This window comes from Crossiella sp. NPDC003009, from assembly GCF_053591555.1.
The window spans coordinates 1-56,433 of record NZ_JBSFUA010000044.1 but is presented as its reverse complement, the minus strand read 5'-3'; the positions used below and the strand labels follow the sequence as shown (position 1 = coordinate 56,433).

Sequence of the window (56,433 nt, the reverse complement as noted above, 5' to 3'; positions counted from 1 at the left end):
GTCCAGGCTGTCCCTGGCCACCACCGAGTAGAAGTGCGCCTGACGTCCATCTCCCTTGGGGCGCAACAACCTGCCCAGTCGCTGGGCCTCTTCCTGGCGGGAGCCGAAGGTGCCGGAGACCTGCACCGCGACCGAGGCCTCGGGCAGGTCGATGGAGAAGTTGGCCACCTTGGACACGACCAGGGTGCGGATCTCGCCCCTGCGGAAGGCGTCGAAGAGGGCCTCGCGCTCCTTGTTCCTGGTGGAGCCCTGGATGACCGGGGCGTTGAGGGCCTCGCCGAGCTCGTCGAGCTGGTCCAGGTAGGCGCCGATGACCAGGGTGGGCTCGTCCGGGTGGCGGTCCAGGATGGCGCGGACCACCGGGGCCTTGGTGCGGGCGGTGGAGCACATCTTGTAGCGCTCCTCCGGCTCGGCGGTGGCGTACTGGAGGCGCTCGTTCTCGGTCATGGTGACCCGGACCTCGACGCACTCCGCCGGCGCGATCCAGCCCTGTGCCTCGATGTCCCGCCACGGCGCGTCGTAGCGCTTCGGGCCGATCAGGGAGAACACGTCGCCCTCCCGGCCGTCCTCGCGGACCAGGGTCGCGGTCAGGCCGAGGCGGCGGCGGGACTGCAGGTCGGCGGTCATCCGGAACACCGGGGCCGGCAGCAGGTGCACCTCGTCGTAGACGATCAAGCCCCAGTCCCTGGAGTCGAACAGCTCCAGGTGCCGGTACTCGCCCTTGGTCTTGCGGGTGATCACCTGGTAAGTGGCGATGGTGACCGGGCGGACCTCCTTGCGCTCGCCCGAGTACTCGCCGATCTCGTCCTCGGTCAGCGAGGTGCGCGCGACCAGCTCCCGTTTCCACTGCCGGCCGGCCACCGTGTTGGTGACCAGGATCAGCGTGGTCGCCTGAGCCTGCGCCATCGCGGCCGCGCCGACCAGCGTCTTGCCCGCGCCGCAGGGCAGCACGATCACGCCGGAGCCGCCTGCCCAGAACGCCTGCGCGGCGTGCCGCTGGTAGTCGCGCAGGTTCCAGCCGTTCTCGGCCAGCGCGATCGGGTGCGCCTCGCCGTCGACGTAGCCTGCCAGGTCCTCGGCCGGCCAGCCCGCCTTGAGCAGCAGCTGCTTGAGGTGGCCGCGCTGGCTGGGGTGCACCACCACGGTGTCCGGGTCCAGCCGGTCGCCCAGCATCGGCGCGATCTTCTTGTTGCGCAGCACCTCCTCCAGCACGGCCCGGTCCACAGTGGACATGACGAGGCCGTGCACGGGGTGGTTGGCCAGCTGTAGCCGCCCGAAGCGGCCCATGGTGTCCACCACGTCCACCAGCAGCGGCTGCGGCACCGAGTAGCGCGAGTAGCGGACCAGCGCGTCCACCACCTGCTCGGCGTCGTGCCCGGCGGCGCGCGCGTTCCACAGCGCCAGCGGGGTCACCCGGTAGGTGTGCACGTGCTCGGGCGCGCGCTCCAGCTCGGCGAACGGCGCGATCGCGATGCGTGCCTCGTCGGCCAGCTCGTGGTCGACCTCTAGCAGCAGGGTCTTGTCGGACTGGACGATGAGGGGTCCGTCGGTCACGGGGTATCGGGCTCCTGGGCCTGGTGGCGGTTTCCTGGCCTTCTAGGGTAGTGACCCCGGAAGTCAAGTTCGTTCGGGCAGGTCGTGCGGGTGCGCTTCAGAGAACTTCCGACACTTCCTCGCGTTCGGCGGTAGTGGTATAGGGCGCTGATGTGCTGGAATGCTGCCCGTTCCGCCCAGCACATCACTGGGTAAATGGAACGCGCTTCCACCCATGCAACTTCCCTCCATGGAGGAAGGACCCCCGAATGCTTCGCCAGATTCCGCGACGGCGGTTAATCGCCGCCGGTGTCGTGACCACGGCCGCCACCCTGCTCGCCGGATGTACCGGGGGCGCCAGTGGCGGGGCGAACCAGCCGGTCACGGGGCTACGCCTGATGGCGCCGGCCAAGCCGGGCGGTGGCTGGCACCAGTCCGCGCAGGCCATGCAGGACGTGCTGCTCAAGGAGAAGCTGGCCACCGGCGCGCAGGTGTTCAACGTGGAGGGCGCGGGCGGGGTCACCGGCCTCAAGCAGATGGCCGGCGAGAAGGACGACAAGCTGCTGATGATCATGGGTCAGGTCATGGTCGGTGGCATTCTGAACGCGAAGTCGGACAAAACGCTCAAGGACACCACGCCGATCGCCAAGCTCACCGGCGAGGCGCTGATCATCGTGGTCCCGGCCACCCAGACCGAGATCAACCTGCAGGACTTCCTGACCACCTGGAAGCAGGACCCCAAGGGCACCGTGATCACCGGTGGCTCGGCTGGCGGCGCGGACCAGATCCTGGCCGGACTGGTCGCCGACGAGGTCGGCATCGACCCCGGTCAGGTGAACTACGTGGCCAACTCCGGTGGTGGCGAGGCGGTGGCCAAGCTGCTCTCCGGCGAGGTCAAGGCCGGTATCTCCGGGGTCTCGGAGTTCTCCGAGCACGTCAAGTCCGGCAAGCTGCGCGCGATCGCGGTCAGCGGTGACAAGCGCTCCACGCTGCTGCCCGACACCAAGACGCTCAAGGAGCAGGGCGTGCCCATCTCCTATCTGAACTGGCGCGGCGTGGTGGCCCGCCCCGGCCTGTCCGACAGCGCCAAGCAGACCTTGGTCGACATGGTCACCAAGATGCGCAACAGCGAGGCGTGGAAGCAGACGCTGAAGGCCAAGGACTGGGAGGACGCCTGGGCCACCGGCGCGGACTTCGCGAAGTTCATCGACGAGGACGAGGCACGGGTGAAGAAGATGCTCGCCGAAATCGGCGGGATCAAGTGACCACCAGCACCGACCACAGCTCGGAACTCGGCCGTCCCGGAAACCGGGGCGGCCGAGCCCGCGTCAGCGGTGAGCTGCTGCTGACCGCACTGCTCGGCGGCCTGGGCGTGTACGTCCTGGTCGAGACTCCGACGATCATGGTCCCGCCGGCCGCCGCGGTGGCCGGGCCCCGGCTGTTCCCCTACCTCATCGGCGGCCTGCTGGTCGGGGTCGCGGTGCTGCTCACCGTGCAGGTGCTGCGCGGCCAGGCCGCCCCGCCGGAGGAAGGCGAGGACGTCGACCTCAGCCAGCGCAGCGACAAGCGCGCGGTGCTGCTGCTGGTCGGGCTCTTCGCCGGGCACGCGGTGCTGATCGAGCCGATCGGCTGGCCGCTGGCCGCCGCGCTGCTGTTCGCGGGCACCGCGGTGATCCTGGGCGCCCGCCGCTGGTGGGTGATCGTGGTCAGCGCGCTGGCACTGGCACTGGCGCTGTGGGCGGTGTTCGTCTTCGGCCTCGGCGCCTACCTGCCCGGCGGCCCGCTGCAGGGCCTGCTCGGGTGAGCGCGCTGCTCCAGGGCTTCGAGAGCGCCCTGGCCGTGGAGAACCTGCTGTTCGCGCTGCTCGGCGTGCTGCTGGGCACGCTGGTCGGGGTGCTGCCCGGAATCGGCCCCGCGATGACGGTGGCCCTGCTGCTGCCGATCACCTATCTGGTGCCGCCGGCCGCCGCGCTGATCATGTTCGCCGGCATCTACTACGGCGGCATGTACGGCGGCTCCACCACCTCGATCCTGCTCAACACCCCCGGTGAGTCCGCCTCGATCATCACCGCCCTGGAGGGCAACAAGATGGCCAGGGCGGGCCGGGGCGCGCAGGCGCTGGCCACCGCGGCCATCGGCTCCTTCGTCGCGGGCACCATCGGCACCCTGCTGCTGTCCCTGCTCGCCCCGCAGATCGCGGAGTGGGCCATCAAGCTCACCTCGGCGGACTACTTCGCGCTGACCGTGCTGGCCTTCTGCACCGTCTCGGCGATGCTGGGCGCCTCGCCGCTGCGCGGGGTGGCCGCGCTCGCGCTCGGGCTGTTCCTCGGGCTGATCGGCACCGAGTCGCAGACCGGGCAGAGCCGGTTCGACTTCGGCGTGGACGAGCTCTCCCGCGGCGTGCCGGTGGTGGTGGCCGCGGTCGGCCTGTTCGCCGTCGGCGAGGCGCTGTACGTGGCCTCCAGGATGCGGCACGGGGCCCCGCAGGTGATCCCGGTGAACAAGGTCTGGTGGCTGCCCAGGGAGGACCTGAAGCGGTCCTGGCGGCCCTGGCTGCGCGGCACCCTGATCGGGTTCCCGATCGGCGCGGTCCCGGCCGGCGGCGCGGACGTGACCACGTTCCTGTCCTACGCGGTGGAGAAGAAGCTGACCAAGCGGCCCGAGGAGTTCGGCAAGGGCGCGATCGAGGGCGTGGCCGGGCCGGAGGCGGCCAACAACGCGGCCGCGGCCGGGGTGCTGGTCCCGCTGCTCACCCTCGGCCTGCCCACCTCGGCCACCGCGGCGATCATGCTGGCCGCGTTCACCAGCTACAACATCCAGCCGGGCCCGCTGCTGTTCGAGACCGAGCCGGTGCTGGTGTGGACGCTGATCGCCTCGCTGTACGTGGGCAACGTGCTGCTGCTGGTGCTGAACCTGCCGCTGGCCGGGCTCTGGGTGAAGATCTTGCGGGTTCCCCGGCCGTACCTGTACGCGGGCATCCTGCTCTGCGCCTCGCTGGGCGCCTACGCGGCCAGCAGCGCCTGGCAGGGCCTGGTCGTGCTGGCCGGGATCGGGCTGCTCGGCTTCGTCATGCGGCGCTACGGCTGGCCGGTGGCGCCGGCGATCCTCGGGCTGATCCTGGGCCCGGTGGCCGAGACCAACCTGCGCAAGGCGCTGCAGATCAGCCAGGGCGACGTGGGCGCGCTGGTGCACACCCCGTTCTCCATCGTGGTGCTCGGCGCGGCCGTCCTCGCGGTGGGGGTGCCCCTGGTACTCCGGGCCCGGGCGGCCGTGAAGAACAGAGCCGAACTGCGGGAATCCACATCGATATCTTGAAAGTTGGTTCTTTTCCAACGTCCTGTCATGCAATCGCTGGTTGTGGTTGGTTGCTCGCCATGCGTGTTCAACGAGGAACGATGGCGGCCGGCGCCCTGCTGATGGCCGCCGCACTGGTGGCCGGGTGCGGAAACGGCGGCAACGCGGCGCCTGGTGCGCCGATGGAGGGCTTGCGCCTGATGGTGCCTGCCAAGGCCGGTGGTGGCTGGCACCAGACCGCGGAGGCGGTGCGCAACGTGCTGCAACGCGACAACCTGGCCACCGGGACCGAGGTGTTCAACGTGGCCGGTGCCAACGGCATCACCGGGCTGAACCAGCTGACCGGTGAGCGCAACGAGAAGGTGCTCATGGTCATGGGCAAGGTCATGGTGGCCAGCGTGATCAACTCCAAGTCCAGCAAGACGCTCAAGAACACCACTCCGCTGGCCCGGCTGACCAGCGAGAGCATGGCGCTGGTGGTCCCGGCCAAGTCCCCGTACACCAACCTGCAGGACTTCCTGACCGGCTGGAAACAGGACGCCAAGGGCACCGTGGTCACCGGTGGCGTGGTGGCCGACGTGGACCACATCTTGTCCGGGCTGATCGCCGACGAGGTCGGCATCGACCCCAAGGTGGTCAACTTCCTGCCGAACCAGGGCGGTGGCGGCGAGTCGGTGGCCAAGCTGCTCTCCGGCGAGGCGAAGGCCGGCATCTCCGGCGTCTCCGAATACGCCGAACAGGTGAAAGCCGGAAACCTGCGCGCCCTCGCGGTGTCCGGCGACAAGCGGTCAAAGCTGCTGCCTGACGTGAAAACGTTGAAGGAGCAAGGAGTGCCGATCTCCTACGTCAACTGGCGTGGCGTGGTCGGCACGCCAGACCTGGCAGGCAACGCCAAGACCGACCTGGTGAACATGTTCACCAAGCTCAAGGACAGCCAGGCCTGGCAGCAGATGCTGCGGGACAAGGACTGGGAAGACGCTTTCCTGGCCGGCCCGGACTTCGACAGCTACATCGAGTCGGAGAGCGCGGCGGCGAAGAAGGTGCTCACCGAGATCGGTCTGGCCTAACCACACACGCACGGCAGAGGCGGAGAATTGAGCACGTTCGACTACGTCATGCAGGGGTTCGCGGCCGCGGTCACCGTGGAGAACCTGCTGTTCGCCCTGGGGGGCGTGCTACTGGGGACGCTGGTCGGGGTGTTGCCGGGCATCGGCCCGGCGATGACCGTCGCCCTGCTGCTGCCGATCACCTACTCGGTGCCGCCCGCGGCCGCGCTGATCATGTTCGCCGGGGTGCTCTACGGCGGGATGTACGGCGGTTCCACCACCTCCATCCTGCTCAACACCCCTGGTGAGTCGGCGTCGGTGATCACCGCGCTGGAGGGCAACAAGATGGCCCGGGCGGGCCGGGGGGCACAGGCGCTGGCCACTGCCGCCCTCGGCTCGTTCGTGGCCGGCACCATCGGCACCGTGCTGCTGGCCCTGCTGGCCCCGCAGGTCGCGGACTGGGCGGTGCACCTGACCTCGGCGGACTACTTCGCGCTGACCGTGCTGGCCTTCTGCACGGTGGCCACCATGCTCGGCGGCAGCGCGATCCGCGGCTTCGCCAGCCTGGCCCTCGGGCTGGTGCTCGGCCTGGTCGGCCTGGACCCGATGTCCAGCCAGGAGCGCTTCACCCTCGGCATCGGCGAACTGGTCAACGGCGTCGACCTGGTGATCGCCGCGGTCGGCCTGTTCGCCGTCGGGGAGGCCCTCTACACCGCCGCCAGGCTGCGCCACGGGGCGCCGGAGGTGATCCCGGTCAACCGGGTCTGGTGGCTGCCCAAGGAGGATCTGAAGCGGTCCTGGAAGCCTTGGCTGCGTGGCGCGGCGCTGGGCTTCCCGCTCGGCGCGGTGCCCGCGGGCGGCCCGGTGATCTCCACCTTCCTGTCCTACGCGGTGGAGAAGAAGCTGGCGAAGAAGCCGGAGGAGTTCGGCAAGGGCGCGATCGAGGGCGTGGCCGGGCCGGAGGCCGCCAACAACGCCGGCGCGGCTGGCATGCTGGTGCCGCTGCTCACCCTGGGCCTGCCCACCTCGGCCACCGCCGCGGTGATGCTGGCCGCCTTCGGCAGCTACAGCATCGAGCCGGGCCCGCTGCTGTTCCAGAGCCAGCCGCTGCTGGTCTGGACGCTGATCGCCTCGCTGTACCTGGGCAACGTGATGCTTCTTGTCCTGAACCTGCCACTGGTCGGCATCTGGGTGAAGATCCTGCGCATCCCGAGGCCGTACCTGTACGCGGGCATCCTGGTCTGCGCCTCGCTCGGGGCCTACGCGGGCAGCCAGCAGTACTCGGGGCTGCTGGTGCTGCTGGCCCTCGGCGTGCTGGGGCTGGCCATGCGGCGCTACGGCTGGCCGGTGCTGCCGGCGATCCTCGGGCTGGTGCTCGGGCCGATCGCGGAGGAGAACCTGCGCAAGGCGCTGCAGGTCAGCCAGGGTGATCCGGCCACACTGCTGGCCAGCCCGTTCGCCAAGATCGTGCTCGGGCTGGCCCTGCTGAGCATGCTGTCCCCGCTGCTGCTGCGCGGCCTCAGGGCGCTGCGCGCCCGGCCGGCCGGGGTCAGTTGACCGGCGCCGACGGCGGCAGCAGCTGGAGCACGTCCAGGCGGGTGTTGAGCAGCTTGTTGCTCTCCATCATGTCCGCGACCCGCTGCAGCCGGACCGGGTTGATCGACACCGGGAAGGTGCCCACCGCGACCAGGGCCGCGGTCTGCGGGTCCAGCGTGGCGTACTTGATCAGCACTTCCTGCACCTTGAGGTGGTTGGTGCCGAGCAGCTGGGCCTCGCTGAGCACCTGGCGGAAGGCGGCGAAGGTCTTCGGGCTCTCCTCGGCCGCGCGCCGGGTGGCCGCGTAGCCGGACATCGGGAAGTCCAGGGTGCCGCCGCGGGCGGTGTCGCTGAGCACGACCGCGCCGATCTGCTTCTGCACCCTGGTCAGGTGCGGCTCCACCATCCAGGCCGCCTCGACCTTGCCGGTGAGCAGCGCGGACTCCATCTTGCCGAACTCGACCTGCTCCAGCTTGACCTCGTTCACCCCGGCCGCCTTGAACACGGTCTTGGTGGTCAGCGCGCCGATGCTGTCGGTGGAGTCCACGCCGATGGTCGGCCGGGAGTTCCCGCGGTTGAGCGCGGTGAAGGTGGAGTTCTTCAGCGTGACCAGGGCCATCGTGTTGGTGCCCGCCTGGTACGCCTCACCCTGCAGCTGGAGCTCCGTGCCCTCGGCCGCGGCCTTGAAGAAGGTCACGTGGCTGGCGAAGGCGATGTCGATGGTCCCGTTGTTCAGGGCCGTCATCGCGTCTTTCTCGGAGTTCATGCTGATCGTGTCGACGTTGAGGCCGATGGCGGAGAACTTGCCGTCCTCCTTGGCCATGAACAGCGGCGCCACGTCCACCAGCGGCAGGAAGCCGACTCGCAGGGTGGTCTTCTCCAGCACCGGCTTGGCGCCGGCGCCGCCGCCGCCGAAGAGCGAGCAGCTCGCCGTCACCGCCACCATTGCCGTGCTCAGCACCACTGCCACGCTGCGGCGCAGTGTCTTGTTCGCCATCGGGAGAGCCTCTCGCCGTCCTGCTTCTAGCCGCGTGCTGCCACGGCTGACCTACATCGCGGTGCACGCGCTGTCTATGCGCAGTGTCGCAGTGTGCCGGAAGTAGATGCTAACGAGGTAGAGACCACCCACAAGCAGGACTTCAGGTAGAGCTTTGGACACGTTGCGCAATCCTGCCCTTTCGCGCCGTGGGGGATTCCCACTAGGCTCTCCGGCCTAGCCGCTGGTGGTTCAGCTCTGCCACGCGTGTGCTCGGCGCCAACCCCCCTGGCGTCCCGAGTAGGAGCTGTGCTGCAATTCGGCCCGATTCGCGAGTCCAACCTCGGTCCGGGGAGGGACCGGGACACTGCTGCTGGAAGAGGAAGCCCAGGGTGGCCCGTCGAGAGAAAGGTCCCAGCCAGCGTGGCGCGGGGGAAGCCCCGCGCTCGGAGACCCCCGAAAAGGGTGATGAGGCGGCTTCGAAGAGTAACGGGGCCAAGCAGATGCCGGCAGCCGCGACACCGGACTCCACACCGGTGAGCACGGACAAGCCATCGCAGGCCAAGTCCGCGCAGGAGGTGGGCACGGCCCGCTGGCGCCTGCGCAACTGGCGCCTGCGCAGCAAGCTGCTCGCCGTACTCCTCATCCCGACGGTGGTCGCCCTTGTGCTGGGTGGCGTCCAGGTGACCAACGAGATCGACCAGGCCGGCCGGCTGGCCAGGCTCGCGACGCAGGCCCAGTTGCAGGGCAGCGTGGCCACGTTGGTGCACCAGATGCAGCGCGAGCGGGACCTCACGGTCCGCTACGTCGCCTCCACCGATAATGAGAAGGAAGACCAGGTCGGTGTGCTGGACCGCCAGCGCAAGCGCGTCATCGACGCCACCGAGGTGCTGCGCAACCAGCTCAACGAGGTTGGTCCCTCACTGGATGACGACACCAGGCGTTCCTACGTCACCGTCGTGCAGCAGCTGGAGCGGTTGAACCGGCTGCGCCAGGTGGCGGGCGTCACCGCCTACCCCGAGTCCGAGATCCTGCGCAACTACACCGAGTCCATCGGGGCCCTGCTGGACCTGGGCGAGATCGCGGGCACCCAGGCCGACGAGCCGGAGCTGATCCGGTTGCAGCTGGCCGCGGTCGCCCTCGGCCGGGCCAAGGAGCAGGTCTCCCGCAAGCGCGCGATCCTGCTGGACATCCTGCAGCAGAAGAAGTTCGAGCCGACCCAGACCAGGCAGATCCTGGCCGCGGACGCCGAGCTGGAGGCCGCGCGCAACGACTTCCGCAAGTCGGCCACGCCGGAGCAGCGGCGGCAGTACGACGACACCGTCACCGGTCTGATCGTCGACGTGGCCAACGACATGCAGGAGGCCGTGCTCCAGCTGGCCGCCCAGCCGCAGGCCCCGCAGGCCGCGGCCTTCAGCAACCTGGCCACCGACCGCTGGGACATGGCCGCGACGCTGACCATCAACCTGACCCAGCGCGTCGAGAACTCGCTGATCGACCAGCTCAAGGCGGACACCGCGGCCGCGGCGGCCGCCGTGCGCGCCTCGGCGACCACCCGCTCCATCCTGGTGCTGGCCGCGCTCGCGCTGGCCGTGTTCCTGGCGATGCTGGTGGCCTACTCGCTGCTGCGCCCGCTGCGCATCCTGCGCCGCACGGCGCTGGAGGTGGCCGACCGGAAGCTGCCGGAGGCGGTCGAGCGCATCCTGGCCGCGCCGGACCCGGCCGAGTCGGCCAAGACCGCCATCGAGCCGGTGCCCGTGCACACCCGCGAGGAGGTCGGGCAGGTCGCCCGGTCCTTCGACGCGGTGCACGGCGAGGCGGTCCGGCTGGCGGTTGAGCAGGCGCTGCTGCGGGACAACGTCAACGCGATGTTCGTCAACCTCTCTCGCCGGTCCCAGGCGCTGGTCGAACGCCAGCTGAGCCTGATCGACCGGCTGGAGCAGGACGAGCAGGACCCGGACCAGCTCTCCAGCCTGTTCGAGCTGGACCACCTGGCCACCCGGATGCGCCGCAACTCGGAGAACCTGCTGGTCCTCGCGGGCACCGACCTCACCAGGCGGCTCACCCGCCCGGTGCCGGTGGCCGAGGTGGTCGGCGCCGCGGTCTCCGAGGTCGAGCAGTACGCCAGGGTGCAGGTCACCGCGGTGCCCGACCTGGCCGTGATGGGCCGCGCGGTCAACGACGTGGTGCACCTGGTGGCCGAGCTGCTGGACAACGCCACCGCGTTCTCCGACCCGAACACCAAGGTCACCGTGCGCACCGCCCGCACCCGCAAGGGCGAGCTGGCGATCGAGATCAGCGACCGCGGTGTGGGCATGCCCGAGCAGGAGATCACCGACTACAACCAGCGGCTGGCCGACCCGCCGGAGGTCGATGTCGCGGTCTCCAGGCGGATGGGCCTGTTCGTGGTCGGCCGGCTGGCCCAGCGGCACGACATCCGGGTCCGCCTGCGCAACAACGAGGACATCGAGGGCGGCACCACCGCGCTCGTGGTGGTACCGGCCGAGCTGATCCAGGGGCTGAGCTCCCCCTCGGCGAGCCGGACCTCGGCGGGGTCGCTGTTCACCCAGTCGCACACCGGGTCGCAGCCGCCGGTGCCCTCGCCCTACCAGCAGACCGCCGCTTCGGTGATCAACACCGGCGAGCACCAGTCGCTGTTCACCTCGACCTCCGCCCCGGCGGAGCAGAGCCAGCCGTCCCTGCCGCCGGTCCCGCCGGTGGCGGAGCCGGAGCAGCCTGCCGAGGTGAGCGGCCCGGTGGCGGACTCGGGCGACCACCCGGACCTGACCGTCCAGGTGCTCACCGGCCGGGGCGAGCAGGACCCGGCGGCTCCGCCGGAGCTGTCCGCGCCGAGGGACATCTTCCAGCCCGTGGTGCCGCCCGCGCCGCAGCCGGAGCCCGTCCCGGAGCCGGAGCCCGAGCCGGTGGCCGAGCAGACCCAGGCCGGCCGCAACCCGATCGTGCCCAGGGCCTCGGTCACGCCGCCCGCCTACGGCGCGCTGAACGGGACCGGGGAGCGCCCCAAGGGCGTCGAGTACGACCTGGACGCCCCCACTGAGCGGCTGCCGATCTACGAGGCGGTGCTCTCGCAGTGGTTCCAGGCCGTGGACAGCGAGCCGGTCGGCGGGGCCGCGCCCTACCTCGGCTCCGACCGCGGCGACCTGGGCCTCGGCCCGGTCCCGCCGGTGAAGTCCTCGGCCGCCGCCCAGGCGGCCCGGCCGGAGCCGAAGACCGAGCGGGTCCGGCTGCCCAAGCCCAAGACCGAGCAGGTCAGGGCGCCCGAGCCGCAGCGTCCGGCAGAGCCCCAGCGGCCTGCCGAGCCGCCGCGTCCGGCGGAGCCGCAGCGCGCGGTCGAGCCGGAACGCCCGGCCGAGCGCTCCGCGCCGCAGCCCGCGGTGCCGGTGGCCAAGCCGGAGCCGGAGCCCGAACCGGCCCCGCAGCGGCGCCCGGCGGTTGAACGTCCGGCCGTGCGCCTCCAGGATGAGACGGTGACCGCACGCCGCCCGAGCACCGACTGGCATTCGCCGGGCGATGAGGGCTGGCAGCAGGCCGAGGCCGTGCTGAGCAGTGCCAAGGCGCTGTCCCAGCAGACCCCGTCCGGACTGCCCAAGCGGGTGCCGAAGGCGCACCTGGTGCCGGGCTCGGCGGCACCCCGTCAGCAGACGCTGCCGTCGAAGACTCCGGCGTCCGGTCGCTCCGCGGACAATGTTCGTGGGAGGATGTCAAGTTTCCAGCAGGGTCTGCGCCGGGGAAGGCACGCCAGGATCGATGTCCTGACGAACGAGTCGGCTCAGGGACCGAACGACGACGAGACCCGCTCCAACGGGCAGGCGAGGAACGAGGAGCAGCCGTGAACGAGCCAGCGGTGACGGCCCTTGAGGAGGAGTCCGCGTGACCGAGTCAGTCCAACAGCCAGGCAGCTTCGGTTGGTTGATCACTGACTTCGTGCGCCGGGTGCCCGGTGTCGCCCACGCGGTCGTGGTCTCCGCCGACGGTCTGATGCTCGCGGGGTCGGAGGGCCTGCCCAGGGATCGCGCCGAACAGCTGTCGGCGGTCTCCTCCGGCCTGGTCAGCCTGACCGCGGGTGCGGCTCGGTGCTTCGAGGCGGGCGAGGTGGCCCAGACGGTGGTCGAGATGGAGCGGGGCTACCTGTTCCTGATGTCGATCAGCGACGGGTCCTGCCTGTCCGTGCTCGCGGCGCCGAACTGCGACATCGGCCTGGTGGCGTACGAGATGACCTTGCTCGTGGAGCGGGTCGGTCAGCAGCTCACCCCCGAACTGCGCGCCCAGCTGCACGGCGTGGTGCGCAGATAATGAGTCGATGGGGGTGACGCGGCGATGACCACAGGTTCAGGCTTCACTGGCGACCGGTTCGACTACAAGGAGTGGGCGCTGGGCGGCTTCGGATACAACGAGCCGGACGACGACGGCGAACTCCGGGCGGAGCACCCGGACACGCTGTCGCCGCGCGGCGGGCTGGACGGGATGGGCTCAGGGCTGTTCGGCGGCCCTGGCGCGGACCTGTTCGGCGGCGGGATGGTCGAGGATTCCCCCATCCCCCAGCAGGCCGCGCCGGGGGCCGCCTCGGCCGAGCCGGACCCCTTCACCGAGACCGGTTCGCTGGTGCGCCCCTACACCCGGACCGGCGGGCGTACCCGCCCCGACTACGACCTGGCCATCGAGGCGCTGGTGTCCACCAGCGACCACGGCCGGGACGCCGCGGTGCTGCCCGAACACCGCTCGATCTGCGGGCTCTGCCTGGACGCCCGCTCGGTCGCCGAGGTCGCCGCGCACCTGCGGCTGCCGCTGGGGGTCGTGCGGGTGCTCATCGGCGACATGGCGGGGCTCGGGCTTGTCACGATTCACCAGGGCGGTTTGGTAATGGGGGACCGGCCGTCGCTTGCGTTCCTGGAAAGGGTGCTCAGTGGCCTCCGCAGGCTCTAATCCCCGCAACTCGCCGGACACCCGGCGGGCCACCACCTCGGCCAAGATCGTGGTGGCCGGCGGGTTCGGCGTCGGGAAGACGACGTTCGTCGGCTCGGTGTCCGAGATCGTGCCGCTGACCACCGAAGCGGTGATGACCGAGGCCAGTGTCGGGGTCGACGACCTCAGCGCCACGCCGAACAAGGTCACCACCACGGTGGCGATGGACTTCGGTCGTGTCTCGCTGGACAGCGACCTGATCCTCTACCTGTTCGGCACCCCGGGTCAGCACCGGTTCTGGTTCATGTGGGACGACCTGGTGCGCGGCGCCATCGGCGCGGTCGTGCTGGTGGACACCCGCAGGCTGGCCGACGCCTTCGCCTCGATCGACTTCTTCGACGACCGGCAGCTGCCCTACGTCGTGGCGATCAACTGCTTCGACGGGACGCTGCACCACCGCGTCGAGGACGTGCGCGAGGCCCTCACCATCGAGGAGTCGGTGCCGATCATCACCTGCGACGCCCGCAGCCGGGAGTCCACCAAGCAGGCGCTGATCCACCTGGTGGAGCACGCCATGCGCCAGTGGATGGCCGTCCGCGCGGGCTGAGCCCGAAACGCACGAAGGCCCCGGCTGAACCAGCCGGGGCGCTTCGAGCTACCGCTGCTAGCGCTTCGCGCGTTCGGTGATCTTGGCCTTTGCCGCAGCGCGGATCCGCTCCGCCGTGGACTTCCGCGAGTCGCCATCGCCCACGTGCAGGCCGACTCCCGCGGCTGTGCTGCACCCGGCCCCGGCCGCCGCGGAGATCGGCTTGACGCCCACGCCGGCCGCCGCCGAGCAGGCCAGGCCCGCGTCGGCGACCACGGCCACCTTCAGGTCGCCGACCCCGGCGCCCGCGTTCAGCCCGGTCAGCTTCAACCCCGCGGCCGGCCGGACGTTGATGTTCGGCACGTCGTTCGCGGCCCTCGGCTGGACCTTGACCTTGGGTTTGGCCTTGGCCTGCTGGCCGGCGATCTTGGCGTTGGCCGCCTTCCTGATCCCGTCGCCCAGGTGGACGCCGGCATCCGCGTCGACGTGCGCGTCGAGGTCCAGGTCCAGGCCGATCCCGGCGTGCACGCCGACTCCGATGGAATCATCGTCATCGTCATCGTCGTCGTCGTCGTCGTCATCGTCGTCGTCGCCGATGCTGATGCCGACCGAGCCGCCGATGCCGACGCCGATGCCGATGCCGACGCCCAGGTCGATGTCGCCGATGCCGATGCCGATGCCGAGCCCGCTGATCGAGATGCCCGCGTTCACGCCCGCGTTGACGTTCGGCCGGTCGTGCGGCCGGTGGTGCGGATGGTCGTCAGCGGAGGCCAGTCCGGCACAGGCCAGCATGCCGAGCGATACCGCTGTGAAGCCCGCGGCTGAGCGCAGGGCCAGTCGGGAAATGGTCATGCCATTCCTCCTCGCAGTTGGTTCGGTCGGAGGTGGCCGGTGCAGGTGACAACCTCCGCTGCGAAGAACGCTAAGCGCGAACAGGCCACTATAAAGGGTGGTCCGGCGGACCGGACGAGTGGATCGTCCACATTGGACCATTCTGCCTGGACCAGACGCGTATTCGCAGGCGGAAACGATTCAGTTCGATGCCGGTCCGTGCTCGATCCTGGCCGGGCCATCATGACCGGCGACCGCCGGAGGAGTGGGTGAAGCGCGCAGCGAGATCAGGCGTCCTCGACCACGGCCACCGAGGTGATCCGGTGCACCGGGAACCGGCGCAGCGTTCCGTGCGCCTGGTCGAACCCCTCGAGCATGCCGCCGGCCACGCTCACCGGGTTCACCACCCGCTGGCTGGCCACCCCGTGGTTGTCCACAAAACCGAGCCAGACGCTGCGACCCGCCTCGGCGGCCCCGCGCAGCAGGGCCAGCGTGGTCGCGCTGTCCGTGGGGGAGATTGTGGCACCCCTCGGTGTGGCCGCCGCAGCGTCCCCCGCTTTCATCTGCGCGACCACCGCGAGCAGCTGTTCCTCGCTCGGCCCGCCGGGCAGCACCGGGCGGCGGTTGTGCCTGATCCGGGCGGTGATCCGGCGTCCGGCCGGGCGCAGGTCGAGCACCTGCCCGTCCGGGCCCTCGGCGGCCGGGGCGAACCCGGCGGCGCGCAGCCCGTCCAGCACCTCGGCCAGGCTCATCGGGCTGACCAGCACGGTGGGCGCGATCCGGCGCAACGCCAGCCGGTCGGCCTCCGCGCTGGCCAGCACCTCGGCCACCAGCACCGGGTCGTCGCAGCGCAGGAAGGACCCGGCCGCGCCGCCGCGCAGCCGCCCGTGCCGCCTGGCCACGTCGTCGATCAGGTAGGTCAGCGACTGCGGCACCGGGGTGCGCGAGCGGGTCCGGAACAGCTCGTGCAGGTCGGCCGCGGTGCGCCCGGAGTCCAGCGCGCGCCGGGCGGTGGCCTCGGTGACCCGGTAGACGGTGGCCCCGCCCGCGGACTCCACGTCGGCGACCAGCGCGATGTCGGCGGCCAGGTCGGCCTCCAGCGGGCCGGGCGCGACCACGGTCAGGTCGGCCTGCACCAGCACGTGGTCCACCGGCGCGGGCATCGCGTCGGCCATGGTCTTGGCGGCCGCGGTCGGCCCCTCGGTCAGCAGGGTCCGGCCCGGTCCGCTCAGCGCGTCCAGCGCGAGCACGCCGAGCACGGTGCCCTCGGCCACGGTCCACTCGACCAGGTCGTCGCGCAGCCTGCCGCCGCGCCGGGGCGCCCGCCAGGCCAGCACCGCGGCCAGCTGCCGGACGTCCTTGACCGTGGCGCCCGGCGGCAGGTCGGCCAGCACGTCCAGCACCCGCCGCCGCTCCCGGGGCGCCAGCGGGCGGCGCAGCTCCTCGCTGAGCACACCCAGCGGCCGGTCCTTCTCGTCCCGGCGGCCGTAGAGGCCGGGCAGCCTGGGCAGGTCCAGCCAGGCCTGCGCCAGGGTGGCCCAGCGCTGCTCGGGGGTGCCGACCAGCCAGGTGTCGGCCAGCGTGGTGGGCACCCACTCCGGCTCGCCCGCCTCGCTGTCGCCCGCCAGGCCCGCGCCGACCACCAGCTCGGCCAGCAGCCCGGCCCTGCGCTCGTCGACGTCGATCTCCTTGGCCAGCCTGCGCAGCTCCCGCACGCCGAGCCCGCCGGAGCGCAGCACCGGCGGCGGCTCCTCGCTCCAGAACCCGATCAGCCCCTCGACCTGGCGCAGCAGCTCCATCGCCGCCCCGGCCGCGGTGGCGTCCACGGTGGCCTGGTTGTGCGCGCCGGTGTCCAGCGCCGGCTCGGTCACCTCCACGGCCCGGAACGCCCGGTTCCCGCGCAGCGCGAGCCCGACCTGCCTCGGCAGCTCCACGGTCTCGGCGTCCCGGCGCAGCAGCAGGCCGCGGGCGAGCAGCTTCTGCACCGGGTTGCGCGCCTTCTCCAGCGGCACCACCGTGCCCGCGTCCCTGGTCCGCCCGGTGGGCTGGCCGTCGGCCAGCGTCTCCAGCAGCTTGCGCTCGGTCTCGTCCAGCCCGGCCAGCAGCGCGGGCAGGTCCGCCCCGTCCAGCCGGGGGTCCGGCCTGCCCAGCCCGGCCGGGAACAGGGTCACCGCCTCGGTGGCCGCGGGCGGCACGGACAGCGCGGTGTCCGGCCCCCAGGCCAGCGCGCGGGAGCGCAGCAGCTCCACCGCGGCCTTGGTCGCCTTGACCGGCACACCCTTGCCGAGCAGCGCAGAGACCTCGGTCAGCGGCCGCGGCGCGGTGTCCGCCCCGGCCAGCAGCAGGGCTTCCAGCACGGTCAGGGTGAAGGAGTCCAGGTCCTCGCAGGCCCTGGCGATGGAGGCGCGGATGCCGGCTCTGGTGGCCAGCACGCTGGTGTCGCCGGGGGAGGGGGTGGCCAGGTCGGGGCGGGCGCGCAGCAGAGCGGCGAGCCTCGTCTCGTCCTGCGCGCGCAGCCACGCGGCGAGTGAAGGACCGGACATCCCCTCCACGGTATCTGCCCGCGGTGGATCGTCGGGCACACTATGGCGCGTACGACGACAGAGGAGGATTGACGTGTCCAAGGCCGAGCGCCACGCGGAGCGGATCGAGCCCACCTGGCCGGAGGGTCCCTCCGAGAAGGAGCACGCGGTCAGCGAGCTCGTCAGCCATCTCCAGGGCGCGCAGTCGCCGTTCGGCGAGGTGAGCTTCCCGTTCGAGTCGGTGCCCTACAGCCACCCGACCACGGTGATCAACAAGTAGGCGGGACCGGTTCACGCGGCTCGGCAAGGATTCAGTCTTTCCGAGCCGCGTGCGTACTTTAAGTAACCCGGGACTACGCTCTTCGGTTGAAAGCGTTGTCTTGGAGGCCACCAATGCCGGTTCCTGGTCCTGGTTATTCGATCACCGTCCGTCTTGAGGCGCCGCCATCGGCGAGTGCGGCCGGGGACCTGGCGAGCGCGGTGGGCCGGGTTGGCGGTGTGATCACCGCCTTCGACGTGGTGGAGTCGCACAACGACCGGGTGATCGTGGACATCACCTGCAACGCGATCTCGGCCAACCACGTCAACGACATCACCGACGCGCTGGCCCTGCTGCCCGGCGTGACCGTGCGCAAGATCTCCGACCGCACCTTCCTGATCCACCTGGGCGGCAAGCTGGAGATCGCCTCCAAGATCGCGCTGCGCAACCGTGACGACCTCTCCAGGGCCTACACCCCCGGCGTGGCCAGGGTCTGCCAGGCCATCGCGGCCAACCCGGAGGACGCCCGCCGCCTGACCATCAAGCGCAACACCGTGGCCGTGGTCACCGACGGCTCCGCCGTGCTGGGCCTGGGCAACCTGGGCCCCGCCGCCGCGCTGCCGGTGATGGAGGGCAAGGCGGTGCTGTTCAAGAAGTTCGCCGGGGTGGACGCCTGGCCGGTGTGCCTGGACACCCAGGACACCGAGGAGATCATCCGCGCGGTGGAGCTGATCGCGCCGGTCTACGGCGGGATCAACCTGGAGGACATCGCCGCGCCGCGCTGCTTCGAGATCGAGGCCCGGCTGCGCGAGAAGCTGTCCATCCCGGTCTTCCACGACGACCAGCACGGCACCGCGATCGTGGTGCTGGCCGCGCTGCGCAACGCGCTGCGCGTGGTGGGCAAGGAGATCACCGACACCAAGATCGCGGTCTGCGGCGTCGGCGCGGCCGGTTCGGCGATCATCCGCCTGCTGCTCAAGCAGAAGCCGGGCGACATCATCGCGGTGGACGTGGACGGCATCGTGCACCCCGGCCGCGAGGGCATGGACCCGAACCTGCGGTGGGTGGCCGACAACACCAACGCCGCCCAGGTCACCGGCAGCCTGCACGACGCGCTGGTCGGCGCGGACGTGTTCATCGGCGTCTCCGCGCCGAACCTCTTCGGCGCCGAGCAGGTGGCCACCATGGCCAAGGACGCCATCGTGTTCGCGCTGGCCAACCCGGACCCGGAGATCGACCCGCTGGAGGCCCAGCAGCACGCCGCCGTGGTCGCCACCGGCCGCAGCGACTACCCGAACCAGATCAACAACGTGCTGGCCTTCCCCGGCGTCTTCCGCGGCCTGCTGGACGCGCACGCCAACACCATCACCGACGACATGCTGGTGGCCGCGGCGGGCGCGATCGCCGACGTGGTCGCCCCGGAGCGGCTCAACGCCTCCTTCATCGTGCCCAGCGTCTTCGACACCAACGTCTCGCCGGCGGTGGCCGAGGCGGTGCGCAAGGCCGCTGGATCGGCCGTGTCCGGCTGAGACCGGTGGGCCTAGCATTCGCTTGTGAGCGAACGCGGTGAGCTGACCCACGTCGACGCGGCCGGGGCAGCGCGGATGGTCGACGTCTCCGGCAAGGAGGCGACCAGCCGCAGCGCGGTGGCCTCCGGCGTGCTGCGCACCACCGCCGAGGTGGTGGAGCTGCTGCGCCGGGACGGGCTGCCCAAGGGTGACGCGCTGGCGACCGCGCGGATCGCCGGGATCATGGGCGCCAAGCGCACCCCGGACCTGGTGCCGCTGTGCCACCCGATCGCGCTGGCCGGGGTCAAGCTGGACCTGGCGCTGGGCGAGGCGGAGGTGGTGATCACCGCGACGGTCCGCACCACCGATCGCACCGGGGTGGAGATGGAGGCGCTCACCGCGGTGGCCGTCGCCGGGCTCACCCTGCACGACATGGTCAAGGCGGTCGACCCGGCCGCGGTGCTGGACGCCGTCCGGGTTGACCGCAAGGAGGGTGGGAAGACGGGACTATGGACGAGACCGCAGCCGTGAGCCCGCGCAGTGCCCGGGTGGTCACCGCCTCCAACCGCGCCAGCGGCGGCGTCTACGCCGACCGCACCGGCCCGGTGATCGTCAGCTGGCTGCGCGAGCGCGGCTTCTGGGTGCCCGAGGCCGATGTGGTGCCCGACGGCGACCCGGTGGGCCAGGCGCTGCGCAAGGCGGTGACCGAACGGGTCGACGTGGTGATCACCACCGGGGGCACCGGCATCAGCCCCACCGACCGCACCCCGGAGGCCACCAGGGCGGTGCTCGACTACGAGGTGCCCGGCCTGGCCGAGGCGATCAGGGCCGCGGGACGGCCTGAGGTGCCCACAGCGGCCCTCTCGCGCGGACTGGCCGGGGTGGCCGGTAGGACCCTCGTCGTGAACCTGCCGGGCTCCACAGGCGGCGTGCGGGACGGTCTGGCGGTGCTCGACGGCGTGCTGGACCACGCGGTGAGCCAGCTCCGCGGCGGCGACCACGCCCCCGGCGGCGGTCCGCGCACCGGCCCGGCGGCCGCCGTGCTGCGTGCCGAGGTCACCGAGGACCCCGTTGACGTGGAGGAACACGCCCGCCTGGTGGCCCACCCGGCCGCGGGCGCGGTGGTCACCTTCGCCGGCGTGGTCCGCGACCACGACGAGGGCCGCGGCGTGACCGAGCTGGAGTACAGCGGCCACCCCAGCGCCGCCGAGGTGATCGCCGAGGTCGCCGGGGAGATCGCGCTGCGGCACCGGGGTGTGCGGGCCATCGCGGTCAGCCACCGGATCGGCCAGCTCAAGATCGGCGACGCCGCGCTGGCCTGCGCGGTGGCCGGCGAGCACCGCCGCGAGGCCTTCACCGCCTGCGCCGACCTGGTCGACGAGGTCAAGCGCCGCCTGCCCATCTGGAAGCGCCAGCTGTTCACCGACGGCGCCGAGGAATGGGTCAACTGCCCCTGAACACACGCGAAACCCCCGGTCGCCACGTGAACGACCGGGGGTTTCGCGAAATGTGCTCAGCGAGTCAGTGGACTCACTTCACGTCGAGCTTCTGACCCGGGAAGATCAGGTCAGCGTCCTTGACGATGTCCTTGTTGCGCTCGAACAGCGCCTTCCAGCCACCGTTGACCTGCAGCTTCGACGCGATGGTCGACAGGGTGTCACCCGCGACGACGGTGTAGTCCGCGCCGTTCTTGTCGGTGACGACCGGAGCCGGCTGGACCGGAGCGGCCGGCTTGATGACCGGCTTGCTGACCACGGGCTTGGGCGCGGCCTGCTTCTTCACGACCGGCTTGGCCGCGGGCTTCGGGGCGGGAGCGGGCTTGGCGTTGCCGCCGCCACCACTGCGCAGCGCCTTCGGGCCACAGGACGGCCACGGCTTGGGGCCGCGAGCCGCGAACAGGCGCTCGGCCACGGCGATCTGCTGCTCACGAGTGGCCTGGTGGGCGTACGGGGCGTACGCGCCGCCACCGTTGGACAGCCAGGTGCCGCGGTCGAACTGCAGGCCACCGTAGAAGCCGTTACCAGTGTTGACGTTCCACCGGTTGCCGCTCTCGCACTGAGCCAGCTTGTCCCAGTCCATGGACGGGGCAGCGCTAGCGGTGCCCGCGATGGCCATCGGGGCGGCCACTACGGCACCGGCGACAGCGATGCGCGCCACGGTGCGGGTGATGTTGGACTGCTTGCGGTGCTTGCCTCGGTAAGAAGCCATTTCCCTCTCGCCAACCGCGCCTACGAGGTGAGCTGTCGGATTCGGACCGGTGGTGCTGGCCCGGCCGGTTCTCACCGGCTTCACCCCAAGGGCGCTGACTGCTCGCCCGGAGTTGGTTCCCCCGCCCCTGTCCAGTTGAAGTTTCGCTCGGGGTTTGGTCGGGAACTCGCTTGGACAGGGCTTGGCGCTACGAGTTCCCGTCGTGCTGGCCGGTTCGGGGCCGACCGAGAAGCGACCGTACGTAACGCAACGGGGGTCCGCCAAACCTTCTGGACTGTGACCGTCGTCACTGTAACGTTTGGCGAAGTTCTGCGATGCCGGGTGTCTCCCCAGGTCAGTCTGCCGTTACCGCGCCGTGTCCTTACCGAGATCAATCACCGTCGGTGAGGCGTGGCTCACCCCGTCGCGGCACCCGAGTGACCCCGTAGGAACGCGGCGAGCCCGGCGAGGTCGTCGGTGTTGAGGTGATCGACTCCGGCCGCCGCGAGCTCCCGCCAGAGCGCCGCCCGCGCGGCCCCCGGCACATCCGGCGTCGCCCAGAACCGGAGCCGCTGCCCGCCCGCGTGCACCCGCCCGACGAGCTCCCGCAGCTTGGCCCGCTCCGCGGCGGGCATCTCGCCCTCACCCCGCCAGGCGAACAGCTTCGTCCAGTTGTCGGACACCAGCGGCGCCAGCCCCGGGGCCGCGCCGGGACCCAGGTCGGCCGGATCGGTGAGGCGTCCGTCATAGAAGGCCAGCCGGTCCCGCTGACCAGCCATGACCGCCCTCGGCCGGTCCCCGGAGATGACCGCCGTCACAGCCCCGCGCAGCACACAGCCGTGCAGGTACCGGCTGAACATCCAGGAGTACCGCGGTGACCGCAGCACCCGGTCCAGCTCGGCGTAGACCGCGGCCCCATTGGTCTTGATGTCCACCAGCAACTGGAACAGTCCGGCCCGCCCCGGGTAGATCCGCCCGCCGCCGGCCAGCGCCCGCTTCCGCAACGGCTCCAGGTACAGGGCCTGCAACGTCCGCTCCGGCCGCAGGTCGCCGGGGTCGTGCCCGACCAGCAGCGCCCCGTCCACCAGGTAGATGTCGGCCTCGACGCTGGTGAACCCGTGGTCCAGCGCGTCCAGCAACGGCCGCCCGTGCTCGTAGTCGTTGTGCGCGTGCGCCTGCGCCAGCGGCTTCACCCGCCCGGCCGCCTCCGCAGGCGCCACCGCCCCACCCAGCAACCCGGCCACCGCCAGCCCAACCAGCGCCGCCCGCAACCCGATCCGCACACCGACCTCCCGAGTGAGTCTGGGGCGCAAAGTAAAGCGGACGAACGACCGGCCGGTGAACGTGGTCCGGCCGGTTGGTTGCCGTGCCAGGGACATCGGTCCGTGCGACCATCGGCCAGGGGCAGGGGGAGGCGATGGCACCGGAGATCGAGTTTCGGGTGCTCGGGCCGCTGGAGGTCCGGGCGGGCGGCAGGCCACTGGTCATCGGCGCGGCCAAGCAGCGGGCGCTGCTGGCCGCACTGCTGTTGCGGGCCGGCGAGGAGGTCCGGGTCGGCGAGCTGGTCGCCACGCTGTGGGAGTCCGCGCCGCCGGTGAACCCACGCGCCGCCCTGCACACCTATGTCAACCGCATCCGCCAGGCCATGGCCCAGCCGAGCCTGATCGCCACCACCGAACACGGCTACCGCCTCGACCTCGACCCGGAGCAGCTGGACCTGTTCCGGCTCCGCGGCCTGATCGCCAGTGCCGAACGCGCCCGCGCCGCCGAAGACCGGGAGGGCGAACGCGCCCACCTGGCCGAGGCCCTGGCCCTGTGGCGCGGTCCGGCGCTGGCTGACATCCCCTCGGAGCCGTTGCGCCAGACCGACGGGGCCCGCCTGGCCGAGCAGCGCCTGGTGATCCTGGAACGCCGCATCGAGCTGGAGCTGAGCCTGGGCGGCCACGCCGGGCTGATCGCCGAGCTGACCGAACTCACCACCAGACATCCGCTCCGGGAACGCTTCTGGGCCCAGCTGATGCTGGCCAACGCCCGCGCCGGCAGACGGGTCGAGGCCCTGCGCGCCTTCACCCGGGTGACCGGCCACCTGAAGGCCGAGCTGGGGGTGCCGCCGGGCGCCGCGCTGCGCAGCCTGCACGAGGCGATCCTGCGCGGCGACACCTCTCTATACGCGCGTGCGGAGCACCGGCCGCTCCCCACCGGGCCGGTGCCTGCCCAGCTGCCGGCCGACATCCCCGACTTCACCGGCAGGCAGGCGCTGGCCGAGGCGATCAGCGCGGCCCTGACCGGACCACCGCCCCGGGCGGTCGCCCTGTCCGGGCCGCCCGGCGCGGGCAAGACCGCGCTGGCCGTGCACGTGGGGCACGCGCTGCGCAGGCACTTCCCGGACGGGCAGCTGCACGTGAACCTGCGGGGCTACGCGCCGGAGCCCGTCCTGGCGGCCGAGCAGATCCTGGCCCGGTTCCTGCGGGCCCTCGGGGTCCGGCCGGAACAGGTGCCGGTGCACGTCGAGGCGCAGACCGCGATGTACCGGCGGCTGCTGGCCGGCCGCAAGGTGCTGGTGCTGCTGGACAACGCGGCCGATCCCGGGCAGCTCGCCCCGCTGCTGCCCGAGGCCCCCGGCTGCGCGGTGCTGGTGACCAGCCGGACCGAGTTCGCGGAGTTCGCGCACCGCATCCCGGTCGGCATGCTCGATCCCGCGGAGTCGGTGGGGCTGCTGACCAGCATCCTCGGCGCCGAGGTGGTGCGGGCCGAGCCCGCGGCGGTGACCGCGCTCGCCGAGACCTGCGCCCACCTGCCGCTGGCACTGCGGGTCGCCGCGGCCAACCTGTTCGGCCACCGGGTCGGCGACTTCGTGGCCCAGCTGCGCCAGGGCGACCGGCTGGCCGAGCTGAGCGTGGACGGCGACAGCGCGGTGGCGGTCCGCCTGGCCTTCGACCTCTCCTACACCGAGTTGGACGCCGACAGCCGGTACGCCTTCCGCGTCCTCGCGCTCGCACCCGGCCCTGACCTGAGCCTGCGGGCCGCCGCGGTGATGCTGGATCGGCCGGTCGAGCAGGCCCGCGAAGTCCTGGCCAACCTGGTCACGGTGAGCCTGCTCCAGCCGAGCGGCCCGGACCGCTACGGCTACCACGACCTGATCCGCCTGTACGCGAGGGAAAAAGCCGAACCCGCCGATCATTCCGCGCTGACCAGACTCTTCGACTACGTCCTCGGCGCCACCCACGACGCGAACGAGCTGATCATGCCCGAGCCGCTCTCCGCCGAGCTGAACCGGCCAGGGGTCAGGGGCATCGAGCGGTTCGAGACCGTCGAGCAGGCGGTGACCTGGCTGAACACCGAACGCGCCGCCATCCTCGCGATCATCCGGACCGGAGCGGGCACCGGTGCGCCCTGGATCTCCTGGGCGCTGGCCAGAGCGCTGCAGAACTACTTCTTCTTCTACGACCACCGGGCGGAATGGCTCATCGCGGCCGAGGCGGCGCTGCCCGCGGCCGAGCGGGAGGGCGACCCCCGGCTGGCCGCCTCCCTTTGGGACAGCGTCGGCACCGCGCACTGGAACGTCGGTGACTACGAACGCGCCCGGCAGTCCTATGACAAGGCGCGACAACTGCTCGGGCAGACGCGGCTGGGCGATGAGGTGCTGGCCGGGGTGCTCCTGCACCTGGGGATCCTGTCCTTCGAGTCGGGGGACCTGCGCGAGGCGGACGTCCAGCTCACCTCGGCCCTGGCCAGCAGGCGGAGCCGAGGGTCGGACAAGCAGGTCGCGCAGGCGCTGGTGAACCTCGGCCTGGTCAAGGCGTGGCGCGGGCGGGTGGCGGAGAGCCACCGGCTGCTGCTGGAGGCGGTCGAGCTGTGCCGCGGCATCGGTTCCCGGATGGGGGAGGGCATCGCCGCGAGCAACCTGGCCCAGCCCTGCCTGCTCGCGGGCGACTACGCCGCGGCACAGGCGTGGACCCGGTCAGCGATGGCGATCAACGCCGCGATGGGCCGGACCGAAGCAGACAGTTTCGAGCAGCTGGCGCTGATCCACTGCGCGCTCGGCCAGCTCGACGAGGCCACCGCGGCGGTGAGCTCGGCCCGCCGCATCGCCGGCGAGACGGCCAACCGCCGGGCGGAGATCGACACGACCAACACGCTCGGGCAGATCGACCTCCGCGCCGGTCTGGCCACGGAGGCGCTCGGCCGGTACACCGAGGCCTTCCAGCAGTCCACGCTGATCGGCTACTTCCTCGGCGAGGTCAGGGCGATGACAGGGATGAGCGCCGCGCTCAGCAGGCTGGGACGCCACCGCGAGGCGGCGGACTACGCGGGCCGGTCCCACGTGCTCGCGTCCAGGGGCGGTTTTGTGCTGAACGCGGGACAGGCGTTGACCGAGCTGGCCCAGGCCCGGCTGGCGACCGGTCAGGCAGACGAGGCCGCGGCGCTGGTGGGCCAGGCCCTCGACACCTTCGACGGCACTGGCCACCGTCCTGGCGAGGCGGAAGCGCGGTTGCTGGCCGGTCGGATCCACCACCGGCGGGGCGAGCCGGACTCGGCGCGGCGGGAGTGGGAGCTGGCGCTGGGGCTGTTCGCCGACATGGGGATGCCGGACGCCGAGGACGTCCGGGCGCTGCTCGCCGACACCTCTATATAGAGGAGAGGATCAGCCGCCCGCGAACGGTGGCAGCACGTCCAGTTCGGCCGCGTCCGGGACCACGGTGGCCTGGTCGCGCACGGCGACCCCGTTGAGCAGGAAGCTGCACGCGGGCAGCACCTCGGTCAGTCTGCCGGTGTGCCTGCCGCGCACCAGGTCCAGCACATCCGCCACGGTGGACACCCCGGTCAGCTCGACCGCCTCGTCCGGCACACCGGCCGCGGCCCGCGCCCCGGCGAAGTAGCGCACGGTCACCGATGCCACGTTCAGCCTCCGATCGCACTCATCGGGCGCACCGGCTGGGCGAACCCGACCTCGTTGATGCCGTGCCCGGCGGGCTTGGCCCACATCGCCGCCCGCCAGCGCTCGGCGAGCTCCTCGTCCGTCGCGCCCGCGCGCAGCGGGCCGCGCAGGTCGGTCTCGTGCGTGCCGAACAGGCAGGACCTGATCTGGCCGTCGGCGGTCAGCCTGGTCCGGTCGCAGGCGGCGCAGAACGGCTGCGACACCGAGGCGATCACGCCGACCGTGGCCGGTCCGCCGTCCACCAGCCAGCGCTCGGCCGGCGCGGCGCCCCGCTCGGCGGTGTGCGGGTCCAGGGTGAACCTGGTGCGCAGCGCGGCCAGGATCTCCGGGCCGCTGACCATCGCCGCCCGGTCCCAGCCGTGCTGCGGGTCCAGCGGCATCTGCTCGATGAACCGCAGCTCGTACCCGCCGTCCAGGCAGAACTCCAGCAGCGGCACCGCCTCGTCCTCGTTCACCCCGCGCATCAGCACCGCGTTGACCTTCACCGGATCCAGGCCGGCGGCCTTGGCCGCGCGCAGCCCGGCCAGCACGTCCGGCAGCCGGTCCCGCCTGGTCAGCTCGGCGTAGCGGTCCCGGCGGACGGTGTCCAGGGACACGTTCACCCGGTCCACCCCGGCCGCGGCCAGGCCCTCGGCCCGCCGCACCAGGCCGAGGCCGTTCGTGGTCAGCGAGATCAGCGGCCGGGGCCGCAGCGCGGCGGCCGCCCGCAGCACCTCTTCCAGGTCCTTGCGCAGCAGTGGTTCGCCGCCGGTGAAGCGCAGTTCGGTGATGCCGAGCTCGCACACCGCGATCTCGATCAGCCGGACCAGCTCGCCGGTGTCCAGCAGCTCCGGCTTGGCCAGCCAGTCCAGGCCCTCGGCCGGCATGCAGTAGGTGCAGCGCAGGTTGCACCGGTCGGTCACGGAAACCCGCAGGTCAGTGGCGACCCGCCCATAGGAGTCCAGCAGCGCGGGCGTGTCCGGCCGACCGGCGGGCCCGACGGGGGGACCGGTGGCGATCGAGGGCATACCCAGCTGTACCGCTGTCACCCCTCCGAGCGTAATCGCTCTCCCTGACAGAGAACGTCTAGTCTGTGTCGACTGAGAAGTTAGCCATCCTGTAAGTCTCTTAGTTACAGAGGTACTTCGGCGGTCGGGAGAGAGGTGGAGCGGGCATGAGCAGTGACAGCGCCACGACAACGGACGGGCGCGGCGAGGCCGCGGTCACCCTGGCCAAGCTGGGGCGGGAGATGAGCTCCGTCACCATCGCCTTCCACGCGGCTGCGGCCGAGCGGATGGGCCTGTCCGGCACCGACCACAAATGCCTCGACCTGGCCCTGCACTCGCCGGGACCCCTCACCGCGGGCCGGATCGCCGAGCTCTCCGGCCTGTCCACCGGCGCGGTCACCGGCGTGATCGACCGGCTGGAGCGGGCCGGCTTCGTGCGCAGGGTGCGCGACCCGCACGACCGGCGCAAGGTGCTCGTCGAGGTCACGCAGTGCAACGAGGGCCGCTACGACCACATCTTCCGGGGCCTGGTCGACGGCGTGGCCGAGATGGTCAGCCGCTACCGGCCCGAGGAGATCGACGTGATCACCCGGTACACCCGCGACTCCATCGAGATGATGCGCGCCCAGATCGCCCGGCTGAACGAGACGCGCTGAACGATGGCCGTGCCGGCCACGGTGGGGGATCATGGCGCGGTGACCGAGAACCCGCGGTGGAACTACCTGATGGACATGGACGGCGTGCTCGTGCACGAGGAGCACCTGATCCCGGGCGCGGACAAGTTCCTCAGCGAGCTGCGCGCGCTCGACGTCGGCTTCCTGGTGCTGACCAACAACTCCATCTACACCCCGAGGGACCTGCGCGCCCGGCTGCGCCGGACCGGGCTGGACGTGCCGGAGCCGGCCATCTGGACCTCGGCGCTGGCCACCGCCAAGTTCCTGGACTCCCAGCGCCCCAACGGCTCGGCCTACGTCATCGGCGAGGCCGGGCTGACCACCGCGCTGCACTCCATCGGCTACGTGCTCACCGACCGGGACCCGGACTACGTGGTGCTCGGCGAGACCCGCACCTACAGCTTCGAGGCCATCACCAAGGCCATCCGCCTGGTCGAGGCCGGCGCCCGGTTCATCGCGACCAACCCGGATGAGACCGGCCCGAGCCGGGAGGGCGTGCTGCCCGCGACCGGCTCGGTGGCCGCGCTGATCGAGAAGGCCACCGGCCGCGCGCCCTACTTCGTCGGCAAGCCCAACCCGCTGATGATGCGCTCCGCGCTGCGTTCCATCGGCGCGCACTCCGAGCGGGCGCTGATGATCGGCGACCGGATGGACACCGACGTCCGCTCCGGCCTGGAAGCCGGGCTGCACACCATCCTGGTGCTCTCCGGCATCTCCACCGAGGACACCGCGGACCGCTTCCCGTTCCGGCCGACCCGGGTGATCGACTCCATCGCGGACCTGGTCGGCCACGCGGACAACCCCTTCCCCGATGGGGTGTGACCCGGGGCCTAACCTTCCCCGATGGCTACCGAGCTGAAGATCGACTACCCGGCCGTGGTGGCGGAGCAGAGCGCCGCGTTCACCGCCGCGGTGAGCCGCCCCGGCGCGCTGGCGCTGCCGGTGCCCTCCTGCCCCGGCTGGACCGTGGCCGACCTGGTGACCCACCTCGGCGAGGTGATGACCTGGTGGGCGCACACCCTGGCCGAAGGCGGGCTGATGCCGGAGGAGGAGGCCGTGCTCACCGTGGCCACGCCCGGCGCCGACCTGCTCGGCTGGTGGCGGGCCCGCGCCGAGGCGCTGACCGAGGCGCTGCGGAACACGCCGCCGGAGTCCCCGGCCTGGTGCTGGTGGCACCCGGAACAGCTGGGCACCGCGGCCGAGGTCGCCGAGCGGATGGCGCACGAGGCACTGGTGCACCGCTGGGACGCCGAGCACGCGCTCGGTCAGGCCACGCCGGTGCCCGCCGAGCTGGGCGCGGCCGGGATCGCCGAGTTCGCCACCCGGATGCTGCCCGCCCGCGAGGACACCTGGACCGGGTCCACCGGGGTGGTCCAGCTGCACGCCACCGACCTGGACCTGGTCTGGGACTTCCGCGCGGGCGAGGACGGCCTGCGGCTGCTGCCCGAGCCGGCGGAGGCGCCGGCGGCGGTGATCGCCGGTGCGGCCGGTGAGCTGGACCTGCTGCTGTGGCGCAGGCCTGCCGTGGTCAGCACCACCGGTGACCAGGAGCTGGCCGCGGCGTTCCTGGACTGGGCCGACCTCGGCTGAGCTCAGGGCCCGCCGAAGTACTCCTTGTAGCCGCCCAGCGCGGTCTCGGTCTGGCCCGGGCGGTGCCCGGTCTCGGCCGCCGCGGCCGGATTCGCGTCGCGGCGCTCGCCGCGACGCAGCAGCGCGATGGCCAGCAGCGCGAGGCCGCCGAGGATGCCGATGCCCAGCACGATGAACTCGCTCATCGGCCCAGCGTCCCACGTCCGGGGCCGGTGTGGGGTCGACGGCGGCGGCCCGCCGCGTGAGGATGGGGCGATCTGACAGCGGAGTCGCGGAGGTGCTGTGGTGCCCGGGATCGCCAGTTACGCGTCTGGGACTTCCGAGGTCCCCCTGCTCGGGGACACCATCGGGGACAACTTCGACCGGACCGTCGAGCGGTTCGGGCAGCGGGACGCCCTCATCGAGCGGGCCACCGGGCGGCGCTGGACCTACCGCGAGCTGGCCGACGAGGTGAACGCGGTGGCCATGGGCCTGCTCGGGCTCGGTGTGGCCAAGGGCGACCGGGTGGGCATCTGGGCGCCGAACTGCGCGGAGTGGGTGCTGGTGCAGTACGCCACGGCCAAGATCGGCGCGGTGCTGGTCAACATCAACCCGGCCTACCGGGTGCACGAGCTGGAGTTCGTGCTCAACCAGTCCGGGGTGCGCATCCTGGTGGCGGCCGCGGCGTTCAAGACCTCCGACTACGCTGGGATGATCGAGGAGGTACGGCCGCGCTGCCCGGCGCTGACCGATGTGCTGCTGCTCGGCGGTGCGGCCTGGGATGAGTTGGTTTCCGTTGGCAAGCAAGGAGATCCGGCCGCGCTGGCGGCGGCGCAGGGCGCGCTGACCCCGGACGATCCGATCAACATCCAGTACACCTCGGGCACCACCGGCTTCCCCAAGGGTGCGACCCTCTCCCACCACAACATCCTCAACAACGGCTTCTTCACCGGCGAGCTGTGCGGGTACACCGAGCAGGACCGGGTCTGCCTGCCGGTGCCCTTCTACCACTGCTTCGGCATGGTGATGGGCAACCTGGGCGCCACCTCGCACGGGGCCTGCGTGGTGATCCCCGCCCCCGCGTTCGAGCCGAAGGCCACGCTGGCCGCGGTGCAGGAGGAGCGGTGCACCTCGCTGTACGGGGTGCCGACCATGTTCATCGCCGAGCTGGCCGACGAGGACTTCGACTCCTACGACCTGGGCAGCCTGCGCACCGGGATCATGGCCGGGTCACCGTGCCCGGTGGAGGTGATGAAGCAGGTCATCGAGCGGATGGGCATGCGCGAGGTGACCATCTGCTACGGGATGACCGAGACCTCGCCGGTGTCCACCCAGACCAGGGCGGATGACTCCATCCAGCGGCGGGTGTCCACGGTGGGCCGGGTGCACCCGCACGTGGAGGTCAAGATCGTGGACCCGGACAGCGGGCTGACCGTGCCGCGCGGCACGCCGGGCGAGCTGTGCACCCGCGGCTACTCGGTGATGCTCGGCTACTGGGCGCAGCCGGACAAGACCGCGGAGGCCATTGACGCGGCCCGCTGGATGCACACCGGGGACCTCGCGGTGATGGACGAACAGGGCTACGTCTCGATCACCGGGCGGATCAAGGACATGGTGATCCGCGGCGGGGAGAACATCTACCCGCGGGAGATCGAGGAGTTCCTCTACACCCACCCCGATGTCCTTGACGCACAGGTGATCGGGGTGCCCGACGCCAAGTACGGCGAGGAGCTGATGGCCTGGGTGCGGCTGCGGCCCGGCGCGGAAACCCTGACCGCGCAGGCGGTCCGGGAGTTCTGCACCGGGCGGCTCGCGCACTACAAGATCCCGCGCTACGTGCACGTGGTGGACGAGTTCCCGATGACGGTCACCGGCAAGATCCGCAAGGTGGAGATGCGGGAGGCGTCGGTGGAGTTGTTGCGGGGCAACAGCTAGATGTCGAAGACCGGCCCGGTCTGGCTGCGCAGCACGCAGCCGTTGCCGTAGGTGCGGGTGAAGTTGACCGGGCGCTTCTGCCAGTTGCCCTTGAGAGTCACCGTGACCGGGCGGTAGTCCATGGTGCAGGCCATGGACTCCTCGGTCATCGACTCCACCCGACCGTCCACTTCGGCCAGTCGGGCGCAGGCGGCGTCCTTGTTCGGGTGGGTGCCGCCGGTGGGCTCGCAGAGCAGTGCGGCGACCTTGCCGGGCGGTGAGGCCTTCTCACCCTCGGCGAAGGTCACGGTGAGCGCGGAGTCCTGGCTGTCCGCCGCGGCAGGTCCTGCCACCAGCAGGACGGCCGTCAGCACGGAGAAGGCCAGCGCGGGTATACGAAAAGCAGCCATGGCTCCGGCTTACCCCACCAGAAACCTACTGGTGGGTTCTTCACCGGTTGGCGCAAGGCGGTTCACTCAGACGAGCAACTGTCCCTTGAGGACGGTCACTGCGCGTCCAGACAGCTGAACCCGGTTGTCACGCAACGTCATTCGCACCGTGCCGCCGCGGGGCGAGGCCTGTTCGGCGGTCAATGGACCGTCGCCCAGCCGGGGTGCCCACCAACTGGCCAGGGTGCAGTGCGCGGAACCGGTCACCGGGTCCTCGGGCACGCCGAAGGCCGGGTAGAAGCAGCGGCTGACCACGTCGAGGCCGGGGCGGTCGCCGGGCGCGGTGACGATCACGCCGCGGACGGGGAGCCGGCCGATCGCGGCCAGGTCCGGGACCAGCGCGCGCACTTCGGCGGCCGAGGCCACCTCCACCAGCAGGTCGCTGACCGCCTGCGCGGTGGCCTTGACGGTCACCCCGGGTAGCCCGGCCAGCAGGTCGGGGGCGGGTTCGACGCGCACCGGCGGGTCGGCCGGGAAGTCCATGGTGATCGAGCCGTCCCCGGCTGGCACGCAGACCAGCTCGCCGCTGCGGGTGCTGAACCGCTGCTCGCCGCCGAGCACGTGCGCGGTGGCCAGGGTGGCGTGCCCGCACAGGTCGACCTCGGCGGCCGGGGTGAACCAGCGCAACGGTTTCGCGCCCTCCGCCGCCGGGTCGACGAAGGCGGTCTCCGCGTGCTTCATCTCCGCGGCCACCGACTGCATCCACTCGGCCGGCCGCGGCCGCGTCAACAGCACCACCCCGGCCGGGTTGCCACCGAACGCGGTGCCGGTGAAGGCGTCCACCACAAAGATCTCCACAACCCCAACGTAGCGGGTAGCGTCCGAAGGCGTGACCGACATTTTGCGCTGGGGCGTGGTCGCCACGGGTGGCATCGCCGGGGCGGTGACCTCGGACCTGTTGCTGGTGCCGGGGATCGAGGTGCACGCGGTCTCCTCCCGCGCGCTGGCCAAGGCGGAGGAGTTCGCCGGGCGGTTCGGCATTCCGCGCGCCTACGGCGACTACCACGAGCTGCTGGCCGACCCGGACGTCGACGTGGTCTACGTGGCCACCCCGCACAGCCAGCACCACGAGGTCGCCTCGGCCGCGCTGCGGGCAGGCAAGAACGTGTTGTGCGAGAAGGCCTTCACCATCACCGTGGCCCAGGCCGAGGAGCTGGTCGCGCTGGCCGAGTCGCGCGGGCTGTTCCTGATGGAGGCCATGTGGACCCGGTTCATCCCGTTGGTCCGCAAGCTGCGCGCGCTGCTGGCCGATGAGGCGATCGGCGAGATCCGGTTGGTGCGCGCGGACTTCGGCTTCCGCGCGCCCTACGATCCCGGGCACCGGCTGTGGAGTCCCGCACTGGGCGGCGGCGCGCTGCTGGACCTCGGCGTGTACCCGGTGTCCTTCGCGCACATGGTGCTCGGCGTGCCCAGCGAGCTGCACGTGCACGGCTCCCGCGCGGCCACCGGCGTGGACGCCGAGGCCGCGCTGCTGCTCGGCTATCCCGACGGCGCGCAGGCGCTGCTGAGCACCTCCCTGCTGGCCGGGACCGGGGTGACCGCCGAGGTAGTGGGCACCACCGGCCGGATCGAGGTGGCCTCGCCGTTCTACGCGCCGACCGCGATGACCTTGCACCGCAACGGGGCCGAGCCGGAGACCTTCCGGCATGAGCTGTGGGGCAACGGTTACACCTACCAGGCGCGTGAGGTGGTGGAGCAGATCGCGGCCGGTGAGGTGGAAAGTCCGGAGATGGCTTGGGCCGACTCGGTGAACGTGATGCGCACCCTCTGTGCCGCACTGGGCCGGATGGGGGTCGCGCACCCGGCCAGCCAGACGAGTTCTGGCCCCTGACGCTTCAGGTCTCTGGGTGCCTGGCCGATAGCCAACGGGTGGAACGGAGATCACTAGACGCCCTCGTCCACTCGCAAGACCTCGTCGAGGCGGCGCTCCGCATGGACCACGCCATCGGCGCGGACGGTTTGCCGCACGCGAACGGCCGCGGTCTGGTGCACGACGTGATGCGCACGGTGGACCTGCTCCAGCGGGTCGCCGACGACGTCAAGGACACCGCGCTCACCTGGGTGAACGCCCAGGACATCAGCGAGGACGAGTACATCACGGTGTGCCAGCACCTGGACGAGATGATCCAGGGGCTACAGGCCACGTTCGTCTCGGCGCAGGCCGCCTACCACGCGCTGGGCACCGAGGCGCGGGAGAACCCCACGGCCGCGGTCACGGCCGCCCTGCTGGCCGTGACCACCCCGCTCGGGGAGGGGTTCCGCCCGCCGGCGCCCCGGCGCGAGATCCACAACGGGGCCGCCCGTTGACCCTGACAACTCAACCGGTCAGGCGGCCTGCTCGCTGACCCAGCGGCACATCGCCAGCAGCGTGCTCTCCGCGCTGGCCGCCATCACCTCGCGCAGGGTGAGCAGCTCCTCGCGGGTGGAGCCGAGCACCGGGTCCAGGCGCAGCACCTGCCAGTGCTGGGCGACCACGGTGCCCGGACCGTCCGCGGTGAAGGTCCAGCGCCAGCGCACGATGCCCTCGGCCAGGCCGCCGACCACGAAGCTGAACTCGGCGCCCGGCCTGGCGGTCTCCACCTGCGACCGGCTGCGCCAGGTCCGCCCGCCGCGCTGGTTCCGCCCGGAGAACCAGGCTCCTGGTCGCGGTCCGGCACCTTCGTCGTACTCGGCGGCGACCGCGGTGGGGCTCCAGGACCCGATCATGGACACGTCGGTGACCAGGTCGTAGAGCGGGTGCGGGGCGGCGGGCAGCCAGGCCCGGCGGGTGAAGGTCAGTTCGCCAAGGGAGATCATGCGGCCACCCTGTTGGCCGCGCGCCCGGCTATCCAGACCGGCTTTGTCCTACCACTGGGAGTGTCACCCTCGGCCCGGCGCGGACCCGGATACTCGGGGGGTGGACACCGGACTCGCCGACTTCCTGCAGGCCTGCCGGGCCCGGCTGCGGCCGCAGGACGTGGGGCTGGTGCCCGGCGACCGGCGGCGGGTGCCCGGACTGCGCAGGGAGGAGCTGGCGCAGCTGGCCGGGGTCAGCACCTCCTACTACGTGCGGCTGGAACAGGGCCAGTCCCGCAACGCCTCGCCCGAGGTGATCGACGCGCTGGCCAGGGCGCTGCGGCTGGACGAGGCCGAGCGCCAGCACCTGCACGACCTGGCCCGCGCCGGGCAGCGCGCCCGCCGGGCCCGGGGGCACCCGGTGGAACGGGTGTCCGAGGGCACGGTCGAGCTGCTGCGCGCGCTCGGCGACACCCCGGCGCTGGCCCTCGGCCGTGCTTCGGACGTGCTGGCCTGGAACCCGATCGGGCACGCCCTGCTCGCCGGGCACCTGGACTTCACCGCGCCCCAGCGCCCGGCCGAGCGGCCGAACATGGCCCGCCAGGTGTTCCTGGACGCGCACACCCGCGAGCTGTACGCCAACTGGACGGACAAGGCCCTCGCGGTGGTGGCCAACCTGCGGCTGATGACCGGCCGCTACCCGGGTGACGCCACCCTGACCGGGCTGATCGGCGAGCTGTCCACCCGCAGCCCCGAGTTCGCCCGGTTCTGGGCGGGCAACCGGGTCGCGGCCTGCAACGGCGCGGTGTACCGGTTGCGGCATCCGCTGGTCGGCGCGCTCACCGTGCTCCAGCAGACGCTGATCCCGGTCGGCGAGTGGAGCCAGACGCTGGCGGTGAGCACCCCGCGCGACGAGGCCTCGCGCAGCGCGCTGGCCCTGCTCGCGCACGAGGTCAGCTCGCGTTGACCGCCAGCGCGGCCGCGTCCTCCTCGCCGAAGCGCTCCTCCAGCTCCTCCGGCGAGTAGTCCAGGTCGATCTGGGCCACCGGCACCCCGCGCGCGGACTCGATCGCGCCCAGCCGCCGCTGCGCCCGGTTGGCCGCGTAGGCCACGAACTCCTGCACGTCGAAGTCGTACGGCGGGGTCTCGAACTGATCCTGCACCCACTGGATCGCGGTCAGCGCGTGCGGCAGCAGCTCGCCCATCACCTGCTGCACCAGGTCCCAGTTCCGGTCGTCGGCGGCCACGTGCCTGCGACAGGTGAAGGTGCCCCAGGCCATGTGCCGCCGCTCGTCGTCGCCGATCTTGCGGATCAGCTCCTGCATGCCGGGCAGGATGCCGTTCTCCTGGCAGACCTTGTTCCAGGCGTGGTAGCCGGTCAGCGCCAGGGTGCCCTCGACCACGTGGTTGTAGGTGACGCTGGCCCGGATCTGGTTGGCCGGACTGGGATCCTCGGCCACCGCGGCCAGTGCGCTGGGCAGCGCGTCGTAGAAGATCGCCCGGTAGCCGGGGTTGCCGTCGACGAAGGGGTGCAGGTCGCCGGTCAGGCCCACCGCGTCCAGCCAGCGGCGGAACACCTCGGTGTGCTTGGCCTCCTCGAAGGCGAACTGGGTCAGGTACATCTCGTCGGCGAGCCTGCCCTCGGCGGCCATCGCCCTGATGAACGGCTGGATGTCCTCGGTCACCGCCTCCTCACCGGCGATGAACATCGCGGTCAGGTAGGTGCTGCCGGCGCGCTGGTCCTCCGCCATGTCCGCCCAGTCCAGCGCGTCCTGGCTGAAGTCGATGTCCGCCGGGTTCCAGAACCTGGCGTTGCCCTTGACGAACAGGCGCATCGGGAAGGAGTCCCAGTTGAGCCCGCCCTGGCGTAGCGAGTGGAAACCCTGTCGCGTCACGTCTCACTCCTTTGTGGACAGATGAGGACCGAGCATCGCCGCGGCGACCGCGGTGATCGCCTCGGCGGCCTGGTCAGGGCCGCCGGAAGGCAGCAGCAGGTGGCTCACGGTCAGCCGGACCGCGGTCTCGGCGTGCAGCGCGGCCACCTCGGCAGGCAGGTGCGGCAGCCGCGCGCCGATGTGCTGGCGGACCAGCTCGGTGGCCGAGGTCAGCACGGGCGCGCCGCGGGTGGTCACGAACGGCAGCAGGTCCTGGGCATCGGCGCCGGTGAGCATCGCGGCGATCAGCCGGTTCTCCGCCGCGTGGGTCAGGATGTAGCGGGTCGCCGCGCGGATGCCGTCCAGCAGGTGTTCCGCGCTGTCCAGCCGGTGCGCGGTGTCGGCCAGGAACTCCGCGGTCAGCCGCAGTGCGACCGCCTGCACCAGCGCGTCCTTGTTGCCGAACTCGTTGTAGACGGTCTGCCTGCTCACCCCGGCCGCGGTGGCCACATCGGCCATCCGCAGGCCGTGGAAGCCGCGGTCGGCGAGCAGGTTGGCCGCGGCGTCCAGCAGCGTCTCCCGCAGCGAGGCCTTGACCCTGGCCGTGAACGGTGTGATCTGAGCCACCACCCGAGTTTGACACGAACGGCCTCCGTGTCAAGTGTCTCGACAGCGGGAAATCGTTTGTCAAGACACGTACGGTGGAGCCGTGGCCAACCTGACCGTGGGTTTCGACCTGGACATGACGCTGATCGACCCCCGGCCCGGCATGGTGCTGGCCATGGACGAGGTGGGCCGCCGCACCGGTTTCCCGGTCAACGGGGAGAAGTTCGCGAGCAACCTCGGGCCGCCGCTGGACGGCTACTTCCGCAGCTGCGGCCTGGACGAAGAGCAGGTCGCGACGGGGGTGCGCGAGTTCCGCGCGCTGTACCCGGAGATCGTCATCCCGCGCACGGCCGGCCTGCCCGGCGCGGCCGAGTCACTGGCCGCGGTGCGTGCCGTGGGTGGTTCGGCGGTGGTGGTCACCGGCAAGTACGGGCCCAACGCGCAGCTGCACCTGGACGCCCTCGGCTGGCAGGTCGAGCACCTGGTCGGCGAGCTGTGGTCGACGGAGAAGGCGGTCGCGCTGCGCCGGTTCGGGGCCAAGGTCTACGTCGGCGACCACATCGGCGATGTCAATGGGGCCAGGGCGGCCGGGGCTTTCTCGGTGGCCGTGCCCAGTGGACCGTGCACCGCGCAGGAGCTGCGGGCGGCCGGCGCGGACCTCGTGCTGGACTCGCTGACCGAGTTCCCTAGGTGGCTCGCCGGATCAGCCGCGGTCCTTGCGGGACTGCCGGAACACGGCGAAGACGCCGAGCGCGAGACCGATCGGCAGCAGCAGACAGGCCAGGTTCAGCCACAGGGGTAGCTCGGTCTGCCCGGCGGCGAACAGGCCGAACGTGCTGACCACCGCCAGCAGACCGATCGCGAACACAGCGATGGCTACCGGTATCAGCTTGATCTTCGGGGCGGTCGCGGCCACGCTGGAAGCTTAGACGTTCACGCGGGGACCACGGGTAGCGCGCACAACTCGGCTACTCTGGAGAACACGCGCCTCTCGGATTCTTGAGGCGCGTTTGTCGTGACTTAGGGAAACGGTGAGGACAGTGCCGAGCGGCAGGGTCAAGTGGTACGACGCGGAGAAGGGCTTCGGCTTCGTGACCCAGGACGGGGGCGAGGACGTCTACGTGCGCGCCTCCGCGCTACCCGAGGGTGTCTCCGCGCTCAAGCCCGGCATGCGGGTGGAGTTCGGCGTCGCTGACGGTCGCCGGGGTCCACAGGCGCTGTCCGTCCGGCTGGTCGATCCGGTGCCCTCGGTGGTCGAGGCCCGGCGCCGGCCGGCGGAGGAGCTGCACGGGCTGATCGAGGACATGATCAAGGTCCTGGAGTCCACCGTGCAGCCGGACCTGCGCCGCAACCGCTATCCGGACCGCAAGGTGACCAAGCGGATCGCCGAGGTGGTGCGCGCGGTGGCGCGGGAGCTCGACCCGAACTGATCTTGAGTTGTGACGGCCGCGGGGTCTACCCGCGGTCGTCCACCGAGATCACCCAGGTCCCGCGGGTCCCGAAGCTGACGCCGCCCTCGGTGTTGGCCGAGATCGCCGCGCCGTACTGGTGCACCTCGATGGTCTCCAGCTGCGCGTCCGCCTCCGGCAGCTTCAGCGTGTACGCCAGCGTCTTGTTCGGCGCGAAGGCCTCGCTGCGCCCGTCGACCTTGCCGTTGTCCGGCTTGCGGTAGCGGAAGACCACCTGCCACGGCGTCTCGCCGATCCGCGGATCGACCGAGATCTTGACCTCCTGGCCCTTGGGCACCCGCAGCACCCCGCCGGCCTTCGGGTCGGCCTGGCAGTTCTCCACCTTCACGTCGCAGTACTGCGTGGGCTTCACCGCGAGCGACTTGCCGGCGGCGAACAGGGTCACCTCCGGCGGTCCGACCGGGGCGGCACAGGCGGCCACCCCGGACAGCGCGGCGGTGGCCAGCAGCAACGACAGTCCCTTACGCACGAACCCGACTGTAGGCCGTGTCCGGTGGATCTTGCACGCGACCGCCGGGCCCAGGCCGCCCCTGGCGGCGCCGCCGGAGCAGCCGAGTACGCCCCGGTACGAGGCTGCCCCGGCGGCACCGCCAGGAACGACCTGGACTCCGGCGCTCACGCACAAGATCCACCGGACACGGCCTATGTGGTGGCCGGCCGCAGCGGCCGGTCGCCTCCGAAGCCCGGGATCAGCGAGGAGCCGCGCCCGGCCAGCAGGGTCTGGGTGAAGCCGAGGGCCAGCAGCACCGAGACCACGGTGAAGCCGATCCAGTACTCCGGCGGCAGCAGCAGGCCGACCGCGCCGCCGAAGGTCCAGGCCAGCTGCAGCACGGTCTCCGAACGGCCGAAGGCCGAGGCCCGCGACTCCTCCGGCATGTCCCGCTGCACCACCGCGTCCAGGCACACCTTGGCCAGCGCGGAGGCGGTCGCGCCGACCAGGCCGACGATGGCCGCCGTGGTCAGCCCGCCGAAGATCGCGGCCACCACGGTGGCGGCCAGCGAGGACCCGACGCAGACCAGCAGCAGCTGGTCCGGCTTGCTGAAGCTCAGCCGCGCGCCGACCGCGCTGCCCACGAAGTTGCCCGCGCCCGCGGCCGCGCCGATCACGCCGAGCAGCAGCAGCTGCATGAACGGCTCGCCCTGGGTCTGCGCCTTCACCGCGAACGCGGCGAAGAGCATCAGGAACCCGGTGAGCACCCGCACGGTCGCGTTGGCCCATAACGTGACCACCAGCACCCGGCCCATCGGCTGCCGCTTCCGCTTCGGGTGCGCGCCCACCGAGGCGGGCACCTCGCCCTCGGTGACCTCCACCCAGGCCGGGATGCGCACGCAGGACCACACGCCGACCGCGCAGATCGCCGCGGTGAACCACAGCGCGCCCTGCGGCCCGAACAACTGGCCCAGCCCGGCCGCGATACCGCCGAAGGCCACGCTGGCCACCAGGCCGAACACGGTCAGCCGGGAGTTGGTCCGCACCAGGTCCAGCTCGTCGGGCAGCACCCTGGGTGTCACCGCGGCCTTGAGCACGCCGAAGGATCTGGACAGCACCATGCAGCCCAGCGCGGCCGGGTAGAGCGCCCAGTTGTCGAAGTTCAGCGCCATCACCGCGGCCAGCGCGATCCGCCCGGCGAAGGAAACCGCTAAAGCCAGCCGCCTGCCCTGCTGCATCCGGTCCAGCAGCGGGCCGACCACCGGGGCGACCAGCGCGAACGGGGCCACCGTGATCAACAGGTAGAGCGCGACCTTGCCCTTGCTCTCCGCGCTCGCGGCGGAGAAGAACAGCGTGTTGGCCATGGCCACCGCGATCGCGGCGTCCACGGCGTAGTTGAGCATGGTGGCGTAGGTCAGCGCGGCCAGCCCGGACTCGCGGGCGCCGTCGGCGGCCACCCCCCGGCGGAAGGCCCGCACCGCCTGCTGGGTGAGGTGCTTGCTCCGCCACATCATCACCCTGGTGACGGTGATCTTCTTCGGCGGCGCGGGCGCGTCCGGCTGAGCCGGCGGCGGTTCCTCCTCGTAGACCTCGTCCGGGTAGTACGGCGAGGGCGGCGGGCGGTGCGGCGGCCTGCCCGGCGGCGGTGGCGGGGCGGACCTCGGCGGAGGAGGGGGCGTGCGGCGGCGCACCGGCTCGGTGCGCCGCTCGCCCTGGTAGTCCGGGTCGTCCTCCCAGGGATAACTCCGGCCGCCCTCGGCAGGCGGTTCGTACCTGCGGGTGCGCCCGCGGCTGCCGTTGCGGGTCGGCTCGTCCGGTCCGGGTCGCATCACACTCCTAATCCTGCCGTACCGGAACGAACTTGACCCGGAACATGGCTGGCCAGAGCTTTCCGGTGAGCAGGAACTCCGCCGTGCCGGGGATGGCCGCGATGCCGTTGAGCACGTCCGCGCCCTCCTTCTGCTCCGCGCGGAGCAGCCCGCTGGCATCCACTACGGCGGTGACCGCGCCGGAGTTCGGGTCGATCCGCAGGATCTCCTCGGTCTGCCACACGTTGGCCCAGACCGCGCCGCCGACGCACTCCAGCTCGTTGAGCTTGCTCACGGTGGCGCCGGGGCGGTGCACAGTGACCGTGCCGGTCCGGGCGAAGGTCTTCGGGTCGCGGAAGCTCAGCGTGCCGGTGCCGTCACTCATCACCAGCCGGTCGCCGTCCTTGCACAGGCCCCAGCCCTCACCCTCCAGGCTGACCTGGTCGATCAGGGTCAGGTCGCGCCGGTTCCAGCGCAGCGCGTAGCCGTCCTGCCAGGTCAGCTGCCAGATCACGTCCCCGGCCACGGTGATGCCCTCGCCGAAGAAGCCGTTGGGCACCGCCGCCTGCCGGCGCACCTGGCCGGTCTCCCGGTCCACCTCGCGCAGGGTGGAGGACCCGGCCAGCCCGGTGCCCTCGTAGAGGGTGCCGTCGGCGATCTCCAGGCCCTGGGTGAAGGCGGTGTGGTCGTGCGGATGACTGGACAGCACCTCGGCGCGCAACCGTTGCGGTTCCGGATCGCTCGCGGCCGAGCAACCGGAAAACGCCAGGCTCGCGCACACCGCCGCGGTCAGTACCCTCACCACTCGCACGGTCACAGGGTGGCATGCCGCATCGGTGCTCGCCGATATGCGGCACAATCTGCTATGTGACCCCAACCTCCACTCCAGCCGAGCACCGGACCGACTCGATCGACGGCACGCAGGCGAGCGCCGCACTGGTGAACGCGGTCCCGCTGGCCCAGGCCGCGGCCGCGGAGGCCGCTGAGGGCGAGGAGGTCGGCGGGCACGTCGGCACCGCGGTCGAGGACCCGTCGGCCGTCACCCACTTCTTCGAGGCCGCGCACCCCGGCTACACCGGCTGGCGCTGGGCGGTCACCGTCTCCCAGGCAGGCGGCGAGGAACCGGTCACGGTCAGCGAGGTCGTGCTGCTGCCCGGCCCGCAGGCCCTGGTCGCCCCGGACTGGGTGCCGTGGAACCAGCGGGTCAAGGCCGGTGACCTCGGCGTCGGCGACCTGCTGCCCACCTCCCCCGACGACCACCGCCTGGTCCCCGGCTACCTGCACAGCGACGACCCCGCGGTCGAGGAGGTCAGCCGTGAGGTGGGCCTCGGCCGGATGCGGGTGCTGTCCTGGGAGGGCCGGGCGGAGGCCGCGGCCCGCTGGACCGGCGGCGACTTCGGACCGGGCAGCGACATGGCGCGCAGCGCGCCGGGCTCCTGCGCGGGCTGCGGGTTCTTCCTGCCGCTGGCCGGGTCGCTGCGCGCGGCGTTCGGGGTGTGCGGGAACGAGTACTCGCCCGCCGACGGCCGGGTGGTGCACGCGGAGTACGGCTGCGGCGCGCACTCCGAGGCCGAGGTGGACACCTCGCCGCTGGTGCCGGTGGCCGAGGTGATCTACGACGACGCGATGCTGGACGTCGAGCAGCGGCCCAGCCGCGCCGAGACCGCGCCGGCGACCGCGACCGCGGCTGCCGCGGAAGCCGCGACCGAGGCCGCGCCGGAGACTGCTGCGGAGGCCCCGTCCGAGGCTGCGCCGGAGCCCACCGCCGAGGCTGCGACCGAGGTCGCGGCTGAGCCGGTCGAGGCCGAGGCGATCCTGCCGGAGTCCCCCGCCGCGAACGAAGCCCAGGAGTGAGCGAGACCTTCCGCGCCGACGAGCTGCGCCAGGCGACCCTGGCGGCCTGGGCGTCCTCGCCGACCCGGTTCCGCGAGGACGCCAACGCCGAGGACGACCTGCGCTACGGCGGCTACCGCGACCGCCTCTTCGTCGAACTCGCCCAGAACGCCGCCGACGCGGCGGGCGCGGGCGGCATCCTGCGGGTCACCCTGGCCGGCCACGAGCTCAGGGTGGCCAACACCGGCGCCCCGCTGGACGCCGAGGGCGTGGCCGCGCTGGCCTCCCTGCGGGCCTCGGCCAAGCGCTCCGGCGGGGTCGGGCAGTTCGGGGTCGGGTTCGCCGCGGTGCTGGCGGTCAGCACCGAGCCGAGTGTGCGCTCGGCTGCCGGGGGTGTGCGGTTCTCCGCCGCGGACACCCTGGCCGAGGTGCGGGCCATCCCGGAGCTGGCCACCGAGCTGGCCGAGCGGGAGGACACCGTCCCGGTGCTGCGGCTGCCCTGGGCGGTCGAGCCCGAGCCGCTGCCGCCCGGCTTCGACACCGAGGTGCGCCTTCCTCTGTCCGGTGTGGACGGTCAGTCGCTGCTGGACCAGCTGGCCGGACAGGCCGAGGACCTGCTGCTCGCGCTGCCCGGGCTGAGCCGGATCGAGGTCGAGGACCAGGTCTGGACCAGGGTGGACCACCCGGACGGCGTGGCCGAGCTGAGCACGCCTGCCGGGCCGTCCCGCTGGGCGCTGCACCGGGAGTCCGGGCAGCTCGGCGAGGAGGTGCTGGCCGGTCTCGGGGTGGAGGCGCGGCGGCGCACCGGGTGGTCGGTGTGCTGGGCGGTGCGGCTGGACGAGTCCGGCACGCCCTGTCCCGCCGGGTCCGACGTGCTCTACGCGCCCACGCCCACCGACGAGCGGCTTTCCTTACCGGCCAGGCTGTTCGCCGGACTGCCGATCGAACCCTCCCGTCGTCGGCTGGCGCCGAGCCCGGCCGCGGACGCGGTGCTGCGGGCCGCCGCCGACTGCTACCCGCAGCTGCTGCTGGCGCTGCCCCCGGCCAGCCGGACCGCGCTGGTGCCGCTGCCGGAGTTCCCGCTCTCCGAGGTCGACGAGAAGCTGCGCGAGCTGGTGCTCACCGCGCTGACCAACGCCGAATGGCTGGTGGCCGCGGACAAGGCGGTGCTCTCCCCGCGTCAGGCCTGCCTGCTGGACGTGGCCGCGCCGGAGCTGGTCGAGCTGCTCGGGCCGTCACTGGGTGGGCTGCTGCCTGCCGAGCTGGCCGGGGCCGAGCACCTGCGCGCGCTGCAAGCCGTTGGCGTGCGCCGGATCCGGCTGCCCGAGGTGGTGGCCACCGTGGCGGGCGTGGACCGCGCGCCGGAGTGGTGGCACCGGCTCTACACCGCGCTGGCCCCGGTGGCCGAGGTCGACTCCACCGCCCGCGAGGAGCTGGGCGCGCTGCCGGTGCCGCTGGTCGACGGGCGCACCGTCACCGGCCCGCGCGGCGTGCTGCTGCCCGAGGTGGCCGACGACATCCTCACCGCGATGTCCACTGTGGACATCGGCCTGCGGGTGGTGCACCCCGCGGCCAAGCACCGGCTGCTGGAACGCCTCGGCGCCAAGTCCGTCGGCGCGGCCGAGCTGCTGGCGGAGCTGCGGCCCGCGGTGGAGCGCAGCGTGGAGGATCTGGAAGCCGGACTGGACACCGCCGCGCTCACCGACGTGGTGCTGCGCCTGGTCGAGCTGGCCGGACTGCGCAGGGGCGAGGCCCCGTGGCTGGCCGCGCTGGCCCTGCCGGACGAGCACGGCGACCCGCGCCGGGCCGATGAGCTGCTGCTGCCGGCCTCGCCGCTGCGCGCGGTGCTGGCGGAGGACAGCCCGCTCGGCGTGCTCGCCGCCGAGGTGGCCGAGCGCTGGGCGCCCGGCCTGCTCACCGCGATCGGCGTGCTGGACTCCTTCCCGATCATCGTGGACGAGTCGCCGGCCGGACCCGACCACGACCTGCCGGACGAGCAGGAGTGGTGGGACGAGGTGGCCGCCGCTCACCCGGCAGGCGAAGGCCCCCGGCAGATCATCGCGGTCGGCGACCTGGACCTGGTCGCCGAGGAGGCCTGGCCGGTCGCGCTGCGCCTGATCGCGGCGGATCCCCTTGCCTGGCAGGCACTTCGGCTGCGGGACGGGCACACCGCCTGGTGGCTGTCCCGGTTCGCGCTGATCGGCGGCCGCCCACCGAGGGACTGGCGCCGGGCCGACGTGGACGAGCTCAACGGCCTGTACGAGGTCGTCCCGGCCGAGGGGCTCAGCGATGAGCTCCTCGCCCTGCTGGGCGTCCGCGACTCGGTCGAAGTGTCCGATGTGGACGACGCCATCGACGTGCTGGCCCGACTGGCCGATCCGGACCGGCTGGTGCGCGAGGGCGTGGTGCTGCGCGCGCACGAGGCGCTCGCGGACGCGGTGAGCGAGGGCAGGGTGGACCCGGCCGAGGTGGAGCCGCCTGCCGCGGTCCGCTCGCTGGCCGGGACCGTGGTGGCCACCGAACGCGCGCTGGTGCTGGACGGCCCGTGGTGGCTGGCCGTGCTGGACCCGGCCGAGGTGGTCGCCGGCGGGGACGCCCCCGCGCTGGCCGACCTGCTCGACCTGCCCACTTCCGACGGCGACGAGGTGGTCAGCGCGGGCCGGGTGCAGCCGTGGGCGGAGCTGGACGGCGTGGTCGAGACCTGCGACCTGCTCGGCCTGGACTACCCCGACGGCGACCTGCACGTGCACGAAGAGCTGGTGGTGCTGGTCGACGAGACCCGGCACACCGTGCCCTGGTGGCTGGACCCCGACGGCGAGCTGCACACCACCGAGGACCCCCAGGGCCTGGCCCGCGCCCTGGCCTGGACCTTGGACCGCTGGGACGACCGGCACCTGCTGGCCGCCCTGCTCGCCGACCCGACCGCATCGACGCTGCTGCGCTGAGCGGGCGTACTCCTGACCTGTCCCCCATTCGGTGTCCGCATTTCCGGTGATGCGACCGCCGGTGGGGTGGATCAGACCGCGAATGGGCTCTGTCATCCGGACGATCGCGCTACGGTCGGGAGGGAGCGGTCGCGCACCACAGCCTGGGGGAGGCGTTGTGTTGATGCGAAGGGGGAGCGTTGAGGGGGAAGATCGCGGTCACCGCGGATCAGCTCAGGCAGGTGGGCAGGGGCCTTGTCACCACCGCTGACCAAGCGCAGCGGGACATCCGTGCCAACAGCGGTGCGCAGGACGGCGACGCGGCGGCGAACACCTCGTTCGCGCTGGCCCAGGCGCTGTCGCAGTGCGAGGACACCTGGTCGCAGACCCTGATCGCGGTGGCGACCAAGCTCGCGGTAGCCGGTGACAACCTGGAACTGACCGCCGTCACCTACACCCACGCCGAGGACACCGCGCGGTCCGGGCTGGCGCCGCGATGACCACGGTGGAGGAACTGCGTGAGGCCGAGCCAGGGGTGTTCACCCGCGCCGCGCAGCGCTGGCAGGAGCTGGCCAAGTCGATGACCAGCCGGGCCGGAGAAGCCACCCGGGGACTGGCTGGGCTGGACGAGTGGCGCGGGGCGGCGGCGGAGGCCGCCAAGCAGCAGATCGGCGACCAGCGGACTCGCCTGGACGACCTCGCCAAGGGGCTTTCCGGTATCCCGCCGGTGCTGCGGGAGGCGGGCGAGCGGCTGACCCGGCTACAAGCAGAGCTGCGTGACGAGCTGGCCACCGCGCGCGCGAACCACCTGCGGGTGGCCAGCGACGGCCTGGTGGTCGACGGCGCCGTGGTGGTGGCCACGCCGATGCCGCCGGGCGCGCCGAACCGGGCTCAACTGTGCGCGGATCTGACGACCAGCGTGCGCGACATCCTCCGCCAGGCCGCGACCGTGGACGCCGAGGCCGCGGCCGCGCTGCGCCGCATCACCCAGGAGTCCACCGGCATGGCGCCCGGTGGCATCCAGGTGTGCACTCCGGCCAGTGCCACCATCCCGGCGGCGGGGACCTCGCCGGCGGAGGTGAAGCGGTGGTGGGACGGGTTGAGCATCGCCGACCGGGAGTCGTTGCTGGCCACCGACGGCGCCCGGATCGGCGCGCTGGACGGGGTTCCGGCCGTGGTGCGGGATCGAGCCAACCGGGTGGTACTGGCCGGGTTGCAGGCCAGCCTGTCCGAGGAGAAGACCCGGCTGTCGGCCAAGCCGCACCTCACTCATGACGACCAGCAGCGCTTGGTGGAGCTGACGGACAAGCTCAAGGGGCTGGACGCGATCACCCAACGTCTGCGGGCGACCCCGGATGCCGGTAAGCAACCGGCTTTCCTGCTGGGTGTCAACGCCGACGGCAACGGGCGGGCGATCGTGGCGATGGGCAACCCGGACACCGCGAAGAACGTGGCCACGCTGGTACCGGGCACCGGCTCGAACCTGGCCGACGGCGGCGGTTACCTGGAGCGGGCCGACCGCATGGTGACCGCCGCGCGGCAGGCGGGGTCGGAGTCCACCTCGGTGATCAGCTGGGTCGGCTACGACGCTCCGCAGTCGCCGCTGCCGGACGCGGCTGGTGAGAGCTACGCCCAGAACGCCAGGGAGGGCTTGGCGCGCTTCCAGGAGGGACTGCGTGCCACGCACGAGGGCCAGCCTTCGCACAACACGGTGGTGGGGCACAGCTACGGGTCGACCGTGGTCGGGCACACCGCGCGGGACCTGGGGCTCAAGGCCGACGACCTGGTCTTCATCGGCAGCCCCGGGGTCGGCGTCGAGCGGGCCGACCAGCTCAACATCCCGCCGGAGCGCGTGCACGCGAGTGTCGCCGAACACGACGCCATCAACGCGACCAACGTCCCGATCGGGCTGGACCGGGACAACGTGCCGATCTTCGACCCGCACGGGCCGGATCCCGCTGATCAGCGCTTCGGCGGCAAGGTGTTCACCTCCGACCCGGGCACATCCAACCTGGGGTTGCCGAGCATTGCGGCGCACATGGAGTACTGGGACATCACGAACAAGTCGCTGCGGAACATGGGAAAGATCATTGCCGGTGAGCCGACGGACTAGAGGACTGCTCGTGCTGGGTGCCGTGGTGGTGCTCGGCGTGGCCGCGCTGGTTGTCTACACGTGGACGGGGAGAGTTGTGCAGCCGACCATCACTCAGCAGGAAGCCACCGAGCGGGTGGATGGCTACATCCGCGCGGCCATCGCGCAACTTCCAGCCGATGCCGGTTTTACCCAGGTGGTGGCTGATGTCGTGTCCTGTGAGCCGTCCTCGGACAACGGTCCCCAAGGCCGGAAGGTGGTCTCCAGGGCGTTCGAGACCACGGCGGTGCCGGTGGAGGAGTTCAACCGGGTGTTCGACACCCTCAAGAGCTACTGGGTGGGCAACGGTTACGTGGTGTTGGACGACTCGCGGCCGAAGGACTGGTACCTGTGGGTGCAGCACCAGCCGGATGAGTTCCGGCTCAGCGTGCAGGGCAACGCCCGCGGGCTGCTGGCCATCAACGCGAGTTCGCCTTGCGTGTGGCCGAACGGGACGCCCGACCCCCAGTAGACCGATCCTCGCTGCCTACACCCCGGTCTGCGCCGAGCGGGACCCGCGCCGGGCCGCCGCCCGCTGCCAGGCGATCACGGCCAGCCCGACGAACCCGAGCAGTCCGCCGACCAGGCAGGTCCAGGTCCACACCGACTCGGTGCCGCGCAGCGTGAGCAGCACCACGAACGCGACGAAGAACACCCCGGTGCCGACCGACACCGCGGGCACCGCGTCCACCAGGCCACGGGGCAGGGCGGGCGGGGGCGGGGGTGTTTGCCTGTTCGTAACCGGGCTGGGTTCGCTTCTCTCGGCCACGTCAGGCAGGCTACCTGCCGAAACGACGGCCAGTGGCAGCAGGGAGGAACCGCGGTGGCCAAGACAGGGGTCCCGTCCGGTCTCGACCGGTTCTTCAAGATCTCCGAGCGGGGTTCTTCGGTCAGCAGGGAGGTCCGCGGCGGGCTGGTCACCTTCGTGACCATGGCCTACATCGTGGTGCTCAACCCGCTGATCCTGGGCAGCTTCTCCGCTGAGGACGCCGGGGCGAAGAAGGACGTGCTCGGCGCGATCCTGCCGGTGCCGCAGGTGGCCGCGGTGACCGCGCTGGTCGCCGGGGCGATGACCATCCTGTTCGGACTGATCGCGAACTACCCGTTCGCCATCGCCACCGGGCTCGGCATCAACAGCCTGGTCGCGGTCACCATCGCCCCGCAGGTCACCTGGCCGGAGGCGATGGGCCTGATCGTGGTCAACGGCCTGGTGGTGCTGCTGCTGGTGGTCACCGGGTTCCGCACCGCGGTGTTCAACTCGGTGCCCGCGCCGCTCAAAGCCGCCATCGCGGTCGGCATCGGGCTGTTCATCTGCCTGATCGGCCTGGTCGACGCCGGGTTCGTCCGCCGCATCCCGGACGCCGCGGGCACCACCGTGCCGGTCAGCCTCGGCATCGGCGGCTCGATCGCCTCCTGGCCGACGCTGGTGTTCGTGGTCGGCCTGGTGGGCACCGCGATCCTGGTGGCACGCAAGGTCCGCGGCGCGATCCTGATCGGCGTGCTGGGCAGCACCGTGCTGGCCATCGTGATCGAGGCCCTGGTCAACGCGGGCCCGTCCAAGGGCAGCAACCCGCGCGGCTGGAACCTCGGCTACCCCGCCCTGCCGGAGAGCGTGTTCAGCCTGCCGGACCTGTCGCTGTTCGGCGAGGTCTCCTTCGGCGCCTGGACCCGGCTGCCCGCGCTGGCCGCCGCGATGCTGGTGTTCACCCTGGTGCTGACCGACTTCTTCGACACCATCGGCACCATGACCGGCCTCGGCAAGGAAGCCGGGCTGGTGGACAAGGACGGGCAGCTGCCCAACACCAGCAAGGCGCTGTTCGTCGACGGGGTGGCCGCGGTCGCCGGTGGCGTCGCCTCCAGCTCCTCCAACACCGTCTACATCGAGTCCGCGGCCGGTATCGCCGAGGGCGCCCGCACCGGACTGGCCAACGTGGTCACCGGCCTGCTGTTCCTGGCCGCCATGTTCTTCACCCCGCTGTACCAGGTGATCCCGGTGGAGGCGGCCGCACCGGCGCTGGTGATCGTCGGCGCGCTGATGATGACCCAGATCGTGGACATCGACTTCACCGACTTCACCGTGGCCCTGCCGGCCTTCCTGACCATCGTGGTGATGCCGTTCACCTACTCCATCGCCAACGGCATCGGCGCGGGCTTCGTCAGCTACGTGGCTCTGAAAACCGCCACCGGCAAGGCCCGCGAGATCCACCCGCTGATGTGGGTGGTCGCGGTGGCCTTCCTGCTCTACTTCGGCATCGGGCCGCTGCGCGCGCTTTTCCTCTAGAGGCAGGCCGCCAGTCGCGGCCACCGAACGGCGTCCGCCGCGCGCACTGCTCCGGCCGCCGAACGGGCGGAGCAGGAAGACCCGGTTGACACCCCCTGTGACCGGGGCCACCCTTGGTTGATCAATTCTGGGGTGGCAGCGACAACATGGCGAGCAGACTTCGGCGCACGTTCGAACGGACCGGCCTGTACACGGCAGCGTGCCTGTCCATCGCGGTCGCCGTGGCGGACCTGGCGGGCTGGCTGGACCTGATCGCGCCGGGCGGGACCATCCAGAAGATCACCCTGCTGGTGCTGGGTTCGATGGCCCTGGTGGTGACGCTGGAGGTCGACGGCTTCGCCAAGCTCGACGAGATCGACGCCAAGGTGGACGCGGTGCGGCGGGCCGTCGCGCAGGGCTTCGAGCAGGGGCTGGTCGCGGTGCACCCGAACCTGGCCAACGAGGACTACATCCGCTACGTCAAGCAGGCGCGGCAGGTGACGATCCTGAACACCTGGATCCCCAACCTGCAACGGCTGAAGGAGTCGCTGGGCGAGGCGCTGGACCGGCGCGCGGAGGTCCGCATCCTGTTGCTGTACCCCAACTCGATGGTGGCCTCGCTGCGGGACGACGCGCTGCGCGCCCGGGGCAGGTCCAACCCCGAGTGGAACGTCAGGAGCGGGGTGCGGCACAACCTCGGCATCCTCAAGGAGCTGGTGACCGAGAAACGCCGCCGGGCAGGCCACCTGAAGGTGAAGGTGTTCAACTCGCTGCCCTCGGCCGCGGTGTACAAGGCGGACACGCATTACTACGTCAGCGTGTTCCTGCACGGCCAGCTCGCGATCGAGTCACCGCAGCTGGAGATCCAGGGCTCCGGCAGCCTGCTCGGGCGGCAGTTCCAGCAGGAGCTGGACACGCTGTGGGAGATCGGCGTGGAGATCGACCCGCTGGACTGGGAACGCGATCTGGAACGGAAACGACTGTGACTGGGGCGACGATGGCACATGAACTGGACGAGTTCGAGGACGGCTTGATCGCGCGGTTCCGCGCGCACCCGGTGCTGGCGAACGTGGCGGGGCTGCCCGAAAGCCAGTTCCACGCGGTGCTGTTGCAGCGGCGGTTCCTGTCGCTGGCCTTCACCCCCGCCTACGACCTCGCGATCGACCTGCTGACCGACGAGCGCAGCGTGCGGATCGCCAGGGTGATCCTGCGCGAGGAGTACCCCGGCGAGGACGGGCGCAGCCTGTCGCACCGCGAGGAGATGAAGGAGGACATCCTCCGGCTCGGTGTGCCGCGCGCCGACCTGGTCACCAGCAGGCCGACCCGGGCGACCCTGGAGGCGATCACCGCGACCTTCGAGCTGATCAGCGAGGCCGGCGCGCGCGAGCACGCGGACGCCGGCCTGCTGACGGTGCTGCGGTTCTGGGGCGAGGTGCTGGTCGCGGTGGAGTACGAGCAGCTGTGGCAGCGGATCGGGCCGGTGCTGGGCGACCGGTCGACGTTCTACCTGCCGCACAAGGTGCACGACGCCAAGGTCCGCCCGCTCGCGGAGTTCTCGCCGCTGGCCTGCACCCACTCCGACCAGCTCGGCGTCCAGCTGTGGCAGGCGCTCGGCTCGGCCGGGGAATGGGACTGCTTCAAGCGCACCGAAGAGGCCATCGTGCGGATCAAGACCGCCTTCTACGACCAGTTCACCGCGAACTAGCGGTCGTGCCCTGGTGGTCAGCCCACCGACCACAGCTGGTTCGCGCCGCGGTGCGGGTGGTAGACCACGATGTCCGCGCCGTTGGCCGGGTTGAAGTCGCCCACGTCCACCGCGAGCCCGTTGTCCGCCGCGCGCAGCACCCGCAGCGCGGGGTGGTAGGTCCAGCGCTGCCCGTCGCCGCCGCAGGGCTGCACGGTCACCAGGTGCGGGGCGGGCGGGTTGTCCGGGCCGTGGTCAAGGCAGCCGCCGCTGCGCACCTCGACCCGGCCGTCCGCGCGCTGGGTGAAGCGCTGGGCGTTGGTGCCGTTGCAGTCCCACAGCTGGACCTTGGTGCCCGGCGCGGACGAACCGCCCGCGACGTCCAGGCAGCGGCCGCCGGGCAGGTCGGTGTGCAGCATCGAGTCGACCAGACGCGGGCCGCCCGCCGGGGTCCAGCTCTGGTTCGGGCTGCCCCTCGGGTGCCACAGGCCCAGTTCCGCGCCGCTGTCCGCGCGGTTGCCGAAGACGTCCAGCACCAGGTCGTTCGGCGCGGTGAGGACGCGTTTCGCGGTGTCGTAGCCGAAGATCTGGCCGTCGCCGCCGCAGACCTGGATGGTGACCACCCGACCTGCGGCGGGGTTGCCGTCGCCGTAGTCGAGGCAGCCGCCGCTGTCCAGCGTGATCCGGCCGTCGGCGCGCAGGGTGACCCGCTGCGCGTTGGTGCCGTTGCAGTCCCACAGCTGCACCTTGGTGCCGGGGGTCGCGCGGGCGCCGTCGGCGTCGATGCAGCGCTCGCCCGGCTGGTCGGTGGTGACCGCCTGCGCGGTGAAGGTGGGCCTGCGGGCCGGTGGCGGGTCGAAGCGCACCGGCACCGACACGCTCGGCGTGCCGACGGCGGTGAGCAGGAACAGCATGTGGTAGCCGGGCAGCACGGCGGCCGAGCCGGCAGGCGCGCGCACCGTCAGCTGACCATCCACAGTGGACTCAACGGTGAGCTCGACGTGCCGCTGGGTGGTGTTCACCGCGTGCGTGGACGCGCTGGGGGAGACCAGCACCGCCCGAGCAGGCGGGGCCTCGCCGCTGTAGTGCACGGTGAAGGACTGGCCGTACTGGAGCACCTCGGGCGCGTGCGTGATGCTCGGCCGGGGGCCGCGGAAGAGGTTGGCCGGCTGGTAGATCTCGATCGAGCCGAGCAGGTTGTCGTTCTTGTTCGTGTCCCTGGTCATCTGCTGGAACTCGTCCCCGGTGACCAGCACCCGGCCGTCGGCCAGCAGCACCGCGTTGGAGTGGTAGCCGCGCAGCATCGCCGAGGACGGGCCCAGCTGCCAGGCGCGGGTGGCCGGGTCGTACAGCTCGACCTGGCGGTAGCGCTGGTCGCCGTCGGCCACCTTGTGCCCGGCGCCGTAGTCGCGCAGCTGGTCGCCGGTCTCGCCGTTGACCGAGAGCACCTTGCCGTCGGGCAGCAGCACCAGGTTGTCGTTGTTGCGGCTGAACGCGCGGGCGCTGTCCGGCTGCCACTTGCCGGAGGCCGAGTCCAGCCGCAGCGCCTTCGGATCACCGGTGCTGCCGCTGGTCAGCAGTGCCTGGGTGGGGCCCTGCGCGCCGCCGGGCAGCGGCACCGCCGGGCCGTAGCGGCGAATCAGGCCGTCCGGCCGGTCCGGCAGCCGTTGCGCCGACCAGGAGCTGGTGTCCAGCCGCTGCTGCTGGTCCGCGCCGCGGCCGAGCAGGTAGGTGGAGCCGTCGGCCAGGGTGAGCGCCTGCGGGTAGTCCCAGGTGAACACCTGCACCGGCGCGGTCTCGCTGGGCAGGTTGGTCGCGTTCCGCTGGGCGACACCGGGAATCGGGGTGTTCCTGGCCGGGAAGATCTCGGTCTTGGCGGTCAGCCAGCCGTTGTCGTCCTCGCCGGAGACGGTGCCCACCCGGCCGTCCGGGGTGAGGAAGGAGGTCGGGTACCAGCGGCCGACGGACATGTCCTGCTGCCGGTGCCAGGTCTCGGTCCACGGGTCGAAGGTGAACACCAGCCTGGCCCCGGAGAGCTGCCCGTCCTTGGCCAGGTTGCCGCCGAAGACGGCCAGGTTCCCGTTGGGCAGGAACGCCATCCCGGTGCAGAACAGCGGCGCGGGCCTGGGCTGCCCGGAGCCGTCCGGCAGGTCCACCACCGGCGGCGGCACGGACTTCCACGCGGTCGCGCCGGTGCCGGCCTTCGGGTCCCACAGGTAGGCGCGGCCGCGGTTGCGCGCGCCGACGGTGTAGGTCGGGCTGGTCTCCTCCTGGGGGTTCTTGGTGACCTCGTCGAAGCTGAAGGAGAGCACCTTGCCGGTGGGCAGCACCGCCACGTGCACGCCGTAGTCCGGCGAGGGGTGGGCCGCGCCGCTGGTCTCGAACCGGCCGACCTCGTGCGCCGGACCCGGTGGCGGCGGGGTCTCGCCCGGCGCGTCGAACCTGGCGTGCGGATCGGCCTTGCGGCCCTCGCGCAGCGCGCGCTTCCTGGCCTCCAGGTGCTCGCGCGCGTGCCGCTCGCCGAGGACCTTGCGCTCCTGCTCGTACAGGTGCTCCGGCGTCTCCCGGTCCGGGCTGGCCCCCGGCGGCAGCGCGTGCCCGTGGGTGGCGTGCTGGTGGGGCGGGGCGGCCACGGCCGTCCCCGCGAGTAGTAGGGACAGCACAACTCCAGGCAGCACTGCGCGCACGCCGAACCACGCCTTCCGTCACGGTGATGGCTGGGCGCGGTCCTTCCCCGGCAGGCAGCCCTGTTTCCATTGACGGCGCAAGCGACTGCCCTGGGTAGCGCCGAATGGCGGTATCCGGCTGGGTGGCATGGGACAAAAAGCACAGTCAGGCCGAAAGTCGTTTGGTATGCTAAGGATGTGCCGGAGTTCGAGACAGAGCCCACCCTCGCCAGCCGGTTGCGGCTGTCCGTCGTGCGGCTCAACCGCAGGCTCCGCGCGCAGCGCACCGACTCCACCGTCACGCTGACCCAGCTGTCCGCGCTGTCCTGCCTGTTCAAGTGCGGACCGCTGACCCCTGGTGAGCTGGCGGGCAAGGAAGGCGTGCAGCCGCCCTCGATGACGAGGGTGATCGCCGCGCTGGAAGACCACGGCTTCGCCACCCGGCGTCCGCATCCTACGGACGGCAGGCAGGCGATCGTGGAGATCAGCGAGCAGGGGCGGGCGTTCATCCGGGCCGATGTGCGGGCCCGGGAACGCTGGCTGGACAAGCAGTTGGCCGAGCTCGACGACTCGGACCGGGCAGTGCTGGCCCGGGCCGCCGAGATCATAGACAGGATGGCGGGGCAGTAACGGGTGACCACCTACGCGGAACGTGAGCCGGAACAGCGTCCGACCGACGACTCAACCCATCCGCGTAGCAGTCCAACCCCGGCAAAGCGCCCAGGCATGTTCGCCTCGCTGCGCACCCGCAACTACCGCTACTTCATCGCGGGCCAGATCGTCTCGCTGATCGGCGTGTGGATGCAGCGGGTCGCCCAGGACTGGCTGGTCCTGGACCTCTCGCACGGCAACGCGATCGCGCTCGGCATCGCGATGGCCCTGCAGTTCGCGCCCACCCTGGTGTTCTCGCTGTGGGCGGGCGTGCTGGCCGACCGGATGGACAAGCGCAAGCTGCTGATCGGCCTGCAGACCGCGATGGGCCTGTGCGCGCTGGTGCTCGGCCTGCTGGCGGTCACCGGCGCCGCGCAGCTCTGGCACGTCTACGCGCTCTGCCTGGCGCTGGGCTGCTTCACCGCGGTGGAGACGCCGGTGCGGCAGTCCTTCGTGGTGGAGATGGTCGGCAAGGACCAGGTCACCAACGCGGTCGCGCTGAACTCGATGAACTTCAACATGGCCCGGATCACCGGCCCGGCCATCGCGGGCGTGCTGATCACGCTGATCGGCACCGGCTGGGTGTTCCTGCTCAACGCGGCCACCTTCGGCGCGGTGATCCTCGGCCTGGCCCTGATGAACCCAGCCCAGCTGCACCGCAACCCGCCGGTGCCCAGGGCCAAGGGCCAGCTGCGCGAGGGCCTGCGCTACGTCCGCGGCCGCAAGGACCTGGTCGTGGTGATGGTGCTGGTGTTCTTCGTCAGCACCTTCGGCCTGAACTTCAGCAGCACGCTGGCGGTGGTGGCGCGCAACGTCTTCGGCCGCGACGCCGACGGCTACGGCCTGCTCTCCACCCTGCTGGCCGCGGGCACCTTCCTCGGCGCGCTGCTGGCCGCCCGGCGCAGCACCAAGGGCAAGCCCAGGCTGCGGGTGATGATCGGCGGCGCGGCGGTGTTCGGGGTGCTGGAGATCGTGCTCGGCCTGATGCCCACCTTCACCGCGCTGGGCCTGGTGCTGATCCCCACCGGCATCGCCGTGATGACGTTCACAACCACGGCCAACTCGACCGTGCAGCTGGCCGTCCGGCCGGACATGCGCGGCCGGGTGATGGGCCTGTACATGCTGGTCTTCCTGGGTGGCACCCCGCTGGGCAGCCCGGTGATGGGATGGATCGCGCAGGAGTACGGCGGGCAGATGCCGCTGCTGGTGGGCGGGGTGGTCTCGCTGCTGGCCGCAATCGTCTGCGGAGCCGTTCTGGCAGGTCGCGGCGGCATGCGCTGGCCGGTCGGCCGCTGGCCACTCTTCCGGGCGAGAAGGCGTGGGTTGACCGAGGAGTGAAGTAAGGCTAACCTAAGTCTTGTCCGCTTCGTGGTGGGAGCGGCAGTCAGTTCGGGAACAGAGTGAGGCCCCGGCTCCGCGAGGAGTCCGGGGCCTCACTCTTTCTCGGCGACGTCAACTTGTCGGAGCATCCACCGCCGAAGCCTGGGTTGCCGCGCTCAGGGGAGCAGCAGGCCGTTCTTGCCCGCGCGGGCGTCCTCGAAGCGCTTGCCGACCTCGGTCCAGTCGACGATGTTCCACAGCGCGTTGATG

52 protein-coding genes, 1 pseudogene and 1 riboswitch (1 of these 54 only partly in view) are annotated in these 56,433 nt (G+C 71.6%); of the genes and pseudogenes, 33 read left to right on the top strand and 20 right to left on the bottom strand.

Annotated elements, in window-relative coordinates:
• On the bottom strand, positions 1 to 1,554 hold the 5' portion of the coding sequence (locus ACWDY5_RS32945) for a DNA repair helicase XPB (RefSeq protein WP_449726039.1). It extends 108 nt beyond the left edge of the window; only the first 1,554 of its 1,662 coding nucleotides appear in the window; its start codon is at positions 1,552 to 1,554; its stop codon lies off the left edge, out of view.
• A 248-nt stretch (positions 1,555 to 1,802) separates the two neighbouring features.
• Here ACWDY5_RS32945 and ACWDY5_RS32940 point away from each other — a divergent pair, with 248 nt between their 5' ends.
• The 5 genes from ACWDY5_RS32940 (at position 1,803) to ACWDY5_RS32920 (ending at position 7,430) form a co-directional block, all read left to right on the top strand.
• Positions 1,803 to 2,798, top strand: coding sequence for a Bug family tripartite tricarboxylate transporter substrate binding protein (locus tag ACWDY5_RS32940; protein ID WP_449726038.1), 996 nt, complete (start codon positions 1,803 to 1,805; stop codon positions 2,796 to 2,798).
• Positions 2,795 to 3,337, top strand: a complete 543-nt coding sequence (locus tag ACWDY5_RS32935; protein WP_449726037.1) for a tripartite tricarboxylate transporter TctB family protein — start codon at positions 2,795 to 2,797, stop codon at positions 3,335 to 3,337. The genes ACWDY5_RS32940 and ACWDY5_RS32935 overlap by 4 nt, the downstream gene beginning before the upstream one ends.
• Positions 3,334 to 4,848: a tripartite tricarboxylate transporter permease gene (locus ACWDY5_RS32930; RefSeq protein WP_449726036.1), complete on the top strand. Its 1,515-nt coding sequence runs from the start codon at positions 3,334 to 3,336 to the stop codon at positions 4,846 to 4,848. Before ACWDY5_RS32935 ends, ACWDY5_RS32930 begins: the two co-directional genes overlap by 4 nt.
• A gap of 80 nt (positions 4,849 to 4,928) precedes the next feature.
• Entirely contained in the window at positions 4,929 to 5,894 is a 966-nt protein-coding gene (locus tag ACWDY5_RS32925; RefSeq protein WP_449726035.1) for a Bug family tripartite tricarboxylate transporter substrate binding protein, read from the top strand.
• A 48-nt stretch (positions 5,895 to 5,942) separates the two neighbouring features.
• The gene (locus ACWDY5_RS32920) at positions 5,943 to 7,430 is read left to right on the top strand and encodes a tripartite tricarboxylate transporter permease (protein WP_449726055.1); all 1,488 of its coding nucleotides are present in this window, start codon (positions 5,943 to 5,945) and stop codon (positions 7,428 to 7,430) included.
• Here ACWDY5_RS32920 and ACWDY5_RS32915 read toward each other — a convergent pair.
• Positions 7,423 to 8,406, bottom strand: a complete 984-nt coding sequence (locus tag ACWDY5_RS32915) for an ABC transporter substrate-binding protein (RefSeq protein WP_449726034.1) — start codon at positions 8,404 to 8,406, stop codon at positions 7,423 to 7,425. The genes ACWDY5_RS32920 and ACWDY5_RS32915 overlap by 8 nt on opposite strands.
• Before the next feature lie 515 nt (positions 8,407 to 8,921).
• On the opposite strand from ACWDY5_RS32915, the gene ACWDY5_RS32910 reads away from it, so the two are divergent.
• The 4 genes from ACWDY5_RS32910 to ACWDY5_RS32895 are packed head-to-tail and all read left to right on the top strand — an operon-like array spanning position 8,922 to position 13,915.
• A complete protein-coding gene (locus tag ACWDY5_RS32910) occupies positions 8,922 to 12,239 on the top strand; it encodes a nitrate- and nitrite sensing domain-containing protein (RefSeq protein WP_449726033.1) in 3,318 nt (1,105 codons plus the stop codon).
• Positions 12,240 to 12,276: 37 nt separating this feature from the next.
• A complete protein-coding gene (locus ACWDY5_RS32905) occupies positions 12,277 to 12,699 on the top strand; it encodes a roadblock/LC7 domain-containing protein (protein WP_252482332.1) in 423 nt (140 codons plus the stop codon).
• A gap of 24 nt (positions 12,700 to 12,723) precedes the next feature.
• A complete protein-coding gene (locus tag ACWDY5_RS32900) occupies positions 12,724 to 13,329 on the top strand; it encodes a DUF742 domain-containing protein (protein WP_252482333.1) in 606 nt (201 codons plus the stop codon).
• The gene (locus tag ACWDY5_RS32895) at positions 13,310 to 13,915 is read left to right on the top strand and encodes a GTP-binding protein (protein ID WP_449726032.1); all 606 of its coding nucleotides are present in this window, start codon (positions 13,310 to 13,312) and stop codon (positions 13,913 to 13,915) included. The genes ACWDY5_RS32900 and ACWDY5_RS32895 overlap by 20 nt, the downstream gene beginning before the upstream one ends.
• A gap of 57 nt (positions 13,916 to 13,972) precedes the next feature.
• Here ACWDY5_RS32895 and ACWDY5_RS32890 read toward each other — a convergent pair whose 3' ends face one another.
• Both ACWDY5_RS32890 and ACWDY5_RS32885 read right to left on the bottom strand, forming a co-directional pair.
• Entirely contained in the window at positions 13,973 to 14,746 is a 774-nt protein-coding gene (locus tag ACWDY5_RS32890) for a hypothetical protein (protein WP_449726031.1), read from the bottom strand.
• Positions 14,747 to 15,012: 266 nt separating this feature from the next.
• Complete coding sequence (locus tag ACWDY5_RS32885) at positions 15,013 to 17,268, bottom strand: helicase-associated domain-containing protein (protein WP_449726030.1); 2,256 nt, start codon at positions 17,266 to 17,268, stop codon at positions 15,013 to 15,015.
• A 73-nt stretch (positions 17,269 to 17,341) separates the two neighbouring features.
• Between ACWDY5_RS32885 and ACWDY5_RS32880 the strand changes: the two genes are divergently transcribed.
• The 4 genes from ACWDY5_RS32880 (at position 17,342) to ACWDY5_RS32865 (ending at position 20,471) form a co-directional block, all read left to right on the top strand.
• Complete coding sequence (locus tag ACWDY5_RS32880) at positions 17,342 to 17,527, top strand: hypothetical protein (RefSeq protein WP_283662757.1); 186 nt, start codon at positions 17,342 to 17,344, stop codon at positions 17,525 to 17,527.
• 113 nt (positions 17,528 to 17,640) lie between these two features.
• On the top strand, positions 17,641 to 19,035 hold the full coding sequence (locus ACWDY5_RS32875) for a malic enzyme-like NAD(P)-binding protein (RefSeq protein ID WP_449726029.1): 1,395 nt from the start codon (positions 17,641 to 17,643) through the stop codon (positions 19,033 to 19,035).
• 24 nt (positions 19,036 to 19,059) lie between these two features.
• The gene (moaC, locus tag ACWDY5_RS32870) at positions 19,060 to 19,545 is read left to right on the top strand and encodes a cyclic pyranopterin monophosphate synthase MoaC (protein WP_449726028.1); all 486 of its coding nucleotides are present in this window, start codon (positions 19,060 to 19,062) and stop codon (positions 19,543 to 19,545) included.
• Entirely contained in the window at positions 19,524 to 20,471 is a 948-nt protein-coding gene (locus tag ACWDY5_RS32865; RefSeq protein WP_449726027.1) for a molybdenum cofactor biosynthesis protein MoaE, read from the top strand. Before moaC ends, ACWDY5_RS32865 begins: the two co-directional genes overlap by 22 nt.
• Positions 20,472 to 20,544: 73 nt before the next feature.
• Here ACWDY5_RS32865 and ACWDY5_RS32860 read toward each other — a convergent pair whose 3' ends face one another.
• Positions 20,545 to 21,222: a transglycosylase family protein gene (locus tag ACWDY5_RS32860; protein ID WP_449726026.1), complete on the bottom strand. Its 678-nt coding sequence runs from the start codon at positions 21,220 to 21,222 to the stop codon at positions 20,545 to 20,547.
• Positions 21,222 to 21,380, bottom strand: a riboswitch (cyclic di-AMP (ydaO/yuaA leader). (Overlaps the previous gene by 1 nt.)
• Before the next feature lie 237 nt (positions 21,381 to 21,617).
• Positions 21,618 to 22,484 (bottom strand): phosphatidylinositol-specific phospholipase C/glycerophosphodiester phosphodiesterase family protein, encoded by an 867-nt coding sequence (locus ACWDY5_RS32855; RefSeq protein ID WP_449726025.1) that lies wholly within the window; start codon positions 22,482 to 22,484, stop codon positions 21,618 to 21,620.
• 134 nt (positions 22,485 to 22,618) lie between these two features.
• Between ACWDY5_RS32855 and ACWDY5_RS32850 the strand changes: the two genes are divergently transcribed.
• Positions 22,619 to 25,837: a BTAD domain-containing putative transcriptional regulator gene (locus tag ACWDY5_RS32850; protein WP_449726024.1), complete on the top strand. Its 3,219-nt coding sequence runs from the start codon at positions 22,619 to 22,621 to the stop codon at positions 25,835 to 25,837.
• A gap of 9 nt (positions 25,838 to 25,846) precedes the next feature.
• Here ACWDY5_RS32850 and ACWDY5_RS32845 read toward each other — a convergent pair whose 3' ends face one another.
• Entirely contained in the window at positions 25,847 to 26,101 is a 255-nt protein-coding gene (locus ACWDY5_RS32845) for a MoaD/ThiS family protein (RefSeq protein WP_252482343.1), read from the bottom strand.
• 2 nt (positions 26,102 to 26,103) lie between these two features.
• Positions 26,104 to 27,168: a GTP 3',8-cyclase MoaA gene (gene moaA, locus ACWDY5_RS32840; protein ID WP_449726023.1), complete on the bottom strand. Its 1,065-nt coding sequence runs from the start codon at positions 27,166 to 27,168 to the stop codon at positions 26,104 to 26,106.
• Between the two features lie 125 nt (positions 27,169 to 27,293).
• Here moaA and ACWDY5_RS32835 point away from each other — a divergent pair, with 125 nt between their 5' ends.
• The 3 genes from ACWDY5_RS32835 to ACWDY5_RS32825 all read left to right on the top strand — a co-directional run bounded on the left by ACWDY5_RS32835 (position 27,294) and on the right by ACWDY5_RS32825 (position 29,390).
• Positions 27,294 to 27,782 (top strand): MarR family winged helix-turn-helix transcriptional regulator, encoded by a 489-nt coding sequence (locus tag ACWDY5_RS32835; RefSeq protein ID WP_449726022.1) that lies wholly within the window; start codon positions 27,294 to 27,296, stop codon positions 27,780 to 27,782.
• Positions 27,783 to 27,851: 69 nt separating this feature from the next.
• On the top strand, positions 27,852 to 28,622 hold the full coding sequence (locus ACWDY5_RS32830; RefSeq protein ID WP_449726054.1) for an HAD-IIA family hydrolase: 771 nt from the start codon (positions 27,852 to 27,854) through the stop codon (positions 28,620 to 28,622).
• A 21-nt stretch (positions 28,623 to 28,643) separates the two neighbouring features.
• Entirely contained in the window at positions 28,644 to 29,390 is a 747-nt protein-coding gene (locus ACWDY5_RS32825) for a maleylpyruvate isomerase family mycothiol-dependent enzyme (RefSeq protein ID WP_449726021.1), read from the top strand.
• 2 nt (positions 29,391 to 29,392) lie between these two features.
• Here ACWDY5_RS32825 and ACWDY5_RS32820 read toward each other — a convergent pair whose 3' ends face one another.
• Positions 29,393 to 29,575, bottom strand: a complete 183-nt coding sequence (locus ACWDY5_RS32820) for a hypothetical protein (protein ID WP_252482347.1) — start codon at positions 29,573 to 29,575, stop codon at positions 29,393 to 29,395.
• A 100-nt stretch (positions 29,576 to 29,675) separates the two neighbouring features.
• On the opposite strand from ACWDY5_RS32820, the gene ACWDY5_RS32815 reads away from it, so the two are divergent.
• Positions 29,676 to 31,304, top strand: a complete 1,629-nt coding sequence (locus ACWDY5_RS32815; protein WP_449726020.1) for an AMP-binding protein — start codon at positions 29,676 to 29,678, stop codon at positions 31,302 to 31,304.
• On the opposite strand, the gene ACWDY5_RS32810 is transcribed toward ACWDY5_RS32815, so the two are convergent.
• Together ACWDY5_RS32810 and ACWDY5_RS32805 are read right to left on the bottom strand one after the other, a co-directional pair.
• Complete coding sequence (locus tag ACWDY5_RS32810) at positions 31,301 to 31,693, bottom strand: SSI family serine proteinase inhibitor (RefSeq protein ID WP_449726019.1); 393 nt, start codon at positions 31,691 to 31,693, stop codon at positions 31,301 to 31,303. The genes ACWDY5_RS32815 and ACWDY5_RS32810 overlap by 4 nt on opposite strands.
• Before the next feature lie 66 nt (positions 31,694 to 31,759).
• Positions 31,760 to 32,530, bottom strand: coding sequence for a PhzF family phenazine biosynthesis protein (locus ACWDY5_RS32805; protein ID WP_449726018.1), 771 nt, complete (start codon positions 32,528 to 32,530; stop codon positions 31,760 to 31,762).
• A 31-nt stretch (positions 32,531 to 32,561) separates the two neighbouring features.
• On the opposite strand from ACWDY5_RS32805, the gene ACWDY5_RS32800 reads away from it, so the two are divergent.
• Positions 32,562 to 33,563 (top strand): Gfo/Idh/MocA family protein, encoded by a 1,002-nt coding sequence (locus tag ACWDY5_RS32800; protein ID WP_449726017.1) that lies wholly within the window; start codon positions 32,562 to 32,564, stop codon positions 33,561 to 33,563.
• A 101-nt stretch (positions 33,564 to 33,664) separates the two neighbouring features.
• Positions 33,665 to 34,039 (top strand): hypothetical protein, encoded by a 375-nt coding sequence (locus ACWDY5_RS32795; RefSeq protein ID WP_449726016.1) that lies wholly within the window; start codon positions 33,665 to 33,667, stop codon positions 34,037 to 34,039.
• Positions 34,040 to 34,057: 18 nt separating this feature from the next.
• Here the strand turns inward: ACWDY5_RS32795 and ACWDY5_RS32790 are convergent, their stop codons facing one another.
• Positions 34,058 to 34,528, bottom strand: a complete 471-nt coding sequence (locus ACWDY5_RS32790; protein ID WP_449726015.1) for an SRPBCC family protein — start codon at positions 34,526 to 34,528, stop codon at positions 34,058 to 34,060.
• A gap of 100 nt (positions 34,529 to 34,628) precedes the next feature.
• Between ACWDY5_RS32790 and ACWDY5_RS32785 the strand changes: the two genes are divergently transcribed.
• Complete coding sequence (locus ACWDY5_RS32785; protein WP_449726014.1) at positions 34,629 to 35,474, top strand: helix-turn-helix domain-containing protein; 846 nt, start codon at positions 34,629 to 34,631, stop codon at positions 35,472 to 35,474.
• Here ACWDY5_RS32785 and ACWDY5_RS32780 read toward each other — a convergent pair.
• Positions 35,461 to 36,342, bottom strand: coding sequence for a R2-like ligand-binding oxidase (locus ACWDY5_RS32780; protein ID WP_449726053.1), 882 nt, complete (start codon positions 36,340 to 36,342; stop codon positions 35,461 to 35,463). The two genes, ACWDY5_RS32785 and ACWDY5_RS32780, sit on opposite strands and share 14 nt — an antisense overlap.
• Before the next feature lie 63 nt (positions 36,343 to 36,405).
• Positions 36,406 to 37,008 (bottom strand): TetR family transcriptional regulator, encoded by a 603-nt coding sequence (locus ACWDY5_RS32775; protein ID WP_449726013.1) that lies wholly within the window; start codon positions 37,006 to 37,008, stop codon positions 36,406 to 36,408.
• 82 nt (positions 37,009 to 37,090) lie between these two features.
• Between ACWDY5_RS32775 and ACWDY5_RS32770 the strand changes: the two genes are divergently transcribed.
• Both ACWDY5_RS32770 and ACWDY5_RS32765 read left to right on the top strand, forming a co-directional pair.
• A complete protein-coding gene (locus tag ACWDY5_RS32770; protein WP_449726012.1) occupies positions 37,091 to 37,789 on the top strand; it encodes an HAD family hydrolase in 699 nt (232 codons plus the stop codon).
• 238 nt (positions 37,790 to 38,027) lie between these two features.
• Positions 38,028 to 38,417: a cold-shock protein gene (locus ACWDY5_RS32765; protein ID WP_252482356.1), complete on the top strand. Its 390-nt coding sequence runs from the start codon at positions 38,028 to 38,030 to the stop codon at positions 38,415 to 38,417.
• 25 nt (positions 38,418 to 38,442) lie between these two features.
• Here ACWDY5_RS32765 and ACWDY5_RS32760 read toward each other — a convergent pair whose 3' ends face one another.
• From ACWDY5_RS32760 to ACWDY5_RS32750, 3 genes are all read right to left on the bottom strand, one after another.
• Positions 38,443 to 38,925 carry a DUF2771 family protein gene (locus tag ACWDY5_RS32760; protein WP_449726011.1) on the bottom strand — a complete coding sequence of 161 codons (483 nt, stop codon included), beginning with the start codon at positions 38,923 to 38,925 and terminating at the stop codon, positions 38,443 to 38,445.
• 173 nt (positions 38,926 to 39,098) lie between these two features.
• Positions 39,099 to 40,715, bottom strand: a complete 1,617-nt coding sequence (locus ACWDY5_RS32755) for an MFS transporter (RefSeq protein WP_449726010.1) — start codon at positions 40,713 to 40,715, stop codon at positions 39,099 to 39,101.
• Between the two features lie 7 nt (positions 40,716 to 40,722).
• Positions 40,723 to 41,505, bottom strand: coding sequence for a glutaminyl-peptide cyclotransferase (locus tag ACWDY5_RS32750; protein ID WP_449726009.1), 783 nt, complete (start codon positions 41,503 to 41,505; stop codon positions 40,723 to 40,725).
• 56 nt (positions 41,506 to 41,561) lie between these two features.
• Here ACWDY5_RS32750 and ACWDY5_RS32745 point away from each other — a divergent pair, with 56 nt between their 5' ends.
• The 5 genes from ACWDY5_RS32745 (at position 41,562) to ACWDY5_RS32725 (ending at position 48,054) form a co-directional block, all read left to right on the top strand.
• Positions 41,562 to 42,548, top strand: coding sequence for a DUF3027 domain-containing protein (locus tag ACWDY5_RS32745; protein WP_449726008.1), 987 nt, complete (start codon positions 41,562 to 41,564; stop codon positions 42,546 to 42,548).
• Positions 42,545 to 45,472 carry a sacsin N-terminal ATP-binding-like domain-containing protein gene (locus ACWDY5_RS32740; RefSeq protein WP_449726007.1) on the top strand — a complete coding sequence of 976 codons (2,928 nt, stop codon included), beginning with the start codon at positions 42,545 to 42,547 and terminating at the stop codon, positions 45,470 to 45,472. The genes ACWDY5_RS32745 and ACWDY5_RS32740 overlap by 4 nt, the downstream gene beginning before the upstream one ends.
• A 179-nt stretch (positions 45,473 to 45,651) precedes the next feature.
• Positions 45,652 to 45,951: a hypothetical protein gene (locus tag ACWDY5_RS32735; RefSeq protein WP_449726006.1), complete on the top strand. Its 300-nt coding sequence runs from the start codon at positions 45,652 to 45,654 to the stop codon at positions 45,949 to 45,951.
• Positions 45,948 to 47,564, top strand: coding sequence for an alpha/beta hydrolase (locus ACWDY5_RS32730; RefSeq protein ID WP_449726005.1), 1,617 nt, complete (start codon positions 45,948 to 45,950; stop codon positions 47,562 to 47,564). The genes ACWDY5_RS32735 and ACWDY5_RS32730 overlap by 4 nt, the downstream gene beginning before the upstream one ends.
• Entirely contained in the window at positions 47,548 to 48,054 is a 507-nt protein-coding gene (locus tag ACWDY5_RS32725) for a hypothetical protein (protein ID WP_449726004.1), read from the top strand. Before ACWDY5_RS32730 ends, ACWDY5_RS32725 begins: the two co-directional genes overlap by 17 nt.
• A gap of 15 nt (positions 48,055 to 48,069) precedes the next feature.
• Here the strand turns inward: ACWDY5_RS32725 and ACWDY5_RS32720 are convergent, their stop codons facing one another.
• Entirely contained in the window at positions 48,070 to 48,351 is a 282-nt protein-coding gene (locus ACWDY5_RS32720) for a DUF2530 domain-containing protein (RefSeq protein ID WP_252482364.1), read from the bottom strand.
• Positions 48,352 to 48,405: 54 nt separating this feature from the next.
• Here ACWDY5_RS32720 and ACWDY5_RS32715 point away from each other — a divergent pair, with 54 nt between their 5' ends.
• The 3 genes from ACWDY5_RS32715 to ACWDY5_RS32705 all read left to right on the top strand — a co-directional run bounded on the left by ACWDY5_RS32715 (position 48,406) and on the right by ACWDY5_RS32705 (position 51,547).
• The gene (locus ACWDY5_RS32715) at positions 48,406 to 49,863 is read left to right on the top strand and encodes an NCS2 family permease (protein ID WP_449726003.1); all 1,458 of its coding nucleotides are present in this window, start codon (positions 48,406 to 48,408) and stop codon (positions 49,861 to 49,863) included.
• Between the two features lie 146 nt (positions 49,864 to 50,009).
• Positions 50,010 to 50,828: a hypothetical protein gene (locus ACWDY5_RS32710; RefSeq protein ID WP_449726002.1), complete on the top strand. Its 819-nt coding sequence runs from the start codon at positions 50,010 to 50,012 to the stop codon at positions 50,826 to 50,828.
• Between the two features lie 11 nt (positions 50,829 to 50,839).
• The gene (locus ACWDY5_RS32705) at positions 50,840 to 51,547 is read left to right on the top strand and encodes a hypothetical protein (RefSeq protein WP_449726001.1); all 708 of its coding nucleotides are present in this window, start codon (positions 50,840 to 50,842) and stop codon (positions 51,545 to 51,547) included.
• A 17-nt stretch (positions 51,548 to 51,564) separates the two neighbouring features.
• Here the strand turns inward: ACWDY5_RS32705 and ACWDY5_RS32700 are convergent, their stop codons facing one another.
• Entirely contained in the window at positions 51,565 to 54,159 is a 2,595-nt protein-coding gene (locus ACWDY5_RS32700; protein ID WP_449726000.1) for a ricin-type beta-trefoil lectin domain protein, read from the bottom strand.
• Positions 54,160 to 54,390: 231 nt separating this feature from the next.
• Between ACWDY5_RS32700 and ACWDY5_RS32695 the strand changes: the two genes are divergently transcribed.
• A complete protein-coding gene (locus tag ACWDY5_RS32695; RefSeq protein ID WP_252482369.1) occupies positions 54,391 to 54,822 on the top strand; it encodes a MarR family winged helix-turn-helix transcriptional regulator in 432 nt (143 codons plus the stop codon).
• 96 nt (positions 54,823 to 54,918) lie between these two features.
• Positions 54,919 to 56,181 (top strand): MFS transporter, encoded by a 1,263-nt coding sequence (locus ACWDY5_RS32690; RefSeq protein WP_449725999.1) that lies wholly within the window; start codon positions 54,919 to 54,921, stop codon positions 56,179 to 56,181.
• Between the two features lie 158 nt (positions 56,182 to 56,339).
• Here the strand turns inward: ACWDY5_RS32690 and ACWDY5_RS32685 are convergent.
• Positions 56,340 to 56,433: pseudogene (locus ACWDY5_RS32685) on the bottom strand (superoxide dismutase); the annotation flags it as partial.

Bases quoted from the DNA above. Each gene is read 5' to 3' on its own strand.
- ACWDY5_RS32730 (WP_449726005.1), top strand. From the start codon at position 45,948: ATGACCACGGTGGAGGAACTGCGTGAGGCCGAGCCAGGGGTGTTCACC.
- ACWDY5_RS32860 (WP_449726026.1), bottom strand. From the start codon at position 21,222: ATGGCTTCTTACCGAGGCAAGCACCGCAAGCAGTCCAACATCACCCGC.
- ACWDY5_RS32830 (WP_449726054.1), top strand. From the start codon at position 27,852: ATGGACATGGACGGCGTGCTCGTGCACGAGGAGCACCTGATCCCGGGC.
- ACWDY5_RS32885 (WP_449726030.1), bottom strand. From the start codon at position 17,268: ATGTCCGGTCCTTCACTCGCCGCGTGGCTGCGCGCGCAGGACGAGACG.
- ACWDY5_RS32875 (WP_449726029.1), top strand. From the start codon at position 17,641: ATGCCGGTTCCTGGTCCTGGTTATTCGATCACCGTCCGTCTTGAGGCG.
- ACWDY5_RS32780 (WP_449726053.1), bottom strand. From the start codon at position 36,342: ATGCGCCTGTTCGTCAAGGGCAACGCCAGGTTCTGGAACCCGGCGGAC.
- ACWDY5_RS32900 (WP_252482333.1), top strand. From the start codon at position 12,724: ATGACCACAGGTTCAGGCTTCACTGGCGACCGGTTCGACTACAAGGAG.
- ACWDY5_RS32705 (WP_449726001.1), top strand. From the start codon at position 50,840: ATGGCACATGAACTGGACGAGTTCGAGGACGGCTTGATCGCGCGGTTC.
- ACWDY5_RS32825 (WP_449726021.1), top strand. From the start codon at position 28,644: ATGGCTACCGAGCTGAAGATCGACTACCCGGCCGTGGTGGCGGAGCAG.
- ACWDY5_RS32690 (WP_449725999.1), top strand. From the start codon at position 54,919: ATGTTCGCCTCGCTGCGCACCCGCAACTACCGCTACTTCATCGCGGGC.
- ACWDY5_RS32755 (WP_449726010.1), bottom strand. From the start codon at position 40,715: ATGCGACCCGGACCGGACGAGCCGACCCGCAACGGCAGCCGCGGGCGC.
- ACWDY5_RS32710 (WP_449726002.1), top strand. From the start codon at position 50,010: ATGGCGAGCAGACTTCGGCGCACGTTCGAACGGACCGGCCTGTACACG.
- ACWDY5_RS32790 (WP_449726015.1), bottom strand. From the start codon at position 34,528: ATGATCTCCCTTGGCGAACTGACCTTCACCCGCCGGGCCTGGCTGCCC.
- ACWDY5_RS32820 (WP_252482347.1), bottom strand. From the start codon at position 29,575: ATGAGCGAGTTCATCGTGCTGGGCATCGGCATCCTCGGCGGCCTCGCG.
- ACWDY5_RS32925 (WP_449726035.1), top strand. From the start codon at position 4,929: ATGGCGGCCGGCGCCCTGCTGATGGCCGCCGCACTGGTGGCCGGGTGC.
- ACWDY5_RS32915 (WP_449726034.1), bottom strand. From the start codon at position 8,406: ATGGCGAACAAGACACTGCGCCGCAGCGTGGCAGTGGTGCTGAGCACG.
- ACWDY5_RS32865 (WP_449726027.1), top strand. From the start codon at position 19,524: ATGGACGAGACCGCAGCCGTGAGCCCGCGCAGTGCCCGGGTGGTCACC.
- ACWDY5_RS32795 (WP_449726016.1), top strand. From the start codon at position 33,665: ATGGACCACGCCATCGGCGCGGACGGTTTGCCGCACGCGAACGGCCGC.
- ACWDY5_RS32810 (WP_449726019.1), bottom strand. From the start codon at position 31,693: ATGGCTGCTTTTCGTATACCCGCGCTGGCCTTCTCCGTGCTGACGGCC.
- ACWDY5_RS32940 (WP_449726038.1), top strand. From the start codon at position 1,803: ATGCTTCGCCAGATTCCGCGACGGCGGTTAATCGCCGCCGGTGTCGTG.
- ACWDY5_RS32850 (WP_449726024.1), top strand. From the start codon at position 22,619: ATGGCACCGGAGATCGAGTTTCGGGTGCTCGGGCCGCTGGAGGTCCGG.
- ACWDY5_RS32920 (WP_449726055.1), top strand. From the start codon at position 5,943: ATGCAGGGGTTCGCGGCCGCGGTCACCGTGGAGAACCTGCTGTTCGCC.
- ACWDY5_RS32835 (WP_449726022.1), top strand. From the start codon at position 27,294: ATGAGCAGTGACAGCGCCACGACAACGGACGGGCGCGGCGAGGCCGCG.
- ACWDY5_RS32890 (WP_449726031.1), bottom strand. From the start codon at position 14,746: ATGACCATTTCCCGACTGGCCCTGCGCTCAGCCGCGGGCTTCACAGCG.